The sequence below is a fragment of the Rhizobium sp. UGM030330-04 genome (assembly GCF_003208455.1).
In the GTDB taxonomy this organism is placed as follows: Bacteria; Pseudomonadota; Alphaproteobacteria; order Rhizobiales; family Rhizobiaceae; genus Agrobacterium; species Agrobacterium rhizogenes_A.
On sequence record NZ_QKML01000014.1, the window covers coordinates 1 to 57671 of the forward strand.

Consider the following 57671-nt stretch of genomic DNA (forward strand, 5'->3'; position numbering starts at 1 on the left):
GGATGCATGATCATGTTCTTCCACACCAATGCGGCCACCGGCGGCATGACGAAGAACGGCGAGATGATCATGATGCGGACGATGCCCTGGCCGAAAATGTCATTGTCGAGCAGGAGCGCAATGGCGATGCCGCCGATGACGGTGATCGCAAGCACGCCGCCGACGATCAAAAGCGTGTTCCAGATCGACTGGAAGAAGGCCGGGTCAGTGTAGAAATACTGGTAATTGAACAGGCCGGCAAAGCTGACATTGGCCGGGTTGAGGAGATTGTAGTTCTGGAACGAGAACCACAGCGTCATCGCCAGGGGCACGATCATCCACACCAGCAATAACAGCACCGATGGCGCAAGCATCACCCGCGCCAGACCGCTCGTGTTTCGAGTTGCCATTAGTCGTCCTCCCTCACGGATACAGTTATAAGTTTGAGCGGGACTTCAGATGAAACCGCTCACACTTCCCCCATTTCGCTCCGGCGGCCTCTGCCGCAGGGGCATCCGGATTTATGATTGCCGTCAGTGGCGGCCTTCGCCCGTCGCCGCGTGATAGGTCGCCAGAACCTGATCCACAGCCGCGATCAAAATCTCTTCCGCGTCTTCGCCCGCAACTGTGGCGAGCGGTAATTCGCCGAGATACTGGCGCAGCAGGGTTTCGGGAATTGTCTTCCCATCCAGCGCCTTATGCAAGGCGGAAACGGCCTGCAACGCTTCCGGCCGTGTCCAGTAATAACGGATGCGGTCGCTGTAACTATAGTGGCGCTGCAATCGCAGCGTGATGTCGTCGCCATGGTAATGGCCCTGCCAGTCGCCCGGCGCGCTCAACATCAGTTTTTCCATGGTCCGCGCCAGCGGCCGGTCGCCATAGGTGCCGACCATTTCGGATGCGATCATATCAAGCGCATAAAGCGCTTCCCGGTAAGCGAAGGTGAGGCCCGGACCCACCTTGAGGATCGGATATCCGTCGCGCACCAGTGCGGCAAGGGCAGGTTCGGTCTGGTAATCGGTGGAATGGGCCTCGAACACCAGCTGCGGTTCGCCGTCCAGAACGGCGCTCAGCGCTTCCGCGGCCTGCGGATCATAAGCGACGACATTGTCGCTGCCGAATTCCACGCCCGGCTGCACGACGAAAGCGATGACCCGTTCGAAGGCTTGTGAAAGACCGTGCTGCGCGAATATCTCGCGGTGAAGGTCGATGGTGTTGCGCGCTGCCTGCGGCTGCGTTGGCGCAACCGTGTCGAGCACATGGTCGGCACCACCTGGCACCGGCACTTCGGTGCCGAGAATATAAAGCGGTTTGGGCAGGCCGGCATCGGTGGCGGCCTTTTCGGCAACGGCGGCAAGTTTGGCGGCGCGGTTGGCGATGGTGACGTCATCCAGCGCCGCCGGTTCACCGGCGCAGCCCATCGAGGCATCGAGATGGATCTTGTGGAAACCCGCCGTCACATAGGCCTCGACCATGGCGGCGGCTTTTGTCAGAGCCTCTTCGGCCTTCTCCCTGCGCCAGGGGTTGGGGCCGAGATGATCACCGCCGAAAATCAGGAGTTCGCCGGGTAATCCTTCTTCCGCCGCGATGCCGTTGACGAAGGCAACAAAATCACGGGGCGTCATGCCGGTATAACCACCGAGATGGTTGACCTGATTGCAGGTCGCCTCGATCAGAACGGCTGTCTTGCTGGCGGCGGCGCGGCGGATCGCGGCGCGCAGGACGACGGGGTGGGCCGAACAGACGGACGTGATGCCCGCGGGTTTGCCGGCGCGGCGGGCGGCGGCGAGATTTTCCAGAATGGCGGTCATAGGACGTCCTCCGACAATTGCGCGGCCATGAAGGCATCGAGTTCGGCAAGGCTGGCAGCGCCCTCCATCGGGCCGCGCCTGATGACGTTGTGGGCACCCGATGCATTGGCGTAAGCGAGCGCTTTTGCCGGGTGCATGCCGAGGCGGCGGCAGGTGAGGTAGGTTGCGCCGAAACAGTCGCCGGCACCGGTCGGGTCGATTTCCTCCACCTTCAGGCCGGGGGCGTCGATGCGCCCATGGGCGCGGCTGAAATGGCTTGCGCCCTTCGCGCCGCGTTTCAGCACGATTTCGCCGACACCGGAGGCGAGCAGCTTTTCTATCGCGGCATCCTCATCGTCCAGTCCGGAAGCGGCCTGAAGTTCCTCGCCTGACGGCAGCAGGAGATCGGTGACGGCAAGCAGATCGTCGATCAGCCTGCGGCCTTCGTCTCCCTGCGCCAGTTCCTTGCGGATGTTCGGATCGAAAGACACCGAACCGCCGCGTGCCCTGACATGTCCGATCGCCGCCAGAATGATGTCGCCAATGCCGGCAATCGCAAAAGCCGATCCCATGACGTGCACATGGCCGGCTTTTTCGATGAGCGCCTGCGCCTCATCCGTCATCTGCGTTTCGCTGGCCGCCGAATGGGCGATGTTGAAAACGAAGTCGCGCGCGCCGTTCTCACGGTAGCGCACGAAGGCGCTGCCGGTCGGGCGATCTGGAATGGTGGCGATGGCCGAGACATCGACGCCGTCGCGGCGCAGCCTTTCGACGTTGAGGCGGCCGAAATCGTCGTCACCGACTGCGGCAATGATGCCGGCGGTTCCGCCGCACCGCGCCACCTGATCGATGAAGATGGCCGGTGCGCCGCTCGGGAAAGGGCCGATCAGCGTTTGCGGCTCGAGAAAGCCGTTTCCCACCGTCGTCGCCATGATCTCCACGAGGATTTCGCCGGCCGTGATGGTCGGGCCCTGGGTCTGCGGCGCCAGTGTAGATGCCTGCCTCATCGTCTCCTCCATAAGCATGTGCTGCCGTCCTGCCGGGCAGGTGCATTTCCAGTCTGTTATTTTCTCGGATATCAGTTAAAGTTTACGCGCGTCAAGATATTAATGGATGAAATATCTGCTGCAATGCAGCAAGGGAAATGCGCGAAATAATAAATTATTAAGTGAATATACCGGTGTAAACAAGGATTTATGCGGGTTTCGGGCGGTTTGGCTGCGCGGTGATTTATTTTTGGATGTTGACAATGGATGCGATTTCGCGAGATAAAAAATTTACGCATGTATTGTTATGCGTGGACATCCGTAAAGGAGGAGCGGGTATCATGAGCAAATTCATTGGAATTCTGTCGTCGTCTGTGGTTGGGGCCGGGCTTCTGGCCGGGCTGGCGCAGGCGGAAGAGATCAACATCGCCACCGTCAACAATGGCGACATGATCATCATGCAGAAGCTTTCCAGCGCCTGGGAGAAGGAAACAGGCAACAAGATCAACTGGATCGTTCTGGAAGAGAATGTTCTGCGCGAACGCGTCACCACCGACATCGCCACCAATGGCGGCCAGTTCGACATCATGACCATTGGCGGTTACGAAGCGCCGATCTGGGGCAAGCAGGGCTGGCTGGCGCCCGTCGACGATCTCGGCGACGATTATGACTATGCCGATCTGCTCGACCCGATCAAAAAGGGCCTGACGGTGGATGGCAAGCTTTACGCCGTGCCGTTCTACACCGAAAGCTCGTTCACGCTTTACCGCAAGGATCTGTTCGACGCCGCCGGCCTGAAGATGCCCGACAATCCGACCTACGACCAGATCAAGGATTTCGCCACCAAGCTGACCGACAAGTCGAAACAGCAATATGGCATATGCCTGCGCGGCAAGCCGGGCTGGGGCGAAAACATGGCCTTCCTCGGCACCATGATCAATACCTATGGCGGCCGCTGGTTCGACATGGACTGGAAACCGCAGCTGACGAGCGAGCCTTGGAAAAAGGCGATTGCGGATTATGTGGCGCTGATGACCTCCTACGGCCCGCCCGGTGCGGCCGCCAACGGCTTCAACGAAAACCAGACGCTGTTTTCATCCGGCCGTTGCGCCATGTGGATCGACGCCACCTCGGCGGCGGGCCGCGTTTATGACCCCAAGCAGAGCCAGGTTGCCGACAAGACCGCGTTTACGCGTGCTCCGGTCGAGGTAACGCCGAACGGTTCGAGCTGGTCGTGGTCCTGGAACCTTGCAATCCCAAACAGCACGAAGAAGCTTGAAACCGCCAAGTCCTTCGTCAAATGGGCGACTTCGAAAAACTATGTGAAGACGGTTGGTGAAAGCGAGGGCTGGGTGGCCGTGCCGCCGGGCACGCGCAAATCCACCTATGAGCTGCCGGAATACAAGAAGGCTGCGCCTTTCGCGGATACGGTGCTGAAGGCGATCATGTCTGCCGATCCGTCCAAGCCGACCAAGGATCCGGTGCCCTATACCGGTGTGCAGTTCGTCGCCATACCGGAATTCCAGTCCATCGGTACGGTTGTCGGCCAGCAGATCGCGGCAGCCCTTTCCGGCCAGCAGACCGTCGATGCGGCGCTCGAAGGCGCGCAGAAACAGGTCGAACGTGACATGACCCGCGCGGGCTACATCAAGTAGCCGCGTCCTCCCGGCGTGCCGCCCGTTCGCCTTCTGGTGGCGGGCGGCATGGGTGGGGATCGAGGGCCAGTTCTTCCCTCATTCCTGTGCTTGTCACAGGAATCCAGTCAGCCCACGTCTTTGGGCTGGAAGGACTTTCTCGCCGCGTGAGAGCCGCGTCGGCTGGATTCCTGTGACAAGCACAGGAATGAGGGGAGTGAGGAAAAGCATCGAACAACAAACGAGCATGGCCAATTGACCCGCCATGCATCACGGAGATCGACATGAGATTGAACAACAAGGTTGCGCTGATCACCGGCGCTGCCCGCGGTATCGGCCTTGGTTTTGCGCAGGCTTTCGCCGATGAGGGCGCAAAGGTCATCATCGCCGATATCGATATTGGCCGGGCCACGGCGTCTGCCGCCGCCATCGGCCCTTCGGCGAAGGCGGTGCGGCTGGATGTTACCGACCTCGCTCAGATCAATGCGGTGGTGAAGGCGGTGGATGAGGAGTTCGGCGGCATCGATATTCTCGTCAACAATGCCGCGATCTTCGATATGGCGCCGATCAACGGCATTACCGAAGAGAGCTATGAGCGGGTGTTCGACATCAATCTCAAGGGCCCGCTGTTCATGATGAAGGCCGTCTCCAACGTCATGATCGAGCGGGCGCGCGGCGGCAAGATCATCAATATGGCAAGCCAGGCCGGCCGGCGCGGCGAGGCGCTGGTGACGCTTTATTGCGCCTCCAAGGCGGCGATCATTTCCGCCACGCAGTCGGCGGCGCTGGCGCTCGTCAAGCACGGCATCAATGTCAACGCCATTGCGCCGGGTGTGGTGGATGGTGAGCATTGGGAAGTGGTCGATGCGCATTTCGCCAAATGGGAAGGCTTGAAGCCCGGCGAGAAGAAGGCGGCGGTGGCCAAATCCGTGCCGATCGGCCGTTTCGCCACGCCTGACGATATCAAGGGGCTGGCGGTTTTCCTCGCCTCCGCCGACAGCGATTATATTCTCGCCCAGACATACAATGTCGACGGCGGCAACTGGATGAGCTGAAAAGCCGGAGATGACCATGCATGCCATTCAATTCGTCGAGAAGGGACGCGCCGTGCTGGCGGAACTCCCCGTCGCCGATCTGCCGCCGGGTCATGCGCTCGTGCGGGTCAAGGCTTCGGGGCTTTGCCACACCGATATAGACGTGCTGCATGCGCGTTATGGTGACGGCGCGTTTCCCGTTATCCCCGGCCATGAATATGCCGGTGAAGTTGCAGCCGTGGCTTCCGATGTGACAGGCTTCAGGGCTGGCGACCGTGTGGCCGTCGATCCCAATCTGCCCTGCGGCACCTGCGCCAGCTGCAGGAAGGGGCTGGCCAACCTTTGCAGCACGCTTAAGGCCTATGGCGTTTCCCACAATGGCGGCTTTGCCGAATTCAGTGTGGTGCGCGCGGATCACCTGCACGGCATCGGTTCGATGCCCTATCATGTCGCGGCACTTGCCGAACCGCTCGCCTGCGTCGTCAATGGCATGCAGAGCGCTGGTATCGGTGAGAGTGGCGTGGTGCCGGAAAGTGCGCTTGTGTTCGGCGCCGGTCCCATCGGCCTGCTGCTTGCCCTGTCGCTGAAAGCACGCGGCATTCAGACAGTAACGATGGCCGATATCAATGAAAGCAGACTGGCCTTTGCAGAAAGCCTCGGACTGAAGGTGGCGGTTTCCGGCTCGGAGGCGCTCGTGCGGCAGCAGAAGTCTTTCGATTTTGTGGCCGATGCGACGGGTATTGCCGCCGTTGCCGAAGCGATGATCCCGCTGGTTGCGGATGGCGGCACCGCGCTGTTTTTCGGCGTCTGCGCGCCGGATGCCCGCATTTCGGTGGCGCCTTTCGAAATCTTCCGGCGTCAGCTGAAGCTTGTCGGCTCACATTCTCTGAACCGCAACATACCGCAGGCGCTTGCCATTCTGGAGACGGATGGCGATGTCATGGCGCGGCTGGTGTCGCACCGGCTGCCGCTTTCGGAAATGCTGCCGTTCTTTACGAAAAAACCGTCTGATCCGGCGACGATGAAAGTGCAGTTTACGGCCGAATGATCGTTTGGCCGTTGATAACCATTCGACCGGCTTTTCGTGCGAAGGCCGGTCGATATAGAGTACCACATGTAATATTTCATGGGGGCAAGCACTTTGGCCAAATCTATCAGGACGATGGAAGAATTTTCGGAATTCGTCGGCCTTTCCCGCCCGACTGTTTCGAAATACTTCAATGATCCGGCCTCGGTCCGCAAGAAGACGCGGGACACCATCGAGGATGCGCTGAAGAAATCGGGCTTCCGGCCGAATATCTTCGCCGTCAACCTCAACCGCCGCCGTTCCAATATCATCGGCATCATCATTCCGAACTCCACCGATCCGTTCTACATGGCGCTGACGAGCCGCATCGAACTCATCGCCAACGAGGCGGGGTTCCTCGCCTTCGTGCTATCGTCGGATGGCAAGGCAGAAATCGAGGACCGGGCGATCCGCACCTTCAAGTCGATGAATGTGGCGGGCGCCATCATCGCGCCGCTCGGCGTCAAATCCCATCGCGCCACGCTGGAGCAGCTCGCGGCCAGCATTCCGATCGTTTATGTCGATTCGCCGCTGGATGAGACTTCGGCCTTTGTCGGCACGGACAACCGCCAGAGTGTCGGGCTGATGGTGGATTATCTCTGCCGTTCGGGCGAACCGCCCTGTTTCTTCGATATGCCGCAGGTCAATACCAACGCTGCGACACGCCGCACGGCCTATGAGGAAGCGATGCAGCGTCTGGGCTTCGAGCCGCATGTCATTGATGTTCCCGGCATCGTCACTTGGGATTTCGAGCGTTTCGCCTTTGATGAGGCGAGCAGGCTGCTGGATGGGGCAGGGCATTTGCCATCCCGCACCATTTTATGCGCCAATGACCGTATCGCCTTCGGCGTCATCGCCGCCGCCTTCCAGAAGGGCATCAAGGTTGGCCATGGCTCCGACTACGACCTCAGGGTTGCCGGCCATGACGACCATCCGCTGTCGCGTTATGCCTGCCCGCCGATTACCACGGTGGCGCAGAATTATAACGAGATCGGCAGGCTTTCGATCGAGCTTCTGCTGCAGAAGCTGGATGATGAGACGGATGACACGACGCGGATGCGTGAACGTATCCTGCTCAGCGCCGATCTGATGCTGCGCAAATCGGCCTGATGGCTTGTTAGATAAACTAAACGAAAAATCTGATTTTCTAAATAGAACTAATATCTGAACGCTCCTACTCTGGTCTCAAGGTTGCTTTGGGAGGCGACCGCGAGAGCCGGCGCAAAGGCGTGCCGGGATCCGGGAGGAACGCAGAAACGTCATGTGGCCAGCGCCGCGAGGGGTGAACCTTCGCAGCCTCGGTATCGCATGGCCTTCGCCGGGCAGACTGGACATTCTCGCCAGCAATTTCCCCAGCGAAGGATGTCAAAACATGAATCTCTATTCTCTTCTGTCAGCGCGTGCAGCCGGCGGCAAACCTGTCCGGGTTGGTCTCATCGGCGCCGGCAAGTTCGGCTCCATGGTGCTGGCGCAGGCGCAGCGCATCGCCGGTTTCCACATGGTCGCCGTAGCAGACCTCAATGTCGGCAAGGCAAGGGAATCGTTTGACCGCGTCGGCTGGCCGAAGGAGCGTTACGACGCGACGAGCTGCGCCGATGCGCTGAAGAGCGGCAAGACCTATGTGACCGACGATGTGAACGAGCTTTTCGCCTGCGGCGAGATCGAATGCGTGATCGAAGCGACCGGCCATCCGCTGGCCGGCGCGCGCCATGCACTGGGCGCCATCGAGCACAACAAGCACGTCGTCATGGTCAATGTCGAAGCCGACGTCATGGTCGGGCCGATCCTTGCTGAAAAGGCGCGGGCGAAGGGCCTGATCTATTCCATGGCTTACGGCGACCAGCCGGCGCTGATCTGCGAGCTGGTCGACTGGGCGCGCGCCACCGGCTTCGAGGTCGTTTCCGCCGGCAAGGGCATGAATTTCGAGCCGCGTTACCGTTATTCGACGCCGGACACGGTCTGGGGTTATTTCGGCTGGACCGACGAGGAAGTGGCCAAGGGCGACTTCAATCCGAAAATGTACAATTCCTTCACCGACGGCACCAAGGCGGCCATCGAAATGGCGGCCGTCGCCAATGGCACGGGGCTGGATTGCCCGGATGACGGTCTGGCCTTTCCGCCCGCCGGCCTGCACGATCTCGCCCGCGTCTTCCGCCCCGCTGCCGATGGCGGCCGTATGTCGCGCTCCGGTCTGGTCGATATTGCCGCGAGCCAGGAGCCGGATGGACGCGAGGTGTTCAACAACATTCGTTACGGCGTTTTCGTCACCTTCAAGGCGCATAATGAATATGCCCGCGCCTGCTTCAAGCAATATGGCCTGCTGACTGATCCCTCCGGCTGGTACGCCTCCATGTGGCGTCCATTCCACATCATCGGGCTGGAAACCTCGATCAGCGTGCTTTCCGCCGTGCTGCGCAACGAAGCGACCGGTTGCTCCAGGGAGTTCCGCGGCGATGCGGTGGCGACCGCGAAGAAGGATATGCAGCCCGGCGAGATGCTCGACGGCGAGGGCGGTTACGCGGTCTGGGCAAACGCCATTCCCGCCACCCGTAGCCTCGACATCAAGGCACTGCCGATCGGCCTTGCCCATAATGTCAAGCTGAAGCGCGCCATCAAGAAAGACCAGATCGTCAGCTTCGACGATGTGGAACTGGTCAATGATCTGGATGTGGTGAAGCTGCGCCAGGACATGGAAAACCAGTTCCGTCCGCAAAAGGACGCCGCGGCGTAATGGACGGGAGAGAGGACATGTCGAAGGGAGCTTTCGTGGTGATCGCAGAATTTCGGGTGAAGCCCGACGCGATGGGCGCCTTTCTCGATGCGGCGCGCGATGACGCCAGGCATTCGGTTCAGGATGAACCGGGCTGCCGGCAATTCGATGTGGTGCGGCCGGAAACTGGAAACAATGTGGTGTTCTACGAGGTCTATGACGACAGACAGGCTTTCGACGACCATCTGAAAACACCACATCTCGACCGGTTTCGGGAAGCATTTCCCGCCCTCATCGAAGAAGAACTGCCGGTGCGTTTCCTGAACCGGCAATGGCTCTGAAAGATGGAAACGATGGCTGACATTCGCCGGATCGCCGTTATCGGAACGGGTATCATGGGCGCTCCGATGGCGGGGCGTCTGGCGGAGGCCGGGTTTTCCGTCAAAGCCTGGAACCGCAGCGCTGAAAAAGCTGCGGCTCTGGCGGCAAAGGGCGTGCAGCCGACGTCCACGGCCGCAGAAGCTGCGGCCGAAGCCGATGTCGTCATCTGCATGCTGAGTTCCGCGCCGGTCTGCAACGAGGTTCTGCTCGGTGCCTCGGGTGTCGTTTCCACCATGAAGCCCGGTGCTATTCTGCTGATGATGAGTTCCATCCCGGTCGACAGCGCACGGGAACAGGCGGAGGTGGCCAAGGCTTATGGCGTCGCTTATGTCGACGCACCGGTTTCCGGCGGTGAAAAAGGGGCGATCGAGGGAATGCTCGCCATCATGGCCGGCGGTGAGCAGCGGGATGTGGATGCATTGCGGCCACTCCTCAATTGCCTTGGCCGCGTCACCCATGTCGGGCCGGTGGGCTGCGGCTCACTGGCCAAGCTTGCCAACCAGCTGATCGTCGCCTCGACAATCTGCGCTGTCGCCGAGGCTCTCACCCTCGTTGAAGCCGGGGGAGCCGACCCGGCTCAGGTGCGCCAGGCTTTGCTGGGCGGTTTTGCCGAATCCACCGTCTTCCGCCAGCACGGCAAACGCACGGTGGAGGGCGATTTCCGCCCCGGCGGCCCGGCGAAATACCAGGTGAAGGATACGTCCACGGCGCTGGCTTTCGCCGAAAGCCGTGGCCTGAAATTACCGGTCGGCGAGGAGGTTGACCGGCTGTTCCGCTCCATGGTCGAGCATGGCGCGGGCGAGCTTGATCACAGCGGTGTGATCCTTGAGATTAAGCGCATGAATGCGTTCGGAGGAACGCTCGAAACTGTCCAGAGCATTTCCAGTAAAAGTGCGTAGCGGTTTTACGTCCGGATAATGCGCTAAAACAAAGAGATAGAGCACGTCCAAAGATTCCGTTTTAACCGGACGTGCTTCATAGATAACAAGGGAGGAACACATGAAAATTTCGAAACTTTACGGGCTGGCTCTCGCCGCCACCATGCTGGTCGCATCCATCGCGCAGGCTGAAACGCTGACGCTTTCGACGCCGGATCCGGACAATTCCGAAATTACGCTGGCTGCCAACAAGTTCGCGGAGCTGGTGTCGGCAAAAACGAATGGCGAAGTTACCGTGAAGGTTTTCCCGAACGGCTCGCTTTATGGCGGCGATCCGTCGGGCGCGGTCAAACAGCTGGCTGGTGGATCGCTCGACATGCTGCTTCTGGCGACATCGCTTTACGCGAATTTCGATCCGCGTTTTTCGGCGATCTCCATTCCCTATCTGTTTGACGATGAAGAACAGCTTCGCACCTATCTGGAAGGTGAGCAGGGCAAGGAACTGAGTGCCGGGCTGGAAAAGATCGGCATCAAGGCGGTCGACCTCTGGCCGCGCCCCTTCCGCCAGATGACCAATTCCAAGCGCCCCATAACCTCTCCAGATGATCTGCGCGGTTTGAAGTTCCGGGTGCCGAACAATCCGCTCTGGGTGGAATTCTTCAAGAAGATGGGCGCCGCACCAACTCCGCTTGCTTTTGCCGAGGTCTATAATGCCCTGCAGCTGAAAGTTGTCGATGGCCAGGAAAACCCGATCAATGTGCCGCTATCTGCAAAATTCTACGAGGTTCAGAAATACGTCTCGATCACCAACCACATGGGTGACGGCTGGGTTCTGGGCATCAGCCCCGCCAAGTTCAACGCCCTGAGCGACGCGCACAAGGCAGCCGTCGAGGCGGCGGCCAAGGAAGCGGAAGTGTGGAAGGTGCAAAACGACGCCTCGACCGCGGAAACGACGATCGCCGAACTGCAAAAACATGGCATGGAGGTCAATCGCCTGACGCCCGAGCAGCAGAAGGCGTTTGTGGAGGTGTCCAAGGGCCTCTATCCCGTCTTTGCCGGGCTGGTGAAGGATCAGGCTTTCTTCGACAAGACGATTGCCGCTGTCGGCAAGAAATAAGGCAATCAGGTCTTCCGGATCGGCGCGCAGCCGGTCCGGTCGGGAGGACAGGTTTATGGACGAAACGTCATCATTTTTCGGCAGGGTCATCAGATTGGCGACCGACGTGCTGGCCGGTCTGGCCGCTGTCGGGGTTCTGGCCGTCGTGCTTTTGCAGGTATCGACCCGTATGTGGGGAACTCCGGTTTCCTGGACCGAGGAAGCGACACGGTATCTTTTCATATGGATGGTATTTCTGGGGGTGGCGGGCAGTTTCCGCACCGCCGACATGGCGCGGGTAACGGTGTTCATTGCGCTGATGCCAGCCTTCGTGCGGCGCCTCGCGCTGCCCATTTACGTTCTGTCGTCAGTCGTCTTTTTCGGCCTGATGATCTGGACGGGCTGGACGCTGGTGCGCCAGCAATATGTAATGAATGAAGCCGCCGCGACACTTGCCACGCCCATGTGGATGATCGGCGTCATCATTCCGCTCAGCGCGGCTCTCGGCATTGCCGCCATCGTGGAATCCCTGCGTCAATATCGCGACCGCATCGAGCTGCCGGAAGGCCTGCAGCCTCTCGCGGATGCCGATCTGGTTGTTGGAAATATGGAGAAACGGCCATGAGCCTGACGCTGCTTGGACTTTTCCTTCTTATGAGCGCCTTCGGGGTTCCGCTCGCCGTCGCACTTGGTCTGGCCAGCCTGGCCTCCATCGCGCTTTATACATCGATGCCGATGGATCTTCTGGCGCAGACCATGTTTTCGGGCATGAACTCCTTCCTTCTCGTCGCGGTGCCGCTTTTCATTCTGGTCGGTGTCCTGATGGAACGGGGCAGGGTTGCCGAACGGCTGTTTGACTTTGCCGAGGCGATCGTCGGCTGGCTTCCTGGCGGTCTCGGCCACGTCAATGTCGCCTCGTCGGTAATTTTCGGCGGTGTCTCCGGTTCGTCCGTTGCCGATATCGCCTCGATCGGCGCCATCGAAATCAAGGCCATGGAGCGTCACGGTTTTCCGAAGGGCTATGCTGTCGGCCTGACGCTCTGCACCTCCACGCTTTCGTCCATCATCCCGCCGTCGATCCTCATCGTCATCGCCGGCTCGGTGGCGAATGCCTCCATCGGAACCCTGCTCGTGGCCGGGCTGGTGCCGGGATTGTTCCTCGCCTTCGTCTTCATGGTGTTCAATCACATCTATGCGGTGCGTAACGGGTTTAATCCACCCACGCCGTTCAATGTCCGGCGCGTGGTAACGACGGGTCTTGCGGCCATCCTGCCGATGCTGACACCGGTGATCCTGCTGATCGGTATTGTCGACGGTTATTTCACGCCGACGGAAGCGGCCGGCATCGCCGTTGTCTACACGCTGTTTCTGGCCGTCATACTTTACCGCACGATCCCGGTTTCGGCGCTGCTCGGAATATTCATGGAAACGGCGAGGACCTCCGGCTCGATCCTGTTCATCGCCGCGACGGCGAAACTGGCGGCCTGGGTCTTCACCTTTGACGGCCTGCCGGCGCAGGTTGCGGTTTTCCTTGGCCATATCAGCACCGGGCCGACCATGGCGATGGTTCTGATCTTCCTGTTCCTCATCGTCGTCGGCATGTTCATGGATGCGATTGCCGCCATGTTCATTCTGATCCCCGTGCTTATGCCTCCGGCCGTCTCGCTCGGGGTCGATCCGATCCACTTTCTGATCGTCATGGTCATCACCCTCACGCTCGGGCTTGTCACACCTCCGGTCGGTGTATGCCTGTTTGCGGTGGCGCAGGTGGCGAAAATGTCGATCGAGGATGTGATCAAGGGATCGCTTGCGCCTATGTCCATCCTTGTCGCCGCGATTTTCGCTCTGGTGTTGTTGCCGGACCTGACACTGGCGCCAATCAGGCTGATGGGGCTTTATTGACGCGCAAACGGATTGCCTGAAACCTCAGACAACGCGGCGGGCTTGCCACTCGTCGCGTTGTTTTCGCATCCACTCCAGAAACAGCATGACTTTTCTCTGCCGCAGATGGGAATGCGGGCAAACGATCCATTGGGTGACGAGCTTGATGCGCGGCGCGTCCGTCACGGCCGGCACCAGCATTTTGTCCTGCAGCTCCCGCTCCATCATCAAGGTGCTTTCCAGCGCCACGCCAATGCCGAGAACGGCGGCATCGATGGCCATGTGGCTGCGGTCGAACAGGACCCGCCGCCAGCGCTTCTCAGCCGTGACACCGGCCAGAGGGAACCAGTGGTTCCATTGCGCCTGCGCCTTCACCGAATGGATCAGCCGCTGGTTCTGCAATTCCTCGGGCAGAAATTTACCGGCACCCTTATAATTCGGCGAACAGACCGGCAGGAATTCCTCCTCCACCAGCCCTTCCACGAAGAGGCCCGGCCAGCGGCCATCGCCATGGCGCAGCTCTATATCGACAAGTTCCTGCGAAAAATCGGTGGGCTCGTTGGTGCCGTCCAGGCGCACTTCCAGTTCCGGATGTTCCTCCAGAAACGAGCCGAGACGCGGCAGCAGCCATTTGTTGGAGATGGTCGGCGTCGCCCGGATCGTCAGCGTTGTGACCGAGCGGAAGCCGCGAATACTGTCGGTGGCGTCTGATATCTGCTCGATCTGGGCCGTGATCATCGAGAAATAGCGCTCGCCCGCTTCCGTCAACGTCACCTTGCGGCCGGTTCGCGCCATCAGGGTCGTGCCGAGCTGGCCTTCCAGCAACTGTATCTGCTGGGAAACGGCCGAAGGCGTCACACTTAACTCTTCCGCCGCCCGGGAAATGCTGCCCGCCCTTGCCGCGGCGTGGAAAACGAGGATCGATTTTATCGGGATTTGCATGGGTAGGGCTTTGCTCAACGGAATACGGCGGTCCCCTGAGTATCACAGGTGACCGCCGTGTTGAAAAGCGTTGAACGCGAGGCTTTTAGCGGTGGCTCGGCAGTTTGGGCAGGAACACCGTGAGCAGGCCGAGCAGCGGCATGTAGGAGCAGACGCGGTAGACGAATTCGATGCCTTCCTTATCCGCATAAACACCCAGAACCGCAGCGCCGATGCCGCCGAAACCGAAGGCGAAACCGAAGAACATGCCGGCGATGAGGCCGACGCGGCCCGGCACCAGTTCCTGCGCGAACACGACGATGGCCGAGAAAGCGGAGGAGAACACGAAGCCGATGACGACGACGAGAATGGCCGTCCAGAACAGGTTCGCATAGGGCAGCAGCAGCGCGAAGGGAATGACGCCGAGGATCGAGAACCAGATGACGACGCGCGAGCCGAAACGGTCGCCGATCGGGCCGCCGAAGAACACGCCCAGTGCCGAAGCGCCGAGGAAGAGGAACAGCAGAACCTGCGCGTCCTGAACACCAAGACCGAACTTGTCGATGGTGTAGAAGGTGAAGTAGCTGGACAGGCTGGCGAGATAGGCATTCTTGGTGGCGGTCAGAACCACCAGCACCAGAAGCGTCATCATGACAGTGCCACGCGCAAGGGGAAGCGTGCGGCTGGCCGGCGCCTTGCCGACCGTTGCGCGGCGGTGGCGGGTGTACCAGACGCCAACCCAGGAAAGCACGCCAAAACCGACGAGCGCGATCAGCGAGAACCAGCTGAGGCTCGTCTGGCCGAGCGGGATGACGATGAAGGCGGCGAGCAGCGGGCCGATGGCCGTGCCGGTATTGCCGCCCACCTGGAAGAAGGACTGCGCCAGACCATGACGGCCGCCAGATGCGAGACGCGCAACGCGGGAGGCTTCCGGATGGAAGATCGCCGAACCGATGCCGATGAGGCAGGCGCCGATCACCAGAACCTCGAAACTATGGGCAAAAGCAAGCGTGATGAGGCCGGCGCAGGTGGACAGCATGGCGACGGGCAGGGAGAACGGCATGGGCCAGCGATCCGTCACCATGCCGACAACCGGCTGCAGCAGCGAGGCGGTGACCTGAAAGGCGAAGGTAAGCAGGCCGATCTGCATGAAATCGAGCGCGTAATTCGCCTTCAGCAGCGGATAAAGCGACGTCAGCAGCGATTGCATGATGTCGTTCAGCATGTGGCAGAAGCTGGCGGCTGCGATGATCGAAAACGCCGTGCGTTGCGGATTGAAGCTGTTGCCGGCGCTGGTAACAGTGGCCATGATGAAGTCCTCTCGGGTTCCCGGCGGAAGACGGGAAACATGTCTTTATTTCTTCCCGCTTTTATTCATATTGTTTCTGGCCTGCATTTGTGTTCTGGACGATTTTCTTTGTGAGTGGGCCAAATGGCAAAAATCAAATCGCGGCAGCCTTCAGGACTGACGCATGATGAGCATGAACGCAGTCTGAAATTGATCGACGGCACCAATGAGCCGGTGCTGGCGCTTTGCCGCGTTTACCCCACCGGGCACCGGACGCCGCCCCACAGTCATAGCCGCGTGCAGATATGGTGCGCCCGTCAGGGCGTCGTGCTTGTCAGCACTGCGGATGGTCGCTGGATGATACCGCCCGGTCATGGATTGCTCATACCCGCCGGGCTGCAACATGAGGCGGAAACCATCTCGACGGTGGAGATGCATTCGATCTACGTCCATCCGGACCTGTTTCATGCGGGCGCACCGCGCGTGGTGGAAATAACCGATCTCGCCTCCAGCCTGATTTCGGAATTGCTGGGTGAGGAACACCAGCCGACGGCCTTTCACCGGCAGGGCCTTGTGCGGGCGCTGTTGCTGGACGAGGTCAACCGCCTGCCGGAAAGGCCGCTCGGACTGCCTTTTCCAGATAATCAGCGTCTGGCGGCGCTGTGCCGCGATTTCCTGAAAAAGCCGGTGGCGCGGGTGGAGATCGACGACTGGGCGGCGGCCATGGGCATCAGCCGCCGCTCGTTTACGCGGCTGTTCCGCAAGGAACTGGGGTTGAGTTTCGTCACCTGGCGCCAGCAGGCCTGTATCTTCGCCTCCCTGCCAAGGCTGGCAGCCGGCGAAGCGGTGACGAATGTGGCGCTGGATGCCGGTTATGAAAACATACCGGCTTTCACCACCATGTTCCGGCGAATGCTGGGCAGTTCACCAAGGGCCTATCGGCAGGCGGCGCGGCAGCGCAGCGCTGCTTTTTCCGATTTTGAAGAGATCGAAGGTTAAGCCGCAGTCGCCCGCATGTCGCGGCGGAAATCGGAAGGCGACATGCCTGATATCTGGCGGAACGCCTTGTTGAAGGCGCTGACAGAGCCGAAGCCGCTTTCCATGGCGATCTGCAGGATATTGTCCTTGCCGGTCATCAGCATCGCCTGCGCGCGGGAAAGCCGCAGCAGGGTCAGATATTTGATCAGCGTCATGCCGGTGGATTTGCGGAACAGGTTCATCGCATATTTCGGATGCAGCGATGCGGCACGGGCAATCTCCGTCGCGTCGATATCGTCGAGAAAATTGGCGGCGATGAAGTCGCACATGCGCACCACGCCGATGGAGGGCGCCATGCCCTCGTCATCCTCCCTGCGTTTGCCATTGGCGGCGGATGATATGACGGAGTAGGGTTCAAGGAACATCCGCTCGACCCTGAGCAGCAATTCCTCCACCGCGTGCTGGGCTTTTGCCTGTTCGCCCGAAGTGACGTAACGGAACCAGCGGCCAAAATTCTCCGCATCTGCCCGGTCGGTCTCAGCGCTCACCATCGTAGCACCACCCATCAGCAGACTGGAGACGGTGGGGGGCAGCCGCATGCGGAAGAAGTGCACCAGTGGCAGATGTGCGCCGGCGTAAAAGGAATCGTCGGAGGAGTGGTCCATCTGGTGCGGCTGGCCACCCCAGAAGATGCACATCTGGCCGGCATCGAGCGAGAGCTCGTGATCGCCCATGCGATAATGCACTGATCCCGACATCACGTAATTCACTTCCACCTGCGCGTGCCAGTGGGGCCTGAGCATGATGGGCGGATGATTGTGAAAAAGCTGCAGCGTTGTCGGCATGCCTTCGATGCTGCTTGCACCCGGCTGGTAGAAGGCTCTTTCAGCAATCTTACTTTCCGCCAAATCGATGTTCCCTTTTTACGAGACAGATTTCCTGCCGCCGGTAATGTGCCCATGTTCGCTGAAGAACGGCAATTGAAAAAGGGAGGTTTTCAATGTGCTTGAAATTTCTTGGCGCGTCTACGGCCATGCTGCTTCTCGCAGCCCCGGCTTTCGCGCAAACAGAAACCGTCACCATCTGGAGCTGGAACGTCGCGGCTTCCGCGCTGAAATCCACGGTAGAGGGCTTCAACAAGCAGAATCCGGATATCAAGATCGTCGTTGAAGACCTTGGAAACAATCAGGTTTTTGACAAGACGCTGGCTGCCTGCGCAGCCGGGGGCGATGGTCTTCCTGATATCGTCACCATTGAAAACTTCGAGGCGGAACTGTTCTGGAGCCGTTTCCCCGATTGTTTCGCCAATCTGACCGAGCTTGGCTATACGCCTGAGAAACAGGCGCTTTTCCCTGATTTCAAGCGCACGGAACTGGAGGTTGACGGCGTCGCCTATGCGGTTCCGTGGGATTCCGGTCCGGTGGCGGTGTTTTATCGCCGCGACTTCTATGAGAAGGCAGGCGTTGATCCGGCCACCATCAAAAGCTGGGATGATTTCATCGCCGCCGGCAAGAAGGTCATGGCCGCCAATCCCGGCACCGTCATGGCGCAGGCCGATTTCAACGGCGATAGCGAATGGTTTCGCATGATCGCCAATGAGCAGGGATGCGGTTACTTTTCGACTGATGGCCAGAACATCACCATCAACCAGCCTGCCTGTGTCGCGACCCTTGAAAAGGTCAAGGAAATGAAGGACGCCGGCATCATCACGGCGGCGATCTGGGATGAGAAAATCCAGGCCAATACCGCCGGCAAGGCAGCAAGCCAGATGTATGGTGCCTGGTATGAAGGTACGGTTCGTTCCGGCTCTCCTGATCTTTCCGGCAAATGGGGCGTCTATCTGATGCCGAGCCTGACGGCGGATGGTCCGCATGCGGCCAATCTCGGCGGTTCGTCGCTGGCGATCAGCTCGACATCCGAACACAAGGAGGCGGCGTGGAAATATATCGACTACGCGCTGACCACCAATGAAGGCCAGGTGACGATGCTGAAATCCTTCGGCCTCGTTCCCTCGCTGCTGTCCGCCATCGATGATCCCTTCGTCAAGGAAAAGCAGGCCTATTGGGGCGGGCAGGCGGTATGGACCGATATTCTGGCCACCCTGCCGAAGATCGTGCCGAGCCGCGGCACGGCGTTCCAGTCGGATGCGGATGCGATCTACAAGGCGACGCAGACGAAATATTTCGCCGGCGGTTATCCCGATGCGAAAGCAGCGCTTGATGATGCGGCCAAGCAGATCGAAACGGCGACGGGGCTGCCCGTCGCGCAGTAAGCCGGCGGTTAGGACCGAGCGGGTGCCACAAGTTTCTTCTCCCCGAGGGGGAGAAGTCCGCGGCAGCGGGATGAGGGGGCGAGGGTAGCGATATCCGGAGAGCCAGCCCCCTCATCCGACCCTTCGGGCCACCTTCTCCCCCTCGGGGAGAAGAAATAGGCCGCACCGTTTTGCAAAGGCATTCCCCACATAGGGGCGCGCTCTTTCTGAAGCTTTTCCATTTATCCGGCCCATCGTCCGGCATATGGAGGTCGTCATGCCGTCCAGGAACAGGATCGCTTATGCGTTCCTTGCGCCCTATCTCCTGATTTTCGCCACCTTCTGGGTCTGGCCGATCATCAGCTCGTTCATGCTGTCGTTCCAGAACACACGGATCAATCCGTGGCGGTTTGCGCCTTCCATGAACTGGGGGCGGCTGGTTTCCGATCCGGCCTTTTATAATGCGCTTTATAATACGCTGATCATTCTGGTCATTCAGGTGCCCGTGATGATCGCGCTCGCCACCGTCATGGCGGTGCTGTTGAATTCACCGCTCCTGAAGGCGCGGCCGCTTTATCGTTTTGCCTTTTTTGCGCCTGTCGTCGTTGGCGAGGTGGCCTATGCGGCTGTCTTCCGGCTGATGTTCAGCGCCGATTTCGGCATCATCAACAAGCTCATCACCTCCGTCGGACTTTCGCCCGTCTCGTGGTTCGACAATGCCAATGCGGCCATGGCGCTGGTCATCATCGCGGTGACCTGGCGCTGGGCGGGTTATAACGCCATCATCATTCTGGCCGGGCTGCAATCGATCCCTGGCGATGTCTATGAAGCGGCGACACTGGACAAGGTGAGTAAGCGCCAGCAGTTCTTTTATATCACCCTGCCGTTGCTTAAACCCATCATCCTGTTCTGTGTCGTGCTCTCGGTCATCGGCACCATGCAGCTGTTTGCCGAACCCTTCCTCATCACCAACAGGGGCGGGCCGGGCGGTGGCACGGAGACGCTGGGGCTGTTCCTTTATCGCCAGGGCTTCACCTCACTCAATTTCGGTTATGCCTCGGCCATTGCCTACACCATGGCGGCGCTCGCCATCGCCATTTCGCTGCTTAATCTCTGGGTCGGGAGGGAGCCGAAATGAGATCGAAATCGAGATCGCTTTTCTGGCAGAAGATCGCGCTGCATGCGACGCTGACGCCGCTTGCCATCATCTGGCTGTTTCCGCTGTGGATGATGTTCGTGTTTTCGACCATGCCGGATTACGGCATTTTCAGCCCGGACATTGTTCTGGTGCCATCCACCAATTTCGTCGAGAATTTCAACAATCTGCAGGCGGATACCAATTTCCTCAGGGCCATGTTCATCTCGATCACCGTCGCCGTCATTTACACCGTGCTTTCGGTGTTCCTGACGTCGATGGCCGGCTGGGCGCTGGCGCGTTATCGTTTTGCCGGACGCGGGGTGGTGATCGCCATCATTCTCGGCACCATCACTTTGCCTTTCGCCGTCGTCGTCATTCCGCAATTCATCATGGTGGCGCGGGAATTCAAGCTTGCCAACACCTGGGTGGCGCTGATCGTGCCGCCGCTGTTCAACTCGCTCGGCGTGCTGTTCATGCGGCAATCCTTCTCGATGATACCGACGGAACTTTTCGACGCGGCACGGGTGGAGGGCGTCAAGGAATGGCAGATCTTCCTGCGTATCGCCCTGCCATTGGCGCGACCCACCATGGCGGCGCTGTCGATCATTCTCTTCCTGGCCTCGTGGAACAATTACCTCTGGCCGCTTCTCATCAATTCCCGCCCAGGAATGATGACCGCACCCGTGGCCCTTGGCACCCTCATCGGGCTCACCAAAGTGTCATGGGGCGGCATCATGGCCGGCGCGGTGCTGCTCACCGCACCCATTCTCGTGGTTTTCGTGGCTTTGCAGCGTCACTTCATCGCCGGCATTTCCGCCGGGGCAGTCAAGTAAGGGGGCCGCATGGCGGAACTTTCGCTCAACAACGTGGTCAAGCGTTACGGCGCGCTGGAAGTGATCCATGGCGCAAATCTGGAGGTAAAGGACGGGGAGTTCGTCGTTTTCGTCGGCCCCTCCGGCTGCGGCAAATCCACGCTTCTTAGAATGATCGCCGGGCTGGAGGATATTTCCGGTGGCGATATCGTGATCGGCGGCAGGACGGTGAGTGATGCCGACCCGGCAGATCGCGGCATTGCCATGGTGTTCCAGTCCTATGCGCTTTATCCGCATATGACGGTGGCCGAAAACCTCTCCTTCGGCCTTAGAATGAACGGTAACCCCAAGGCCGATACGCAAAAGCGGGTCAACCGCGCCGCCGAAATTCTGCAGATCAACGAATTGATGCAGCGCCGGCCGAAGCAGCTGTCTGGCGGCCAGCGCCAGCGCGTCGCCATCGGCCGCGCCATCGTGCGCGAACCGCAGGTCTTCCTGTTCGACGAGCCGCTGTCCAATCTCGATGCGGAATTGCGGGTGCAGATGCGCGTGGAAATCTCGCGCCTGCACAAGCAGCTCGGCACCACGATGATCTATGTGACGCATGACCAGACCGAGGCGATGACGCTGGCCGACAAGATCGTCGTGCTGCGGGCGGGCAATATCGAGCAGGTCGGCGCGCCGCTCGATCTCTATGACGATCCCGCCAACCGCTTCGTTGCCGGTTTCGTCGGTTCGCCGAAGATGAATTTTCTCGACGCTACCATCATCGGCAGCGGCGCCGACAGCGTCACGCTCGCTCTCGACAGCGATCCTGCGGTGCGGCTGACTTTGCCGATAAAGGAAGGCGTCAACGAGGGTGCCAAGGTCTCGCTTGGCATCCGGCCGGAGCATTTTGCCGATGCGGGCGGGGGCGATGCCGATCTCACCGTGCATGTCGATGTCGCCGAACATCTCGGCAATACCAGCTATGTCTATGCCCGAACCGAAGGCGGCGAGCAGCTGATCATCGAGCGGCCGGAATCGCGCGATGTCGGCAATCGCGACCGGCTGACGGTCGGCCTTTCCGCCCGCCGGGCTTTCCTTTTCGATAGCAAGGGCGAACGCCTGCGCTGAACCCTTTCCCAAGCACCCAAGACTGATATGAAAGACGAGGATTTCATGACGACCGAACAACCGATCCGCTGGGGCATCATCGGCCCGGGCACCATCGCCAGAACCTTTGCTGACGGTATTGCCCATTCCCGCACCGGCAGGTTAGAGGCCATCGCCACCCGCAATCCGGACAAGCCCGGCCTTGCCGAAGCCTTCGCCGGTGCGCGCATTATCAAGGGTTACGATGCCCTGCTTGCCGATCCCGCTATCGATGCGGTCTATATAGCCACACCCCATACCGGCCATGCCGAATGGGCGATCAAGGCGATCCGGGCCGGCAGACACGTGCTGGTGGAAAAACCCATCGCGCTCTCGGCCTATGATGCCGACGCCATTTTCCACGAGGCGAAAAAGGCAGGCGTTTTCGCCGGCGAGGCCTATATGTACCGCCTGCATCCGCAGACGGCGAAATTGCTCGAACTGGTGAAAGAGCGGGCGGTAGGCGATATCCGCATCATCCGCTCCAGCTTCGGTTTCAACATGGGTTCGTTCCGGGCCGATCACCGGCTGTTTGCCAATGAAACGGCGGGCGGCGGCATTCTGGATGTCGGCGGTTATCCGGTTTCCATGGTGCGGATGATTGCCGGTGCCGTGGATGGCAAACCCTTTGCCGAGCCGGAAAAGGTTGCGGGTGCGGCGCATCTCGGCCAGTCGGGCGTTGATGAATGGGCCTCGGCCGTGCTGAAATTCGCAAACGGCATCGTCGCCGAAGTCTCGTGCTCGATCATGGCGGCGCAGGACAATGTGCTGCGCATCATCGGCTCGGAAGGGCGCATCGAGGTCAAGGATTTCTGGTTTGCTGCCGGCCACAAGGGTGGCACCGGCCGGATCGATATCATCAGGGGCGACAAGGTCGAAACCATCGAATTGCCGGAGGATCGCTGGCTTTATTCCTTCGAAGTCGATGCAGCCGGCGAGGCAATTCGCCAGGGCAGACACGAATTCGCGGCACCCGGCATGGCCTGGGCCGACAGCCTCGGCAATCTGCGTGTCATGGACCAGTGGCGGGCTTCCGTCGGGCTGGAATACAGCATCGAAAAGGCGACATCGCGCATCGGAAATATCGCCGGTGGCAAGGTCGTCGCCGGAAATTCGGTTCCCAGGCGGCAGATACCGGGCCTTGCCAAGCCGGCGTCCGTGGTTGCACTCGGTTTCGAGTTCTTCCCCAATTTCGCCTCCGCATCCCTGACGCTCGATGCCTTTTACGAGGCGGGCGGCAATCTCTTCGATACGGCCTATGTCTACGGCGCTGGCAGGACCGAAGCGATTTTCGGCGACTGGCACACCAGCCGCAATGTGCCGCGTGAAGAGATCGTGCTGATCGGCAAGGGTGCGCATTCGCCGCTCTGCTATCCCGATATGATTACCAAACAGCTCGATCAGTCGCTGGAGCGGCTGAAGACGGATTATGTCGATGCCTATTTCATGCATCGCGATAATCCCGACGTGCCGGTTGGCGAGTTCGTCGATGCCATGGATGCCGAAGTCCGGCGCGGGCGCATTCGCGGCATTTTCGGCGGCTCGAACTGGACGCGCGAGCGCATGGACGAAGCCGCAGCTTATGCGCAGAAGAACGGCAAGCAGGCGCCCGGCGCGCTTTCCAACAATTTCTCGCTTGCCGAAATGCTCGATCCCATCTGGACAGGCTGCGTTGCGGCATCAGATGACGAGTGGAAGGCATGGCTGCAATCGCGCCAGATCCCCAATTTCGCCTGGTCCAGCCAGGGGCGCGGTTTCTTCACCGACCGGGCAGGGCGCGACAAGCATGACGATGAGGAAATCGTCCGCGTCTGGTATTCCGACCGCAATTTCGTGCGCCGCGACCGGGCGATCGAGCTTGCGCAAAAACTCGGCCGCCACCCGATCCATATCGCGCTCGCTTATGTCATCGCCCAGCCTTTCCCGGTCATTCCGTTGATCGGGCCGCGCACGATTGCGGAGCTGGAGGATAGTCTTTCGGCGCTGGATATCGCGCTGACGCCCGAGCAGGTGAAGTGGCTGGAGGCGTGAAAGACAACGAGCGGCGGATTTATCCGCCGCTCATTCGGATAGGGCAAGGCGTTGCGGCATATTTCTTCTCCCTGCCGAGGAGAAGGTGGCCCGAAGGGTCGGATGAGGGGCCACGTTGACGAATATCTCTACCGTCGCCCCCTCATCCCGCTGCCGCGGACTTCTCCCCGGCGGGGAGAAGAAACAAGGGGCATCCGCTCGCTCCCACTGACGAATCTCAGGGTGGAGACATCATCTTCCACCTTCTTTCCTATCCCGGTGACTGCTAAAGCGTAGGTTCACAAACCTGCCGCCAAACAATCACCGGGGTTCCCATGAGCGATATCGACCGAAGCCGTGCGCAGCAGCTGATGCGGGAGGCGGAGATTGATGCGCTGGTGCTGTTCCAGCCCGAAGCCTTCCGTTATGCGCTCGGTGCTCCTGCCGGCGTGGCGACGATGTGGGGCAAAGCGGGTTCCGCGATTGCGCTGGTGCCGGCCGATGCCGGGGCAGGGCTCGCCGCCGTCGTCAGTGATCACGCCGCCCCGCTCGTCAGGAAGGCGGCGCCGGATGTCGATCTGCGCTGCCATCGCATCTGGATCGATTTGGTCGATCTTTCGGGTGTGGAAACCGTCGCGCAGGTGGACGACGCCTATCGCCGCAACAATTCCGGTGGGCCGCGGCCGGAGACATTCGATCGCACCGCCTGTTTCGACCTGCTCTCCGATCTTTTGCGGGAGCGCGGGCTGGCTGCCGCGCGCATTGGTGCCGACCTTGAATTCATGCCCGCCGCCGATTTTTTAGCGCTGCGGCAGGCGCTGCCCGAGGTGAACTGGATTGATGGTTCGACGGTGCTGAAACGTCTGAGGGCGGTGAAGTCAGAACGCGAGATCAAACTTCTCAGGCAGGCGGCAGCAGCCGCCGAGGCAGGGTTAATTGAGATGGCGGCCGCTGTCCGACCGGGAGCAGCCCTTGGTCAGCTCTCCGCCGCCTGGAAATCCGGCGCGCAGGCATATGCCGCGACATCCGGTTTTTCGCTGAGCGGGCATTGGGACTATATTTCCGTCGGTCCGGCCCTGTCGGATATGACGGCGGCGGTCACACCGGGCGCGCTGATCAAGGCCGATGTCGGCACGCTGGTCGACGGTTACTCGTCCGATGGCGCAAGAACTTTTTCATGGGGACCTGTGTCGCCTCTGGCGTCCGAGATTTTCAAGGCGCTGGAGGCAGCCTTCGCCTGCGGGCTGGAAGCGATCCGTCCCGGCAACAGCTTTGGCGCGGTGCACGCGGCCATGCTGGCCTCGATGCGCAGGCAAGGTTTCGGCGAATATTATCGCGGTCATTTCGGCCATTCCGTCGGCGGCGGCGTGGGTATCGAGGAATGGCCGTTCTTTTCCCATGACAATCCGGAAATCATGCTTCCTGGCATGGTGGTCGCACTCGAAGCGCCCTTCTATGGCGAAGGGCTGGGCGCGCTGATGATCGAGGATCAGTTCCTCGTCACATCGTCAGGTGCGGAGTGCATGAACAGCCTGCCACGCACTCTCAGGGATCTGTCACGGCAGTGACGGCCTGCCGCCGTTCCTGCCTTTAGAGAAAATCGTCGCGACGCGGGGTGAAGCAGTCGATCAGCTCACCCTCTTCCAGACACAGGCAGCCATGCTCGATATGGCCGGGAACGACGAGGCTGTCGCCTTTCTGCAGGTCATAGGCCTCACCATCGCGGTAAAAGCGGAAGCTGCCGCTGGCGACATAGGTGGACTGCACATGTGGATGGCTGTGCAGCTTGCCTTCTGCGCCGGTCTTGAACCGGAAGGACACGACCATCAGCTCCGGCGCTTCGGAAAGCACGGTGCGTTCCACGCCGTCATCGGGCGAAACGGTGGGGAATTTGGGAAGCTGCTGCATGTCGTTCTCCTCTGTCTTGCAATATTGATTTTCAGCGCGGCGCACGCAGCATGGCGCGATAACGCGTCTGGCTGCTTTTCAGGTGGTTGCGCATGGCGCTGCGCGCCGCATCCTCGTTGCCATCCTGTATGGCGATCAGGATCGCTTCATGCTCGCCGACGAGACGGCTGAGATCGGCGGGTGAAAGCACGGTTTCTGCGCCATTATCAGCCACGGCGCGGCGCGGAATGACGGTTGGGCCAAGCACCTGCAGAAACTCGCTGAAGCGGGGATTGTTGGTCGCTTCGGCCACGGCGAGATGAAAGGCAAAATCGGCCTCGGCCGTCGGAATGCCCCTGGCGGCGCTGGCGCGGAAAGCGTCGAAGGCCTCGATGATCTTTTCTTCCTGCGCCGGTGAGCGGCGAATGGCGGCAAGGCCGGCGGCATCGCCTTCCACGGCGGTGCGCAATTCCAGCATCTCGATCAGCGACGAGACGCGGGCGAGATCGACATTGTGGAAAGGCCGCCGCTCGGTGGGCGCGGGCTCCAGTACGAAAACACCTGCGCCCTGACGCGGCTCCACCAGACCGTCGGAGCGCAGCGAGGCAATCGCCTCGCGCACCACGGTGCGGCTCACGCCGAATTCCTGCGTCAGCTGCGCTTCCGATGGCAGGCGGTCGCCCGTCTTGTAGCGGCCCTTGGCGATCTGGCTGCGGAGTTCCTCCGAAACCTTCACCACAAGCGTTCTGCCCTGTGGAGCTGCCGGTTCGGAGGTTGTCGCTTTTGTCATCTGTGTCGCCGTTCTAAAAAGGGTGCGGGGTTGTGTCCGGATGTCCTCGATACGTTATTCGCGGCCCGGCTTGCAATCCCGCTGATCACTCAGCTTTGCTTCAAGATCGGGTTGTCGACAAACGTGCCGCCCTGGAACCGCACCAACGCATCCGTCGGGTCCGGCTTCGGTGTGGTCTCGGCAATATGCTGCCGGAAGGCCTCGGCATTGTCCTTCGGTTTCCATCCCAGGAAGCCGAGATGTGAATTGTCCCACCAGCCGGCCTCGTTGGCCGACGCCCCCCAGACGACCGGGCAGCCGAGCACTGGTGCCCGAAATACCGCCTCGATCAGCGACACAAAATCATCATATGAAAACCAGGTGGACAACATGCGGTAATTATTGGGCACCGGCGTGCAGGAGCCGATGCGCACCAGTGCCGTCTCCTGTCCGAATTTATCGAAATACATGCGGGCGAGGTTCTCGCCGAAACATTTGGAGACGCCGTAAAGCCCGTCCGGTCGCACCGGAACATCGGGGCCGAGCCGCTCGGTCTGGGGATAATAACCGATCGTATGGTTGGAGCTGGCAAAGACGATCCGCGGCTGGCCGTGGGCGCGGGCGGCCTCGTAGAGATTATAAAGCCCGATGATATTGCCCTGAAGGATCTGCTCGAAGGGCTTCTCCACCGATATGCCGCCCAGATGAACGATGCCGTCGCAACCGGCAACCATCGCATTCACGGCATCCGCATCGGCAAGGTCGCATTGCACGCATTCCTCGTTCGGACCGGCCGCATCGAGCGGGGAGAGATCGGCAAGACGCAATATCTCCGCCATCGGTGCCAGACGTTCACGCATGACGCGGCCAAGCTGGCCCGCCGCACCGGTAACAAGAAGCCGTTTCATTGCCATTCTCCCTCAGCGTTTGCACGTCTCCGATACGGTCGAGATATGGCGGCACCTCTTGACCTTGTCATACAGATCGTACAAAAAGCGGATAACATATATTATGTGCCATACGCAACAATCATGAAGGATGAGTTTGATGTTGACCGTCGAAACAAGGCAGGCCGTGAACCCGGAATATGCGAAGACGCTGGATACCGAAGGGCTCCGCCGGCATTTCCTCGCCAACGACATGTTCCGTTCCGGTGAAATCAGGCTGATCTACACCCATTATGACCGGTTCGTCATGGGTGGCGCGGTGCCTGATGGTGCGCCGCTGACGCTGGACAAGGTGGAAGAAACCAAGACGCCGTCCTTCCTCGATCGTCGCGAAATGGGCATCGTCAATATCGGCGAGAGCGGCACCGTCAGCGCCGGCGGGCAGACCTACACGCTCAATCGCGGCGATGTGCTTTATCTCGGTGCGGGCAGCGGTGCTGTCACCTTTGATGGCGCTGGCCGATTCTACATCACCTCCTGCCCGGCGCATCGTAGCCTGCCAGCCAAGCTGGTGACGCTCGCCAACAGCAAGGAAGTCAAGCTCGGCGCGACGGAAACCTCCAACAAGCGCACCATCAACCAGTTCATCCATCCGCTGGTCATGGAAAGCTGCCAACTGGTGCTGGGCTATACGATGCTGGAGGACGGCTCGGTCTGGAACACGATTCCCTCGCATATTCACGACCGCCGCATGGAAGCCTATCTCTATTTTGGCATGGATGAGAAGTCGCGCGTGCTGCATCTGATGGGTGAGCCGCAGGAGACCCGCCATCTGTTCATTTCCAACGAAGAAGGCGCGATTTCGCCGCCCTGGTCGATCCATTCCGGCGCCGGCATCGGCTCTTACACCTTCATCTGGGCAATGGCCGGCGACAATGTCGATTACACCGACATGGACTTCATCCAGCCGGGGGATCTGAAATGAGGAACCCCTTTTCGCTTGAAGGGCGCAAGGCGCTTGTGACGGGCGCAAATACCGGTCTTGGCCAGGCGATTGCGGTGGGTCTTGCCGCCGCTGGCGCAGAGGTGGTCTGCGCCGCCCGCCGCGCACCGAATGAAACGCTTGATATCATCGCGAGGGATGGCGGCAAGGCGAGCGCACTGCTCATCGATTTCGCCGATCCGCTGGCGGCGAAGGACAGCTTCACCGACGCCGGTTTCGATATCCTCATCAACAATGCCGGCATCATCCGCCGCGCCGATTCCGTCGAGTTTTCCGAACTCGACTGGGATGAGGTGATGGACGTCAATCTCAAGGCGCTGTTTTTCACCACGCAGGCTTTCGCGAAAGAGCTGCTGGCGAAAGGCCGCTCCGGCAAGGTGGTCAATATCGCCTCGCTTCTGTCGTTCCAGGGCGGCATCCGCGTGCCGTCCTACACGGCGGCGAAACATGGCGTTGCCGGTCTCACCAAGCTTCTGGCCAATGAGTGGGCCGCCAGGGGCATCAACGTGAATGCCATTGCCCCCGGTTATATCGAAACCAACAATACCGAGGCGCTGCGTGCGGATGCCGCCCGCAACAAGGCCATCCTCGAGCGCATTCCGGCAGGCCGCTGGGGGCACGCGCAGGATATCGCCGGCGCGGCGGTATTTCTGGCGTCGCCGGCGGCGGATTACGTGCATGGCGCCATTCTCAATGTCGATGGCGGCTGGCTGGCGCGTTAATCTGTGACAGATTTTGGAAATTCATCATACAAGATGTATGATGAGTTGTTGACAAAGATGCGGCAAGCGGCTTAGGTGGCTTTCAGTCAGTGAACTTGCAGAGGAATTTCGATGATGAACCCTGAACAAATCAAGACGGCGCTTGGCTCCGGTCTGTTGTCCTTCCCGGTCACCCATTTCGATGCCGAGGGTCGTTTTGCGGCCGATAGCTACAGGGCGCATGTCGAATGGCTCGCCGGTTATAAAGCGCCGGTACTGTTTGCCGCCGGCGGTACTGGCGAGTTCTTCTCGCTGAAGCCGGATGAAATCCCCACCATCGTTTCCGCCGCCAAGGAAGTGGCTGGTGAAACCGCCATCGTTTCCGGCTGTGGTTACGGCACCGAGATTGCCGTCGACATTGCCCGCTCGGTCGAAAAGGTCGGTGCTGATGGTATCCTGCTTCTGCCGCATTACCTCATCGATGCGCCGCAGGAAGGCCTTTACGCGCATATCAAGAAGGTGTGTCAGTCGGTCGGCATCGGCGTCATGGTTTATAACCGCGACAATTCCGTGCTGCAGGCCGATACGCTGGCGCGTCTTTGTGACGAGTGCCCGAACCTTGTCGGTTTCAAGGATGGCACCGGCGATATCGGCCTCGTGCGCCAGATCACCGCCAAGATGGGCGACCGCCTGATGTATCTCGGCGGCATGCCGACGGCGGAACTGTTTGCCGAAGCCTATCTCGGCGCCGGTTTCACCACCTATTCCTCGGCCGTCTTCAACTTCGTACCCGGCCTTGCCAACGAGTTCTATGCGGCGCTGCGTGCCGGCGAGCGTGCCACCTGCGAACGCATCCTGACGGATTTCTTCTATCCGTTCATGGCGATCCGCAACCGCGCCAAGGGTTATGCCGTCTCCGCCGTCAAGGCCGGTGTGCGCCTGCAGGGCTTCAACGCCGGGCCGGTGCGTGCGCCGCTGAAGGACCTGACCAATGAGGAAATCGGCATGCTCGAAGCCCTGATCGGCACGCACAAGCGTAAAGCCTGATCACGGCATAACGGGAGGGGAGCCATGAAAATCACTGCGGTGCGCACGCATCTGCTCGAACACCGGCTGGACACGCCGTTTGAAAGCGCTTCCATGCGCTTTGATCGTCGCGCCCATATTCTGGTGGAGATCGAATGCGATGACGGAACGGTCGGCTGGGGCGAATGCCTCGGCCCGGCAAGACCGAACGCCGCCGTGGTTCAGGCTTACGCCGGCTGGCTTATCGGCCAGGACCCGCGCCAGACCGAAAAGCTGTGGGCCGTGCTTTATAATGCCCTGCGCGATCAGGGCCAGCGCGGCCTCAGCCTCACGGCGCTTTCCGGCATCGATATCGCGCTCTGGGATATCAAGGGCAAGCATTACGGTGCTTCCATCTCCATGCTGCTTGGCGGGCGCTGGCGCGAAAGCGTGCGCGCTTATGCCACCGGCAGCTTCAAGCGCGATGGTGTCGACCGCGTGTCCGATAATGCATCCGAGATGGCGGAGCGGCGGGCTGAAGGCTTTCACGCCTGCAAGATCAAGATCGGCTTCGGCATCGAAGAAGATCTCAGGGTCATCGCCGCCGTGCGCGATGCCATCGGGCCGGATATGCGGCTGATGATCGACGCCAATCACGGTTATACCATCACCGAAGCCATCATGCTCGGCAACCGCGCTGCCGACTATGGCATCGACTGGTTCGAAGAGCCTGTTGTTCCCGAACAGCTTGATGCCTATGCCCGCGTGCGGGCCGGCCAGCCGATCCCGGTTGCGGGCGGCGAGACCTGGCATGGGCGTTACGGCATGTGGCAGGCGCTTTCTGCCGGTGCGGTGGATATTCTCCAGCCCGATCTCTGCGGCTGCGGCGGTTTTTCCGAAACGCAGAAGATCGCCACGCTTGCCACGTTACATGGCGTGCGCATCGTGCCGCATGTCTGGGGCACGGGTGTGCAGATCGCCGCCGCGCTGCAATTCATGGCGGCGATGACGCCCGATCCGGTTCGCGTCAATCCGATAGAGCCGATCATGGAATTCGACCGCACCCATAATCCGTTCCGGCAGGCGGTTCTGAGCAAGCCGATCGAAGCGGTCAATGGCGTTGTCGCCATTCCCGATGGTCCGGGTCTCGGCATCGAGATCAACCGGGATGCCCTCACCGAATTCAGGATGCCGGACGCATGAGTGAACTTGTCAGAAAACTCTCAGGCGTTGCGCCGAATCCTGCTTTTCCGAAAGGCGCCGTCGATACGCAGATGCATCTTTATCTGCTCGGCTACCCCGCCTTGCCGGGCGGACCCGGCCTGCCGCCGGGCTCGCTTCCCGGTCCCGCCGATTATCGGAAGCTGATGCAATGGCTCGGCATCGACCGGGTGATCATCACCCAGGGCAATGCCCATCAGCGTGACAATGCCAATACGCTTGCCTGCGTTGCTGAAATCGGCGAGGCGGCCCGCGCGGTTGTCATCATCGATGCGAGCACCACCGAAAAGGACATGGAAAGCCTCACCGCTGCCGGTACCGTCGGGGCGCGTATCATGGACCTGCCGGGCGGTGCGGTGAACCTGTCCGAGCTGGAAGCCGTGGATGAACGGGCGCACGCCGCCGACTGGATGGTGGCGGTGCAGTTTGATGGCAATACGTTGCTTGATCACCTGCCGCGCCTTCAGAAAATCCGCTCGCGCTGGGTGTTCGATCACCACGGCAAGTTCTTCAAGGGCATCAAGACAGATGGCCCGGAGATGGCAGCACTCCTGAAGCTCATCGACCGTGGCAATCTCTGGTTCAAGTTCGCCGGCGTCTATGAAAGTTCGCGTGACAGCTGGCCCTATGAAGACGTCGCGGCCTTTTCGCGGGTGATTGCCGCCCATGCGCCGGAACGCATCGTCTGGGGCACCAACTGGCCGCATAATTCCATCCGCGAGACGGCGGCCTATCCCGACGATGCCCGCCTTGCGGAACTGTTGCTTGGCTGGCTGCCGGACGAGGCGGCGCGCCATCGTGCACTGGTGGAAAACCCCGAGGCCCTGTTCAGGCTGCCGCCATTTACAATGGCATAGTTCAATTGCGGGATGACCGGTAACCTCCAGACTTCGCCGTAATAAGGCCCCGCTATGCCGGGGTCTTTTCTGTTTTAGCGGCAAGCAGCCTCTGCTGTTCATGCTCGTCAAAGGCCATCAGGTTGCCGTGCCGGCTGCGGCGTATGCGGTTCATATGGTCGCGCGGGCTTAAGCCCAGCGTGCGTTTGAACATGCGTGAGAAATAATAGGGGTCGCCATAACCGACTTCGGCGGCCGCTGCCGAGACCGAAAGCCCCGCCTCGAGAAAATGCATGGCGCGTTCCATGCGTTTGAACTCCTGATATTTACGCGGCGTCCGTCCCACCCGTTTCTGGAATTCGCGCAGAAAATAATCGCGATTATAGGGCGCCGCCTCGGTTGCCCGGCTGGCAATGTCGGGGTCGAGCGGATTGGCCGAAATCATGGTGATCGCCTTCATCACCGCAAGGTCGAGCGCCTCCGTGCCCTCCGGCTGGAAACTCGGTCGGTCCACCCATCCGAGGAAGGCATCGTCGATGAAGGCGATCAGAAGCACCATGAAGAGATGGTGCTGGCCGAGTGTGACGGAGGAGGGCGGGGCGCTCTGCCGATAGTGGCGCACCAGCGGTTCCAGCAGCGGCCAGCGGCTCAGCCGCAGTTTCGGCTTCAGGTCCATCTGCGCGATCAGGTTGTGGCGGCCGTAAATATCCAGCGTGAAATGCTGTGCCACGCCGCGATAGGTCACAGCCTGTTCGTTCCAGCCGACAAAGTGCTGGCCGCGGAAAATCAGCATGGCGTCGCCGGGTTCCAGCACCCGAGCCTCGCCATCGACGAGATAATGCCCGCGCCCCTCCAGGCAGATGATGAGATCGTCCACCTGGTTGGATTTGTCGATCTGCCAGGTGCGCGAATGCTCCATCTTGATCGTCGCGCGCGTGAGGTTGAGGTTGAGCGCCGCAGGCGGAACGGATGACAGAATGCCACCTTCGATTTCGTCCATCTTTTTCCTCATCTTTGTTAATTCACCTTGGCGCGGAAATTTGGTTTTGTCACCGTATAAATAGCTTTTACGCGCCGTATCAATGAGGGAGGAGATCGGTCGCGGTGAGAGATTGCGCCTTCATGCGCCCGCCGCCGGCCGTTCCGGGAGAATCACTTGTACGAAATTGTATTCTGTCATTCGCGTTCCGCCGGGGCGCGGGGAGGAGCGTCATGAAAACTCAACGCTTCCTCGGGCTGGGATATCTGACGCCTTATATCGTCGGGCTTTTGGTCTTCACGGCCATCCCGTTCCTCGGCTCGCTCTATCTCAGCTTCACCCGTTACGACCTGATGAGCGATCCCAGCTGGGCGGGACTTGCCAATTACGAGCGGCTGTTCACCCGCGACCGCACCTTCATGAAATCGCTGAACGTTACCCTGTTCTACGTGTTCTTGACGGTGCCGCTGAAGCTTGCCTTCGCGCTGTTCATTGCGGCCATACTCAATTATAAGCTGCAATTCATCAACTTCTTCCGCACCGCTTTTTACGTGCCGTCCATTCTCGGCGGCTCCATCGCGATCGCGGTTCTGTGGCGTTATATCTTCGCGAGCGAGGGGCTTGCCAATATGGCGCTTGCCGCCATCGGCCTGTCGCCGGTGGACTGGTTCGGCGATCCCGGCAACGCGCTTTTCACCATCACGCTGTTGCGCTGCTGGCAGTTCGGTTCGGCCATGGTGATCTTTCTCGCCGCGCTGCAATCCATCGACAAGTCGCTTTATGAGGCCGCCGCCATCGATGGCGCAGGCAAGGTGAGGACCTTCTTCTTCATCACGCTGCCGCTTCTGACGCCGGTGATCTTCTTCAATCTCATCATGCAGATGGTGCAGGCGTTCCAGGAGTTTAACGGCCCTTACATCATCACCCAGGGCGGGCCGCTGAAGTCCACTTATCTGCTGCCTCTCTACATCTATGACGAGGCCTTCAAGAAGTTCAACATGGGCTATGCCTCCGCCATCGCCTGGGTGCTCTTCACCATCATCACCGTGCTGACCCTCGTGGCCTTCTGGTCCTCGAAGAAGTGGGTCTATTACGCCGGCGACAAGCGGAACTGATGCCATGACCGATATTGCAACCCTGAACGATATGCAGGCGGCCCGCCGGGCGCGGTTGAGGCTCCTCTCCACCTCTGTCCGTTATGTGCTTCTCTTCGCAGTCGGCCTCGTCATGCTTTACCCGCTGATCTGGCTGGTGGGCGCGAGCTTCAAGACCAATTCGGAGATCTTCTCCGGCGCCGGCTTCATTCCTGAAAACCCGACGCTGGACGGTTATATACGCGGCTGGGAAACCTCGACGCCCTATACGTTCGGCCGGTTCTTCTGGAATTCGTTCCTGATCATCCTGCCGAAAGTCGTCGGCACGGCGATTTCCTGCACCATGGCGGCCTATGCCTTCGCCCGCTTCGATTTTCCGTTGAAGAAAATCCTGTTCGGTTCGGTCATCGCCATCCTGCTGCTGCCGAATGTCGTCACCCGCATTCCGCAATATATCCTGTTTCGCGATCTCGGCTGGCTGGACAGCTTCCTGCCGCTCTGGGTGCCCTCCGCGCTCGCCGGCGATGCCTTCTTCGTCTTCATGCTGGTGCAGTTCCTGCGCTCACTGCCATCGGACATGGAAGAGGCCGCCCGGGTGGATGGCGCCAACAGCCTGCAGACGCTCATCTACATCGTGGTGCCGATGCTGGCGCCTGCGTTGATCTCGGTCTGCCTGTTCCAGTTCATGTGGACGATGAACGACTTTCTCGGGCCGCTGATCTACCTGTCCTCGGTCGACAAATATCCGGTGAGCCTGGCGCTCAAACTCTCCATCGACACCACCGAAGCCTTTGAATGGAACCGCATCCTGGCGATGTCGGTGCTGACGATCGCGCCTGCGCTGATCGTGTTCTTTGCGGCGCAACGGTATTTCATTGAAGGGATCTCGTCTGGCGGGGTCAAGGGCTGAAAATGGCAAGCGTTCAACTTAAAAATCTCGAAAAAGTCTATGGCGGCAGCTTCAAGGCCGTGCATGGCATCAATCTCGACGTCGAGGATGGCGAGTTCATGGTGTTCGTCGGCCCTTCCGGCTGCGCCAAATCCACGACGCTGCGCATGGTGGCGGGGCTGGAGGAAATCACCGGCGGTGAAATCCTGATCGGCGACCAGCGCGTCAACGACCTGCCGCCCGGCAAGCGCTCCATCGCCATGGTCTTCCAGAACTATGCGCTTTATCCGCATATGAGGGTGCGCGGCAATCTCGCCTTCGGCCTGAAGATCGCCGGTGTCGCCAAGCCCGAGATCGAGAAGGCAATCGACAATGTCGCGCGCATTCTCGAAATCGAGCCGCTGCTCGACCGCTTGCCGAAGCAGCTTTCCGGCGGGCAGGCGCAGCGCGTGGCGCTTGGCCGTGCGCTCATCAAGAAGCCCGGCGTGTTCCTGTTCGATGAGCCGCTGTCCAATCTCGACGCCAAGCTGCGCGCCTCCATGCGGGTGCGCATCACCGATCTGCATCGCCAGTTGAAAGCGGAAGGCCTGTCTTCGACGGTCATTTACGTCACCCACGACCAGACGGAGGCCATGACCATGGGCGACCGCATCTGCGTCATGCAGGCGGGCCGCATCATGCAGGTCGCGACGCCGAAGGAGCTTTACAACCATCCCGCCAATCTCTTCGTTGCCGGTTTCATCGGCACGCCGGAAATGAACCTGGTGGATGTGGCAATCGACGGTGCGGAATTTGTGATCGCCGGCCAGCGCCTGCCGATCGGCGCGCATCTGGAGCAGCGGCTATCGGCCAGACCCGCAGATGCCGTCATCGGCATCCGCCCGCAGCATCTTGCACTGGCAGGGGAAGCCGATGGTCCGGCGCTGCGGGCGAAACTCACCAATGCGGAGTTCATGGGCCACGAGGTCTATCTGCACGCCGATCTCGGTGGGCAGAAGATCGTCAGCGTGGTTGGCGCGGCGGAATTCGAGGCGCTCGGGCGCGACGGTATCCTGCGGCTGAAACCGGACCCGGAGAAGCTGCATATTTTCGACAAGGCCGATGGCCGCAACGTCTCGCTGTGAGGAGGGGACGGGCGTGCCTGATTTTTCGAGGAGGAGAAGAACAATGACGACGATGACAGGAATGATGACGATGCTTGCCGGTGCCGCCTATGTGGCGATGGCGACGGCCTCGGTGGCGGGCGCTGCGGAACTGCGCATGTCGTGGTGGGGCGGCGAAAGCCGTCACGTGGCGACCCAGAAGGCCATTGCCGCCTGTGGTGAGAAATACGGCCACACCATCAAGGGCGAGTTTACCGGTTTCGATGGTTATCTGGAGAAACTCACCACGCAGATGGCGGGCAAGACGGAAGCCGATATCGTTCAGGTCAACTGGCCGTGGCTGCCGCTGTTTTCCAGGAATGGCGAAGGTTTTGCCGATCTACGCCAGCTGAAACCGCTCGATCTTTCGCAATGGGCCGAGAGCGATCTGGACGCGGGCTCTATGAACGGCGTGTTGCAGGGGCTTTCCGTCTCCACCACCGGTCGCGTCTTCTTCTTCAACGCCACCACCTTCGAAAAGGCGGGTGTTGAAATTCCGAAAACGTGGGATGAATTCTTCACGGCAACGAAAACCATCAAGGAAAAGCTCGGCAAGGACTATTACACCTTCAATGCGGTGAAGGAGACTGCCCAGCTGCTGGCGACGCTGGCTGTCGTGCAGAAGACCGGCAAGGATCTGGTCGATCCCAAGACCAACCGCGTGGCCTGGACGCCGGAGGATCTGGCCGAGGGTATCTCTTTTGTCGGCAAGCTGGTCGAAACCGGCTCCATCCGCTCCCAGAAAGAGGAAGCGGCCGATGGCAACGTCAACCTCTATGAAAAACCGTCCTGGTCGGAAGGCCGCATCGCCGGTTCCTATGAATGGGACTCGACCTATTCGAAATATGCCGATCCCCTGAAGGAGGGGCAGGTTCTGAAACCCGTGCCGATGCTGAAGCGTGCCGATGCCGTGACCGAAGGTGTCTATCGCAAACCTTCCATGGTGTTTTCGATCTCGAAAAACTCGAAGAACCCGGAAGCGGCTGCACAGATACTGAACTGCCTTTTGAACGAGCCGGAAGGCGTCGATGCGCTCGGCACCTCACGCGGCCTGCCCGCCTCGAAGGCGGCGGCGGCCCGTCTGGGCGACAAGGGCGAGCCGGAAGTGCGGGCCGCCAACGCCATCGTCATGGCGGCATCGGGACCGGTGGTTTCACCCTTCAACGAACATCCGGAAATCCGCTCGGCCTTTATCGATACGCTGGAGGAATATGCCTATGGCCAGCTGACGGCGGAAGAGGCGGCCGAGCAGATCATCGATTCCACCAATGACGTTCTGGCCAAATTCGATTGACGACAATGGCCCGTCGCCGCTTCGGCATCGCGGCGGGCTCTCTTATCCGGCTGCCGGATGATATGAAACATGTCGGCCGGGCGTTTGGCGGATATGCGCAAAAGACGAGAAAAGAGCATGAACAAACCCCTTATCATCGCGTCTTCGGCGCGAACGGCAGCACTTTGCCTTGCCGCGCCCGGCGCGCGTTGTCATCTGCCGGCACAAACGGCATGGCGTCTGACATCGCAGGACGGCGCTGAGCAGCGCGGTGAAACGGCAACCGTTGTGACGTTGCTGCACGAGTTGCTTCCGGATACGCGGTATGTCTTCGACGCGGAGGGGTTCGGCAGCGTGGAATTCAGGACCGCACCCTGCGCCGGGCTTGTCGAAGCCGCGGCATATCCCCTGCGGCCGGGTATTGGGCTCGATGATGAGGAGGGTGCGCGCGCCAATACGCAGGCGCTCGAAAATGCCGTTGCCGCCGTGCCCGCGGGCGGCACCTTGCGGCTTGGTCCCGGTGTCTGGACCGCCTTTCCGGTGCGGCTGAAAAGCGACATGACGTTGCATCTGGCAGAGGGCGCCGTGCTGCGCGCGCCCTCCATCCGCAGCGGATGGCCGATATTGCCCGCCCGCGATGAGGCGGGCCGCATGCTGGGCAGCTGGGAAGGCTTGCCGGATGCCTGTTTTACCGCGCCGCTCCACGCCATCGGGGCAGATAATCTCGTGATCGAGGGCAGGGGTGTTCTGGATGGCTCCGGCGACAGGGGCGATTGGTGGAGCTGGCCGAAAGGAACGCGCGACGGTGCGCGGCGTCCGCGCGGCCTGCATCTCGTTTCCTGCCGCAAAACACAGCTTCTTGCTTTCACCATCCGGAATGCAGCCTCCTGGACGATCCATCCGCAGGGCTGCGAGGACCTGATCGCTGCGGGTCTCACCATCGTTGCGCCGCACGACAGTCCGAATACCGATGGCTTCAATCCCGAAAGCTGCCGTAACGTGACGATTGCCGGCGTGCGCTTTTCCGTCGGCGATGATTGTATCGCGGTGAAGGCCGGGAAACGTGGTCCCGATGGCGAGGACGATCATCTGGCGGAAACGCGCGGCGTCCGTGTGCGCCATTGCCTGATGCAGCGTGGCCATGGCGGGCTGGTGATCGGTTCGGAAATGTCGGGCGGTGTGCATGACGTGGCGGTGGAGGATTGCGAGATGGTCGGTACGGATCGCGGCCTGCGTCTCAAGACGCGGCGCGGTCGCGGTGGTACGGTCAGCAATATCGCCATGCGCCGGGTGCTGCTGGACGGCGTGGAGACCGCGCTCTCCGTCAATGGCCACTATCATTGCGATGCCGACGGCCATGATGAATGGGTCCAGTCGCGAAACCGGGCGCCGGTCAATGACGGCACGCCCTTTATCGATGGCATTACCGTGGAGGATGTCGAAATCCGCAATCTCGCCCATGCCGCCGGCGCCTTTCTCGGCCTGCCGGAAGCCCCCATCCGCAATATCGTCATTCGCAATCTCGCCATCGTCTCCCATGATCCGTCGGCGATAGCGACGCCGCCGATCATGGCCGACCGGGTGCGCCCCATGCGCCATGAGGCGATTGTTTTCGAACAGGCGGACGTCATCTGCGATGATCCGGCTCTTTTGAGTGGCGCCTCCGTCTCCATTTCGTCAGATTTCGATTGAGAAAATCCATGAAACATACTGATTATTTTGATCAATTCTCCGAACGATACAGGCACTACAAGGGCGGCAGCTGGTGTTATGAGGATGGTTGCGTCTATCGTGGTCTGCTGCAATTGTTCGAGGCCACCGGTGAGGTTCGCTGGAAGGAACATCTGCACCGTTTGTCCGACGCCCAGGTGGCGAAGGATGGAACGCTGGCCGGTTACGATCCGCAGGAATACAATATCGACCATATCCTCGCCGGGCGTATCCTCTTTCCCCTTGCGGCACAAACCGGCGATGCTCGTTATCTTGCCGCTGCGGAACATCTGGCGGGCCAGCTCCGCAGCCATCCACGCATCACCTCGGGCAATTATTGGCACAAGAAGCGGTATCCGCATCAGGTCTGGCTGGATGGGCTTTATATGGGGCTTCCCTTCCAGATCGAATATGCGCAGGCGACGGATCGCACGGAACTGATCGGCGATGCGCTTCGGCAGTTCTCAGCCGCGCTTGCGCTGACGGCCGATGCCGGCGGGCTTTACGTCCACGGTTATGACGAGAGCCGTAACCAGCGCTGGGCCGACCCCGTGAGCGGCAAGTCGCCGGCCATCTGGGCACGGGCGGTCGGCTGGCTCGCCATGGCGCTGGTCGATGCACTGGTCATTTTGCCGGATGATGGCGCAACGGCTGAGCTTCGGGAAAGTGCGCGTCTGCTTCTGGCCGGTATTGTTGAGCGGCAGAGTGACGCCGGCCTGTGGATGCAGGTGCTCGATAATCCGGGTCTTGCCGGAAATTACGAGGAAACCTCGGCCTCGGCCATGTTCGCCTATGCGCTGCTGCGTGCGGTCCGGCTCGGGCTGGTGCAGGGCAAGGAGGCGCAGACCGCCCTTTCGGTGGGCCGCCGGGCGCTTGCGGCACTTCTGGAAACGCGCCTCAAGGCGGATGACGGGGGCGTAACCCGCCTTGTCGGCATTGTGCATGTCGCAGGGCTGGGCGGCTTTGAAGGCAATTATCGTGATGGAACGCCTGAGTATTATCTGAGGGAGCCGGTCGTTTCCGATGACGCGAAGGGCGTCGGGCCGCTGATGATGGCTTACGCCGAAAGCCTGCTTCTGGAGTGACTGGCGAACCGCTCGTCGGACAGAGAGTGTCGCGGCGTGGGATCACGCCGCTCTGTTGAAGATCACAGTCTGGATCAGACCCTGTTTCTTGTGGTTCGAGATCGTGATCCTGCCGCCGAAGCGTTCGATGATTTCTCGGGCGATGGCAAGGCCCAGCCCGACCCCGGGGATCGATTTGCGCCGCGCGAGATCGACGCGGAAGAAGGGTTCGAAAACCCGCCCGATCAGTTCCTGCGGAATGCCGGGGCCTTCGTCCCGGATTGTCACGACGATCTCGCTGTCGTCCTCGGTCAGATCGATATGCGCCTTCTTGCCATGGGTGACGGCGTTGAGCATGAGGTTGCGCAGGGCCCGTTTGAGAGCCAGCGGTGCCGCCCTTATGGTCATGGCCGTATCCGGCTCGGTAAAATCGAGTGCACCGGCATGGCCGAGATCGGAGAGCTCAACGACGATTTCGCCAAGAAGCGCAGCAAGATCGATCGTCTGGACACTGTCCTGGCTCACTTCCTCGCGCACCAGCAGAATGGCGCTGTCGGCAATGGCGTCCAGTTCCTCGAGGTCAGCAAGCCATTTGGCCCTTTCCTCGTCATTTTCGATGAATTCCGCCCTCAGGCGCATACGGGTCATCGGTGTTCTAAGATCGTGGCCGGCGGCGGCGACGAGGCGCATGCGGCTTTCCATAGCCGCTTTCAGGCGGCTGGCGAGTTCGTTCAGCGCCCGCGCCGTGGCGCGAATTTCACCCGGACCCGTTTCCGGCAGGTGCGGCAGGGAACCGTCGGGCCCGATGCTGGCGGCGGCATTTTCCAGCATGTCGAGCGGGCGGGTGATCTTGCTGGCGGCAAAGACCGAGACCGCGGCACTGCCGAGGATGATCAGCCCGATCCACATGCCGAAAATCTTCCAGCCGCCCGGCGGCGGACCCATATGCGGAATTTCCGCCACCAGCCATCCGTCTTTTTCCAGCGCGATAGCCGCCATGGGGGCGGGATTTCCCGGTGAACGGATGACCATTGCGGTGCGTGGCTCTCCAACCCGGGCCAGCGCCTTTTCCAGAAACTCCGACAACATGCCGTCGAGATCGCCTTCCGGCGGCTTCTGTTCGATGCGGAAATAACCGGGCTGCTGCAGGGAGGGGTCGCGTTCGGCCATGGTGACGGCAAAAGCGAGACTGCGGGCCAGCGGCTCTATCGTGGCGCCGGGCGGCGGCGGCTGCAATGTCCGGTCGGCCACAACGGTGGCAAGCGCGATGACCGCAATGATGGAGGCGATCAGCAGGGCCGCGATGCGGTTTCTCAGCGAATTCATCGCTGCACCGGCAGGGTTCTCACCTGAACCGTCATCTGGTAGCCGCCATTGCGCACGGTCTTGAAGATCGGGGTTTGGGTGTCGGCGTCGAGCTTCTTGCGCAGCCGGCTCATCAGCACGTCGATGGAGCGGTCGAACGGTCCCCTGTCCTTGCCCTGTGTCAGGTCAAGAAGCTGGTCGCGGGAAAGAAGCCGGCCGGGCCTGTCGAGGAACACTTTCAGCAGATCGAATTCCGCTCCGGTCAGTTCGATCTTCTCGCCGCTGGCGCGTATGACCGAACGCTGTTCGGGATCGGCAGTGAAATCCGCAAAACCATAGGCGGCGGATGAGGGGCGCGGCGCTTCCTGCGGTGTCGCGCGGCGCAGCACGGCCTTGATGCGTGCCGTCAGTTCGCGCGGATTGAAGGGTTTGCCGAGATAATCGTCGGCGCCGATCTCCAGACCGACGATGCGGTCCACATCCTCCTTCAGCGCGGTGAGGAGAATGACCGGCGTGCGTGGCCGGCGGCCCTGCAGATCGCGGCAGATATCGAGGCCGGAACCGTCAGGCAGCATCACGTCGAGCACGATGAGATCGGGATCGGAGCTTGAGATGCGCTCCTCGAACTCGCGTCTGTCGGCCGCCATCGAGACCCGAAACCCCTGCGAACCGAGATATTTCGCGAGCAATGTACGTATTTCCGGATCGTCATCAACGATCAATATATGTGTCACCGAAACCGTCGTCATATCGTCCAACCTTTTGATGCCACTATACATAAGCGGCGAAAAGAAACGGCGGATTTTTGCAACGAAAGCTTTCCGGGGCGGCTCTGGCAACATTCGGTTACAAATCGGCCCATTGCGGAAGAGGACCGGAAACATTCGGACCAAGGCCGGAAACGTAACGCTCCTATCGTCCTTTCATGTTGGAAAACGGAAGGAAGGTAAGATGAGACACTCGCTACTGGCCACCGCCGTCATCGCGACAGCAATTATTGGCGTTTCGGCCGCCACGCAGGCGGCGGAAGAGAATGCGCCCGCACCCCAGCCGACGGAACAGGCCGCGCCGCCCTCCGCCAGTCCTGACTTCGGGCCCGATCGTGGCCCGGATACGGGGCTGCGGCCGCCACATATGCGCAGGATGCCCGGGCCGGATGTCCTGGCGCTGGCGACGAAGCTTTCCGCGGCCGAAATCTATCTCGGCGTCACGCCGGAACAGCTTGGCCCGTGGCGTGCCTATACCACGGCGCTGATCGATCTCGTCTCGCCGGGCCCGGAGCGCAACCGGTTGCCGCCGATGCCGGGTGAAGGCAAGGCCAAACCCGAGCCGCGTCTTGCCGGCGAGGAACTGGCAGGCATCATCGCGCAGAAGGCGGAAAAGGCGAAAGCCCTTCAGGATGCCGTCGCGGCGCTGAAACCGAAGCTTTCGCCGCAGCAGGTGCTGAAGCTTGCCGAGCTCGAGCGCGCCCTGATGCCGCCTCCGCCTCCCGGCCCGCGCCATGGGCCGTCCGAGGAGGGCCGCCTGCCGCCCCGGCACGGCGATATGCGGCCGCCGGTTCCCGAAATGGACCGGGGCTGACACAGGTTTTCGAAGCTTCCTCCTTTAATCTGCCCCCCAGTAAAGGAGGAAACCAGCCGGCAACGGCTGCAGCCGGGGGATCGCTCGCCTGCGATCCCCCGCATGGTTTTAAAGCAGGACGATGATGATGAGATATTTCTATCTGATGCTGGCAACGGCCTTTGGTTTGAGCTTTGCCTGGTCGGTCGCGGCGAGAGAAAAGGCGGTTGACGTGCCGGCCGTGAAATCGCGGCAGGAAGGCAAACAGCGCCAGCCCGTCTGCGCCAGGGATCAACGTGAAAAGGCGAGCTCCGGGCGTCTTCGCAGCGCATGCCGCAAGGCAGCTGCGGGAAAATCCGCCGCTGCCTACGAATGGATCGAGGCTGAGAGAGGTTTCGTCCTCGTGAAACACGACATGACGCCGGTGTCTTCCTTTGAATAACCGGCCGGACAGGACATCAAGATGAAAACGGCACGCAAGGCAGGCGCATTGCTGGCGGTCGTCGCGCTCGCGGCGGGTGGTTACTGGCTATCCTCGCAATATACGCGGGCTGCCACGCCCTCCTACATCACGTCGCAGGTCACGCGCGGCGATATTGAGCAGACGGTGCTGGCGACGGGAACACTGAAGCCCGTTCGCCTTGTCGCCGTCGGCGCGCAGGCCTCCGGCCGCATCACCGCCGTCAAGGTGGCGCTTGGCGATACCGTCGAGGCAGGTGATCTCATCGCCGAGATCGATTCCGTGACCCAGACAAACAGCCTGCGCACGGCGCAGGCGGCGCTTGCCAACGTGAAGGCGCAGCGGGTGGAAAAACAGGCGACACTGGTTCTCAATCGCCAGAGCCTCGCCCGCCAGCAGGAGATGGTGTCGAAAAACGCCGCCTCCCGCGCCGATTTCGAAAGTGCCACCGCGGCGCTCGCCGTCACCGAGGCGCAGATCAAGGCCATCGATGCGCAGATCGAGGAAGCGCAGGTTGCTGTCGAAACAGCCGAAGCCAATCTTGGCTATACGAAGATCACCGCTCCCATTGAAGGCACGGTTCTGTCGATCGTCAGCCAGGAGGGGCAGACCGTTAATGCCACGCAATCGGCGCCGACCATCGTCATTCTCGGCCAACTGGACCGCATGACGGTGCGCACGGAAATATCCGAGGCGGATGTAACGCGGGTAAAACCGGACCTGCCGGTCTATTTCACGGTGCTGGGCGAACCGCAGCAGCGTTACGATGCGACGCTTGCCTCGATAGAGCCGGCGCCGGAATCGGTGCGCAGCGATTCCAGCTTCAGTTCCTCGACGTCCTCGTCATCCACTTCGTCCTCTTCCAGTACGTCGTCGTCGGAGGCGATCTATTATAATGGCGTATTCGAGGTGCCGAACCCGAACGGCAAGCTGCGCACCTATATGACGGCCGAGGTTCATATCGTTCTCGGTGAAGCGAAGGACGTGCTGACCATTCCGGCGTCGGCCCTCGGCGGCATGGATGGAAACGGTGGCTACGCCGTGCGCGTTGTTGATGCCAACGGAAAAATTTCCGACCGCAAGGTCGAAATCGGCCTGAACAACAAGGTCACGGCGGAAGTGCGCTCCGGTCTTGCCGAGAACGAACGCGTGGTGACCGGTGAGCGCTCGGCTGAAACCGCCACCAACGCCATGCCGGGGCCGGGTGGCCCGCCGATGGGGTTTTAAATCATGACCGAACCCCTGATTTCGCTTAAATCCGTGCGGCGGGATTATCCCTCCGGCGAAGGCACGATCAGCGTGCTGAAGGATATCGACCTTGCCATCGAGGCGGGTGAGATGGTGGCAATCGTCGGTGCGTCGGGATCGGGCAAATCGACGCTGATGAATATTCTCGGCTGCCTCGACCGGCCAACTTCGGGAAGCTACAGCATCCGGGGTCGGGAAACGGGAGGGCTCGATGCCGATGCGCTTTCGGCGCTGCGGCGTGAAAATCTCGGCTTCATCTTCCAGCGCTATCATCTGCTTTCAGAGCTTTCCGCGCTCGGCAACGTCGAAATTCCGGCGATCTATGCCGGAAAGGCGCAGGGAGATCGCAGGCACAATGCCGCAAGACTGCTGGGCCGCCTCGGCATGGCCGAACGCCTCGGTCACCGTCCCGGCCAGCTTTCCGGCGGCCAGCAGCAGCGTGTCTCCATCGCCCGCGCCCTGATGAACGATGCCGAGATCATTCTCGCCGATGAGCCGACCGGCGCGCTCGACAGCGCCAGCGGTGACGAGGTGCTGCGCATTCTCGATGAGCTGCATGCCGAAGGCCGCACCGTCATCATCGTCACCCATGACATGTCGATTGCCAGGCGTGCCGGACGGGTCATCGAAATCAGCGACGGGACGATCGTCTCCGACCGCAAGTCGGATAAGGTTGCCGCGCAGCGGGAGGAAACCCGGGCCGCTGCCGTTTCCGGCGGGATGTCCGGTATCGCCGGTCTTTTTTCCTCGCTGCGCGAAGCCCTGCACATGGCGCTTCTGTCGATGCGGGCGCACAAGCTGCGCACCTTCCTGACCATGCTCGGCATCATCATCGGCATCGCATCGGTCATCAGCGTCGTGGCCCTGGGGCAGGGGTCGCAGCAGCGCGTGCTGCAAAATATCTCCAGCCTCGGCACCAATACGCTGGAAATCTTCGCCGGCAAGGATTTTGGCGACATAAGATCGGGCAAGATCACCACGCTGGTCGTTTCCGATGCCGAGGCACTGGCCAAGCAATCCTATGTCGCGGCGGTGACGCCGACGGTCTCGACCTCCAGCACCGTGCGTTTCGGCGCAAAGGAGGCGAATGCGCTGGTGAACGGCGTCAGCGAGCGTTATTTCGTCGCCAAGGGCACCAAGCTGTCGCAGGGGCGCTTTTTCGACGCCGCAAGTGTCACGCAGAAGGCGCAGGAAGTTGTGATCGACGAGAACACCCGAAAATCGCTGTTTGCGGATTTCGACGGCAGTCCGGTCGGTCAGGTCATTCTCATCGGCAAGGTGCCGGCCCGTATTGTCGGCATAACGCAGGCGCAGCAGGGTGGTTTCGGCTCAAGCCAGAATCTCTCGCTTTACCTGCCCTATACTGCCGTCCAGTCGCGCTTTCTCGGCAGCCTGTCGCTGCGCAGCATCACGGTGCAGGTGGCTGATGATGTCGATGCCGCCATTGCCGAGCAGGCGGTGACGACACTTCTCACCCAGCGTCATGGCATGCGGGACTTTTACATTCTCAACACTGACGATATCCGCCAGACCATCACCAGCACCACGCAGACCATGACGCTTCTGGTCGCGGCGATTGCGGTGATTTCGCTTCTGGTGGGCGGCATCGGCGTGATGAACATCATGCTCGTTTCCGTTTCCGAACGTGTCTCGGAAATTGGCGTGCGCATGGCGGTGGGTGCGCGGCGCACCGACATTCTACGCCAGTTTCTGATCGAGGCGGTGCTTGTCTGCATCATCGGCGGCACGCTCGGGGTCCTGGGCAGCCTCGGCTTCGGCGCGCTTTTTTCCGCCTTCAGCAGCAATTTTGCGATGGTCTATTCCACGACGTCGATCATCGCCGCTTTTGTCTGCTCGACGCTGATCGGCGTGGTCTTCGGTTACCTGCCGGCCCGCAACGCGTCGAAACTCGATCCCGTCGCGGCGCTCTCGGCGGGGTAGATCACGGATATCATGCCGGGTCTGGCGACCTGCGGGCGATGCGGATAAAATTCGGACAGCGTTGAACGGTTTGTGACTGGAAGAGATGAGCCGCCGCGCGATAAACCTCGTTTTTCGCAGTATAATCCGAATCCAGTGTCACCGAGCCCCAACGCCATGATCCCATCGCCCCCGGAACGCTTCATCTTGCTTGACGGCATAAGGGGTGTGGCTGCGCTCTTTATCGTTCACCGCCATGCGGAGCAGTTTTTCGGCAGGAATCCGGCGTCGAGCTATCTTGCCGTGGATCTGTTTTTTGCTCTCAGCGGCTTCGTGCTGGCCCATGCCTACAGCAGGAAATTATACGAGGGCGCGATTACACCCGGCTTTTTCATGAAGGCACGGTTTGCGCGTCTTTATCCGCTCTACGTTCTGGCGCTGGTGCTGATGGCGGCCTATTTCATCTGCCTTTATGTGCTGGGCCTGCCGACGCCGATCGACGATCTGCATCGTCTCATCGATCCCGGCGAACTGGCTTTTGCCCTGGTGACCGGGTTGCTGTTCTTGCCCGCGCCCTTCACGCTGACCCTGAATGGCGCGCTGTTTCTCGTCAGCCCGGCATGGTCGCTTTTCAATGAGCTGGTGGTGAATGCGGTTTATGCCCGCTGGGGTGTCCGTGCGACGACAAGACAGACGGTGGTGGTGCTCTTCATAAGTGCCGTCGTGCTCATGGTGGCGGCCGCGGAATTCGGCAAGCTGCATGCCGGTTTCCGCTGGCATGAAATGTATGCCGGCATGGGCCGTGTGTTCTTCTCGTTCTTCGCCGGTGTGCTGATCTACCGTTTTCGCAATCGCGTGCCGGAATTAAAGCCGGTTCAGGCCGCTCTCTGTCTCGTGCTGGTCTGCTTCATCCTCGCCGTGCCCATGTCCGGCGGGCTTCGGCCGTATTTCGATCTCGTCGTGGTGCTGCTCGTCTGGCCGCTGCTGCTGTTCGTGGCCAGCAGGACGGTTCCGGGGCCGAAGGTCGGTGCTGTCTCGGCGTTCCTGGGCACGGCGTCCTATGCGGTCTATGTGCTGCACATTCCGCTTCTGGCCTGGACGGAGTTTTTGATCCCGGCGGCCACGCGGCAGGGCGTCGCCCTGCCGGCCGGCATCGCCTTCCTCGTCGCCACGACGTGCCTGTCATGGTGGCTGACGGTTTATTATGACCAGCCGGTTCAGACATGGCTGAAAAACCGCCTGAGAAAACACGCGCAAATCCGCCAGCCGGTCTAGTTCAGCGGGCCGGTGTGCGGATTTCAGTAATGGGCGAAGATCGGTGCCGTCAGCACGAAAGCCGCGACGAGGCTGATGATCGTCAGTTTCGCCGCTCGCATGCGGCGCATTCTGCGGCCGCTCCAGTCATACGTCATACTCACCCTCCACGCAGACGCAAAACGCATCGGATGGAGCCCGTCCGCACTTCTGCAGGCCGGGCACGGCAGTGCCGCGCATCCCATCCGCAAACCGCGTGCCACGCCTGATCCGTGCACGGCAGTTCCAATTTCAGTTTTGCCTGATATACGGCATTTGCCAAGCCGTTATTTTCATCGGTGATTTTGAAGGTCTCGGCCGCCTTACCGATAAAGCGGCGGCAGGCCCTGGATCGCATAACGCGGCAGGGGCTTCCAGGGCTTGACGCGCTCATGTTTGTGAACGCCGAAGAGAAAGAGCATTTCCTCCGAAAGATCGACAGGGTCGGTCAAGCCGTCCTGAAACAGCTGGATCACCTTGCGGGCTGCATTGGTGTAGAGAATGGCCTCATCATCGATGAGATCGTGGTCATAACCCAGACCTTCGAGTACCGACTGGAGCATTTTGAGGTCCTGCGACGAGATGATGCAATTGTCACATGCGGAAGACATGATGTCCTCCTTTCCTGTGGAGTGCGCAAAGCCGGAGCGCCAGACGTCCGCCCGGACGCCATGCGAGGGCGCTTCAACGTCTTGAATGACGGGCAACGCCAGAAACCGTATCCGGTGTCCCGGCTGATGCCGCCATGCATGTCGTGTAAAATCGCGAAACGGTCCTGTCGGTCAACGACATGCGCAGGACGGGCAGGGACGGCATGAAGCCTGGCGGCGATACGCCCTTTCATTACCGATGCCGGAGCGTGCGCCCTTTAAGGGGGATAGGCAAGTTAATTCCGTTGCAGGCGCCTGTGCGATGAAATTTGTGATCGCGGATATGACAGGCAACAAAAAAGGCCGGGGCAATATTGCACCGACCTTCCTCATATCGCTCTCAACACCAGTGCCAGTACATCCGTGGTCAAAAGTCTGAAGCGACTAGAGCAACTGCGAACGACGATTTCATTCGCGCTCACCAGCAGTTGCCATAGTGGTGATATAAGTGGGCATTGTGGCCAAAACAAGTCCGGCATCCCTGACAATGCTTCTGGTGTCGTGACTTTCCGCCTCATGCCCTGCATTGTTTCTTTGCCATCCGTGACACTGGCCAGCGAAACGGCATCGCCGCAAGGGGACGATTTTTTTTGCAGGAGGGCTCAAAGGCCCAAAACAAAAGGCCGGGCTTTAACCCGACCTCTCACAATCACTCGAACCTGCAGCCAGTACATCCGTGGTCTGCGGGGTCAAATGATGAATATCAAGCTGCCTGAAGGTTGTCGGCAGAGCTTTTTCCGGACCGGCGGTCCTGAACGATCTCGTAGCTGATCTTCTGGCCGTCGTTCAGCGAACGCATGCCTGCGCGCTCGACAGCGGAAATGTGAACGAAAACGTCCGTGCCGCCATTGTCAGGCTGAATGAAGCCGAAGCCCTTGGTGGCGTTGAACCATTTTACAGTACCAGTGTTCATAACGATTTTCTTTCCTGGAATCGTTGTGGTTCCCGCGATACCTTGCGGGATTGGATCGATTATTTGAGAGGAAATCCGACGGGGAACATGGTGTTCCGGAAACGACGTCACAAGCAATGGTCGATGGAGTTAATATAGGCACAATTTTTGATTTTGCAATGATCGCTTCGGGAAAATGGGTATTCCACGCCTCTTGATCGGTTAAGCTTCTGTTTCTAATCCTGAATATAATTCCTGCACGAGACTGCAGCGCAATCGGCGGTCAGCCGGCCCCGGGGGTCACATCCTTCGCGTCGTCGTCCGGCAGGCTGCCTGCGCCCGGCGTCTTGTCATGGTCGGTCAGAGAGGGTTTGGCGTGCGGGCCGGCGGGCGGGATATCACTTGCCTTGGAGGCTTTTCTGTCTTCCGTTTTCGGCTTCTGGGGCTGTGTCATCGGCGTTCTCCTTTGGAAAGGAAAACGCGGGGAAGAGGGTGAGGTTCCGCAGCCGCGCAAGGCGGAAACGGCCTTGAAACGTCAGCGGCGGGACCGCGGTTTCTTTTCTTCCCGGTTCATGTCGCGCCCCACCCATTTGAAGAAAATGAACAGGCTGACGCCGATGATGATGAGCGGAACGAAGGATTCAAAACTGGACATGATTCACTCTTTCTTCCCCCGGCCATCATCTTACCGGCATGGAAGAAACGCGTAATCTGCGGAATGTCGTCCGTTCTTTTTTGGCAATTGCGGCGCGCGGCCCGGCGCTCGAAAGGGCCGCGCGCCGAAGATTCTAGAGCGGCAGTGATTTCACGGCTTCGGAGCCGCCCTCGCGGGCGCTCTTCAATGCCGCCACGCCACAGAGAACCGACATGGCGCCGGCACGTGAACCCGCCCGCTGGCGCAGCCGGTCATTCGAGCCCGGTTTGAAGATCATGTCGCGCATGCGGTTGTCGCCACCGTAATGGCCGCCGGGCTCATGCGGCACCCAGATGTGCTCGACACCGCCGCCGAAGCTTTTGACCAGCAGGATTTCGTCTGCCGGCGGCTCCGTCCAGGGTTGCTTTTCATACTGGCGCATCTCGATGCGGCCCTTATGGCCGTTGAAGGCGATGTGGTGCCCCTCTATCGGCATATAGGTGTTGAGCGAATAGGATACCTGCACGCCGCTCGCATAACGGATCGACGCGCTCATCGTATCGGGGATGTCGATTTCCTCGCGGAAAACGCAGGCATCGCGCATATAGCCGTCAATGCTCGACGGGTCCTCATAGAGCGCATCGAGGAAGGGATCGGCACCGAGATCCATGAAATAATCGCACTCATTCTTGTGCGGACAGGTGCGACAGCGCGTTCCGCGGAACGGGCCGTTCTTGCCATAATGCAGCAACTGTCCGAAACCCTTCACTTCGACGGGATCGGAATCGAGATACCAGTTCAAGAGATCGAAATGGTGGGTGGCCTTGTGCACGAACAGGCTGCCGGAATGTTCGGTGAAGGCGTGCCAGCGGCGGAAATAGTCCGCGCCGTGCTGGTTGTCGAGATACCAGTGGAAATCGACTGACGTGACGGTGCCGATGGCGCCGTCGTCGATCAACTCCTTGATCCGCGCGGCGGTGGGAGAGAAACGGTAATTGAAGGACACGTCGACCCGGCGGCCGCTTTTGGCCTCCGCTGCGCGAATACGGTCGATCTTTTCCGGGGTGGTGGTCATGGGTTTTTCGCTGATGACATCGGCTCCGCCTTCCAGCGCGCGGATGATGATGTCGTCATGCGTATCGTCAGGCGTGCAGACGATCACCAGTTCCGGGCGCTGCTCCAGCATCATCCGGTCGAAATCGTCATAAAGCGGTGCGTTCGATCCCATCATGGCGCGGGCGCGTTCGGCGCGCATCAGGTTCAGGTCGCAAATGCCTACCAGCTCGACATAATCGCTCCAGCCGGCCAGAAGTTCGCGGCCCCACATGGTGGTGCCGCGATTGCCGGTGCCCACCAGCGCATAGCGTTTGCGTTTCACCCTTTCAGGCATTGTCTCTCTCCCGGATATCTCAACAAACAGTCTTGAAACGCTCGACCACCGTGGACAGAACCTCGTCCATTGGCCGTGCCTGCCAGCGATGCGAAAAGATTTCCACTTCCTGCGGGCCGTGGAAGCCGGCGGCCTCGATCATGGCGCGAAATGCCTTCAGGTCAATCACGCCGTCACCCATCATGCCGCGATCATTGAGCGGATCGGCGGTCGGTACCAGCCAGTCGCAGATGTGATGGGCAAGGATTTGCCCGTTCCTGCCGGCCCGCGCCACCTGTTCCTCCAGTTCCGGGTCCCACCAGACGTGGTAAACGTCGATGGCGACACCAGTGCCGGCCCCCAGCCGGTCGCAGAGATCGAGCGACTGTTTCAGTGTGTTGAAGCAGGCGCGCTCGGCGGCGTAAAAGGGGTGAAGCGGTTCGATGGCCAGCGGCACGCCGGCGTCCCGTGCATAGGGCAGAAGTTCGGCCATGCCGTCTTCCACCATCTGCCGCGCGCCTTTCAGATCGCGGGAGCCGGCGGGCAGGCCACCCACGACAAGCACGAGGCAATCGGCCTTCATGGCGGCCGCTTCATCGACGGCGCGTTTATTATCCTCGATGGCACGGCGGCGGCCTTCCGCATCGGGCGCGGGGAAAAAGCCGCCGCGGCAATGGCCGCTGAGGCGCAGGCCGTTCTGTTCGACAATGCGGGCGGCTTCCGCGAGCCCGACGCCGTGCACCTGTTCGCGCCAGGGCGAAATGGCGGTGATGCCATGGGCAAGGCAGGCATCAACGATGGCGCCAAAAGCACCGCCCTGGCGCACGGTGGCGAAATTGATGGAAAGGCCCTCAAGGCTCATATCGATATCTCCCCTGGTTCTGCTGCCTCAGCCAATGCCCCGGACCGAAAGAAACGCCTTCATGCGGTGCGTTGCGAGATCCGGTTCGGCAAGCACATTGGCCTTGTCCGCCAGCCGGAAAAGCTCGGCGAAATGCTGCGTGGAGCGGGTGCTTTCCTGCCCACCAACCATGGTGAAATGCTCCTGCAACCCGTTGAGATAGGCGAGAAACACCACGCCAGTCTTGTAGAAACGGGTGGGCGCCTTGAAGATATGGCGCGACAGTGCCACCGTCGGCTCCAGAATATGGAAGAACTCGTTGTCCGCGCCACGCTTCAGGCTGGCGAGAGCCTTGGAGGCGGCCGGCGCAATGGCGTCGAAAATGCCGAGCAGAGCGTCCGAGTGCCCCTGTTCGTCACCGGCGATCAATTCGGCATAGTTGAAGTCGTCGCCGGTATACATGCGCACACCAGCCGGCAGGCGGCGGCGCATGACGATTTCCTTTTCCTTGGAAAGAAGCGAAATCTTGATGCCGTCGATCTTGTCGGCATTTTCCTCGATCATGGCAAGGCAGGTTTCCATGGCCTGCATGTGGTCACCGGAACCCCAGTAACCCTCAAGCGCCGGGTCAAACATCTCACCCAGCCAGTGGATCACCACTTTCTGCTCGGCGCGGGAAAGCACCCTGGCATAAGCCTTGAGATAATCATCCGGCGAGCGGGCAGCAGCGGCCAGCGCGCGGCTTGCCATCAGGATAACGCGCCCGCCTTCTCCCTGAACAAAATCAAGCTGTTCCAGATAAGAGTCGATAATCTGGTTTAGATCATAACCGCCACTATCAAGATGGTCTGTGCCCACACCGCAGGCAATCAGCGCATCCTTGCGGCTGGCTGCTTCCCTCAGCGAACGGGAGATCAGTTCCTGCGCCTGCGGCCAGGCCAGCCCCATGCCGCGCTGCGCCGTATCCATGGCCTCGGCGACACCGAGGCCAAGGTCCCACAGACGGTGACGGAAGCGCAGCGTCGCGTCCCAGTCGATGGCGGGGGTCAACCACGGGTCATTATCGGCAAACGGATCGGCCACCACATGGGCGGCGGCGAAAGCGACGCGGTTGAAATCCGCAGCACTTCGTTTTTCAACCGCGACGGGCGTGCCGGACAATTTGTAGACCTCGATACTACGGTCGTCCTTCGGAAGCTTGAGTTCGCTCACGTCAGCCTCCTCAAGAGATTGCGGGAACGTCGAGCCAGCGGCGTTCCTTCCACGATCTCAGCCCCAGTTCGGCAAGCTGCACGCCCTTCACACCTTCCATCAGCCCGTAGGGCCATGGGTCATTGTCCACCAGATGGCGCACGAACATTTCCCATTGCGCCTTGAAGCCGTTGTCATAGACGACATTGTCAGGCACTTCCTGCCAGGTCTTGTAGAAATCGATGGTCTGCGGCTGGTCGGGGTTCCACACCGGTTTCGGTGTATTGGTGCGGTGCTGGGTGAAGCATTTGGTCAGGCCCGCCACCGCCGAACCATGGGTGCCATCCACCTGGAAGGTGACGAGATCGTCGCGGCGCACCCGCACCGCCCATGAGGAATTGATGTGGGCGATGGCGCCGCCTTCCAGTTCGAAAGTGGTATAGGCCGCGTCGTCCGCATCCGCCTTATAGGCTTTGCCCTGCTCATCGAAACGTTCCGGAATATGGGTGGCGCCGAGGCAGCTCACCGATTTCACCGGGCCGAACAGATTGTCGAGCACATAACGCCAGTGGCACAGCATATCGAGAATGATGCCGCCGCCATCCTTCAGGCGGTAGTTCCATGACGGGCGCTGCGCCGGCTGCCAGTCGCCTTCAAAAACCCAATAACCGAACTCGCCGCGCACCGAGAGGATTTTGCCGAAAAATCCGCTGTCCCGCAGCATGGCGAGCTTGCGCAGACCGGGCAGGAACAGCTTGTCCTGCACCACGCCGTGCTTGATACCGGCGCTTTCGGCGAGGCGGGCAATCGCCAGCGCCTCTTCCATGGTGTCGGAAATCGGCTTTTCGCAATAAACGTTCTTGCCGGCCTTGATGGCTTTCTCCAGCAGGCTGCCGCGCATCTGCGTCGTGCCGGCATCGAAGAACAGCGTATCGTCAGGGTTTGCAAGCGCCGCATCGATATCGGTCGTCCAGCGGGGAACATTATGCTTTTTCGCGATTTCCTCGATCTTTGCGCCGTTACGGCCGACCAGAATGGGGTCAAGCATGACCCTTTCGCCGTTCTTCAAAAGCACGCCGCCCTGATCGCGAATAGCGAGAACGGAGCGAACGAGATGCTGGTTGTAACCCATGCGGCCGGTGATGCCGTGCATGATGACGCCGATACGTTTCATGAATTTCCTCCCAAGGCGGCCTTTCCCCGAAAGCCGCTTCCGTCAAACATGGCAATTTGTAACCATTTGGTTATTTGTGGTCGTGAAGGATGCGATCTGTCAAGGTGTTTTTGGCGGACAAAATTCGAATTTCGAGAGAGGCCGTCGTTCGCCTTCTTCACCGCGCCGCAAAAGAAAACGACGCGCTTCGCGGATGCGAAAGCGCGTCGTCGCTGTTGTTAAACGGGAATTCGGTTCTACCGGCTCAGACTGGCCGCACTGCAGCAAGCAGCGTGTCGACGATGTGCTGGCCCCATCTTTCCAGTTCGGCAGGGTCGGTCAGGTCGCGCTGGAAGATCGTCGACAGCGTGAACCGGTTCGAAAGATAGAAAGCGCCGAGTGAAGCGATGGTCAGATAGACGTCGATCGGATCGAGACCGTCACGGAACTCGCCGGCGTCGCTGCCGCGCCGCAGCACCTCTTCCAGCTCCGAAATGAAATTCGAATGCATGGCGGCAATTGTCGGGGATTGCCTGAGATAGCGGGCTTTATTGAGGTTTTCGGTGGCGAGGATGCTCAGGAATTCGGGGTGATCGAGGAAATAATGCCAGGTGAAAAGCGCAAGCTCCCGCAAGCCCTCCGAAGGGGGCTTGCGGGTGAGGTCGAGTCGCCTTTCGGTGTGGCGAATATGCCGATAGGCGTCTTCCAGAACGGCGAGATAAAGCGCATCCTTGTCGCCGAAATAGTGATAGATCATCCGCTTGTTGGTGCCGGCGCGGCGGGCGACGACATCGATTCGAGCCCCCGCCAGCCCCTTGGCGGCCACCTCGCGGCGGGCGGCTTCAAGGATGGCGGCACGGGTTCTTTCAGGGTTTCGCACCTGTGCGGTGGCGCGTTTGCGCTTGGGCGCAGGCGCTTTTTCCGAAGCCGGATCGAGTGGCTGGTTTTTTGTCGTTTCTTCCATTTCAGCACCCGCTTGACAATGTTTGCGATCAGTGTTCCCATGTAACCAATTAGTTATAAAACGGCAAGTGTCGTTTACGTTCATCATCAATTGGCAGTCAATAGGGAGGAGTTGCCAATGCCCATGATGCTTCACAGGAGAGGTGTGCTTTCAGCAGGGCTTGCGGCCCTGTCGCTTGCAACATTGGGAGGAGGGTCGGCGCAGGCGCAGGCCGCGCGCCTTCGCATGTTGTGGTGGGGGTCGCAGGAACGCGCCGATCGCACCAACAAGGCGATATCGGCCTATAAGCAGGTCAAGCCGGATCTCGATATTGCCGGTGAATTTGCCGGCTGGAGTGATTACTGGCCGCGCCTTGCCACGCAGGTGGCGGGCCGCAACGCGCCTGACCTGATCCAGATGGATTATCGTTACATCTTCGAATATGGCCGTCGCGGCGCGCTTGCACCGCTCGATGAATATATCGGCAAGGGCCTGAAGATCGAAGATTTCGGCAAGATGAACATCGATTCCGGCCGGGTCGATGGCAAGCTTTACGGCATTAATCTCGGCGTCAATTCCAGCGCCGTTTTCTTCGATCAGGCGGCCTGGGAAAAATCCGGCGCGACGCCGCCGGCGACGGGGCAGACCTGGGAAGAATTCGCCGAAAACGCCGCCAAGCTCAGCAAGAACAAGCCGAAACCCGGTTATTATGCCACGGCCGATGCCAGCGGCGTGGAGCCGAGCTTCGAGAACTGGCTGCGGCAGAACGGTAAATCGCTTTATACGCAGGATGGCGGCATCGGCTTTGATCCGACGGATGCGACCAAGTGGTTCACCATGTGGGCGGATCTGCGCAAAAGCGGCGCCTGTGTGCCGGCCGATGTTCAGGCGCTGGACCAGCTCAATATCGAGACCAACCCGTTGACGACAGGCAAGGCGGCGACCGCTTTTGCCCATTCCAACCAGTTCGTGGGATATCAGGCGCTCAATAAGTCCAAACTGGCGATCAGCGCCTATCCGAAGAGCGCGAAGGATGGTCCGTCCGGCCATTATCTGAAACCCTCGATGCTCATCAGCGTTGCCAATGGCAGCGCCGGCATTGAACAGGCGGTCGGTTTCATCAACTTCCTCGTCGCCGAACCACAGGGCATCGATATCCTCGGTGTCGAACGCGGCGTTCCGGCCTCGGAGTCCATGCGTAACGCGCTTACCCCCAAGCTCGATGAGGTCAGCAAGAGCATGGTGGAATATATTGCCGAGATTACCCCCGGCGTCGGCGATCTGCCGCCAGCGCCGCCTCCGGGCGCAGGCGAGTTCGCCTTTGTCCTGAAACGCACGGCGGAGGAAGTCGGCTTCGGCAAGATTTCGCCTGAAGAGGGCGGTGACCGTCTCGTCAAGGAATCTGAAACCGTTATCAAACGGAAGTGATGGCGTATGGCCTTTCGATCTGAAACTCTTGTGGGGGAGAGCCGTGGCGCGGCTCTCCCGAAGCGGGGCAGCGTGAAGCGGATGTTCGACCGCAATATTCACGCCTACCTGTTTCTTCTGCCCTGGCTGATAGGCTTCTTCGGCCTCACGCTGGGCCCGGCGCTCGCGTCGCTTTACCTGTCTTTCACCAATTATGACCTGTTGCAGTCGCCGGACTGGGTGGGGGCGGCAAACTATGTGCGCATCGCCACCGATGATCCGAAATTTGCAGCGGCCATGCAGGTGACGTTTACCTATGTGCTGCTGTCGGTGCCGCTGAAGCTCATCTTCGCCCTGCTGGTGGCGCTTGCCTTCAAT

Annotated in this window: 55 protein-coding genes (1 of these 55 running past the window's edge); 35 read left to right on the top strand and 20 right to left on the bottom strand. The window is 60.4% G+C overall.

Annotated features, from left to right (window positions below):
- From N434_RS20025 to N434_RS20035, 3 genes are all read right to left on the bottom strand, one after another.
- Positions 1–389: carbohydrate ABC transporter permease (locus N434_RS20025; RefSeq protein WP_146227673.1), on the bottom strand; the 389-nt coding region annotated here is incomplete at its 3' end.
- A gap of 123 nt (positions 390–512) precedes the next feature.
- Complete coding sequence (locus N434_RS20030; protein WP_110760029.1) at positions 513–1790, bottom strand: D-tagatose-bisphosphate aldolase, class II, non-catalytic subunit; 1278 nt, start codon at positions 1788–1790, stop codon at positions 513–515.
- The gene (locus N434_RS20035; protein WP_181424030.1) at positions 1787–2794 is read right to left on the bottom strand and encodes a tagatose kinase; all 1008 of its coding nucleotides are present in this window, start codon (positions 2792–2794) and stop codon (positions 1787–1789) included. Before N434_RS20035 ends, N434_RS20030 begins: the two co-directional genes overlap by 4 nt.
- A gap of 302 nt (positions 2795–3096) precedes the next feature.
- Here N434_RS20035 and N434_RS20040 point away from each other — a divergent pair, with 302 nt between their 5' ends.
- From N434_RS20040 to N434_RS20090, 10 genes are all read left to right on the top strand, one after another.
- Positions 3097–4410 carry an ABC transporter substrate-binding protein gene (locus N434_RS20040; RefSeq protein ID WP_181424031.1) on the top strand — a complete coding sequence of 438 codons (1314 nt, stop codon included), beginning with the start codon at positions 3097–3099 and terminating at the stop codon, positions 4408–4410.
- Positions 4411–4673: 263 nt separating this feature from the next.
- Entirely contained in the window at positions 4674–5444 is a 771-nt protein-coding gene (locus N434_RS20050; protein WP_110760030.1) for a galactitol 2-dehydrogenase, read from the top strand.
- A gap of 16 nt (positions 5445–5460) precedes the next feature.
- Positions 5461–6471 (top strand): D-altritol 5-dehydrogenase, encoded by a 1011-nt coding sequence (locus tag N434_RS20055; RefSeq protein ID WP_110760031.1) that lies wholly within the window; start codon positions 5461–5463, stop codon positions 6469–6471.
- Between the two features lie 114 nt (positions 6472–6585).
- Positions 6586–7599, top strand: a complete 1014-nt coding sequence (locus N434_RS20060) for a LacI family DNA-binding transcriptional regulator (RefSeq protein WP_048902871.1) — start codon at positions 6586–6588, stop codon at positions 7597–7599.
- Positions 7600–7861: 262 nt separating this feature from the next.
- On the top strand, positions 7862–9220 hold the full coding sequence (locus N434_RS20065; protein WP_065116564.1) for an NAD(P)H-dependent oxidoreductase: 1359 nt from the start codon (positions 7862–7864) through the stop codon (positions 9218–9220).
- Between the two features lie 17 nt (positions 9221–9237).
- On the top strand, positions 9238–9540 hold the full coding sequence (locus tag N434_RS20070; protein ID WP_110760033.1) for a putative quinol monooxygenase: 303 nt from the start codon (positions 9238–9240) through the stop codon (positions 9538–9540).
- Between the two features lie 12 nt (positions 9541–9552).
- Positions 9553–10479, top strand: coding sequence for an NAD(P)-dependent oxidoreductase (locus tag N434_RS20075; RefSeq protein ID WP_110760127.1), 927 nt, complete (start codon positions 9553–9555; stop codon positions 10477–10479).
- 100 nt (positions 10480–10579) lie between these two features.
- Positions 10580–11575 carry a DctP family TRAP transporter solute-binding subunit gene (locus N434_RS20080; protein ID WP_065116546.1) on the top strand — a complete coding sequence of 332 codons (996 nt, stop codon included), beginning with the start codon at positions 10580–10582 and terminating at the stop codon, positions 11573–11575.
- Positions 11576–11630: 55 nt separating this feature from the next.
- Positions 11631–12179: a TRAP transporter small permease gene (locus N434_RS20085; protein WP_110760034.1), complete on the top strand. Its 549-nt coding sequence runs from the start codon at positions 11631–11633 to the stop codon at positions 12177–12179.
- Positions 12176–13456: a TRAP transporter large permease gene (locus N434_RS20090; RefSeq protein ID WP_110760035.1), complete on the top strand. Its 1281-nt coding sequence runs from the start codon at positions 12176–12178 to the stop codon at positions 13454–13456. Before N434_RS20085 ends, N434_RS20090 begins: the two co-directional genes overlap by 4 nt.
- A 24-nt stretch (positions 13457–13480) precedes the next feature.
- On the opposite strand, the gene N434_RS20095 is transcribed toward N434_RS20090, so the two are convergent.
- Both N434_RS20095 and N434_RS20100 read right to left on the bottom strand, forming a co-directional pair.
- Positions 13481–14377, bottom strand: coding sequence for a LysR substrate-binding domain-containing protein (locus N434_RS20095; RefSeq protein WP_065656179.1), 897 nt, complete (start codon positions 14375–14377; stop codon positions 13481–13483).
- A gap of 85 nt (positions 14378–14462) precedes the next feature.
- A complete protein-coding gene (locus tag N434_RS20100) occupies positions 14463–15665 on the bottom strand; it encodes an MFS transporter (RefSeq protein ID WP_110760036.1) in 1203 nt (400 codons plus the stop codon).
- Between the two features lie 123 nt (positions 15666–15788).
- Here N434_RS20100 and N434_RS20105 point away from each other — a divergent pair, with 123 nt between their 5' ends.
- Entirely contained in the window at positions 15789–16643 is an 855-nt protein-coding gene (locus N434_RS20105; protein ID WP_080837053.1) for an AraC family transcriptional regulator, read from the top strand.
- Here the strand turns inward: N434_RS20105 and N434_RS20110 are convergent.
- Positions 16640–17530 carry a helix-turn-helix domain-containing protein gene (locus N434_RS20110; RefSeq protein ID WP_065116541.1) on the bottom strand — a complete coding sequence of 297 codons (891 nt, stop codon included), beginning with the start codon at positions 17528–17530 and terminating at the stop codon, positions 16640–16642. The genes N434_RS20105 and N434_RS20110 overlap by 4 nt on opposite strands.
- Positions 17531–17622: 92 nt before the next feature.
- Here N434_RS20110 and N434_RS20115 point away from each other — a divergent pair, with 92 nt between their 5' ends.
- From N434_RS20115 to N434_RS20140, 6 genes are all read left to right on the top strand, one after another.
- Entirely contained in the window at positions 17623–18894 is a 1272-nt protein-coding gene (locus N434_RS20115; protein WP_110760037.1) for an ABC transporter substrate-binding protein, read from the top strand.
- Positions 18895–19150: 256 nt separating this feature from the next.
- Complete coding sequence (locus tag N434_RS20120; protein ID WP_065656190.1) at positions 19151–20011, top strand: carbohydrate ABC transporter permease; 861 nt, start codon at positions 19151–19153, stop codon at positions 20009–20011.
- Entirely contained in the window at positions 20008–20844 is an 837-nt protein-coding gene (locus N434_RS20125; protein WP_110760038.1) for a carbohydrate ABC transporter permease, read from the top strand. Before N434_RS20120 ends, N434_RS20125 begins: the two co-directional genes overlap by 4 nt.
- Before the next feature lie 9 nt (positions 20845–20853).
- On the top strand, positions 20854–21939 hold the full coding sequence (locus N434_RS20130; protein ID WP_065656174.1) for an ABC transporter ATP-binding protein: 1086 nt from the start codon (positions 20854–20856) through the stop codon (positions 21937–21939).
- A 45-nt stretch (positions 21940–21984) separates the two neighbouring features.
- Positions 21985–23988: an aldo/keto reductase gene (locus N434_RS20135; RefSeq protein WP_110760128.1), complete on the top strand. Its 2004-nt coding sequence runs from the start codon at positions 21985–21987 to the stop codon at positions 23986–23988.
- Between the two features lie 314 nt (positions 23989–24302).
- The gene (locus N434_RS20140; protein WP_110760039.1) at positions 24303–25535 is read left to right on the top strand and encodes a M24 family metallopeptidase; all 1233 of its coding nucleotides are present in this window, start codon (positions 24303–24305) and stop codon (positions 25533–25535) included.
- Between the two features lie 22 nt (positions 25536–25557).
- On the opposite strand, the gene N434_RS20145 is transcribed toward N434_RS20140, so the two are convergent.
- The 3 genes from N434_RS20145 to N434_RS20155 all read right to left on the bottom strand — a co-directional run bounded on the left by N434_RS20145 (position 25558) and on the right by N434_RS20155 (position 27531).
- A complete protein-coding gene (locus tag N434_RS20145) occupies positions 25558–25875 on the bottom strand; it encodes a cupin domain-containing protein (RefSeq protein WP_110760129.1) in 318 nt (105 codons plus the stop codon).
- Positions 25876–25906: 31 nt separating this feature from the next.
- Positions 25907–26644: a FadR/GntR family transcriptional regulator gene (locus tag N434_RS20150; RefSeq protein ID WP_110760040.1), complete on the bottom strand. Its 738-nt coding sequence runs from the start codon at positions 26642–26644 to the stop codon at positions 25907–25909.
- An 89-nt stretch (positions 26645–26733) separates the two neighbouring features.
- Positions 26734–27531 carry an NAD-dependent epimerase/dehydratase family protein gene (locus N434_RS20155; protein ID WP_110760041.1) on the bottom strand — a complete coding sequence of 266 codons (798 nt, stop codon included), beginning with the start codon at positions 27529–27531 and terminating at the stop codon, positions 26734–26736.
- A 139-nt stretch (positions 27532–27670) separates the two neighbouring features.
- On the opposite strand from N434_RS20155, the gene kduI reads away from it, so the two are divergent.
- From kduI to N434_RS20180, 5 genes are all read left to right on the top strand, one after another.
- Positions 27671–28495, top strand: a complete 825-nt coding sequence (gene kduI, locus N434_RS20160; RefSeq protein ID WP_065116534.1) for a 5-dehydro-4-deoxy-D-glucuronate isomerase — start codon at positions 27671–27673, stop codon at positions 28493–28495.
- A complete protein-coding gene (kduD, locus tag N434_RS20165) occupies positions 28492–29235 on the top strand; it encodes a 2-dehydro-3-deoxy-D-gluconate 5-dehydrogenase KduD (protein WP_110760042.1) in 744 nt (247 codons plus the stop codon). The genes kduI and kduD overlap by 4 nt, the downstream gene beginning before the upstream one ends.
- A 114-nt stretch (positions 29236–29349) precedes the next feature.
- Positions 29350–30261, top strand: coding sequence for a 5-dehydro-4-deoxyglucarate dehydratase (gene kdgD, locus N434_RS20170; protein WP_046800501.1), 912 nt, complete (start codon positions 29350–29352; stop codon positions 30259–30261).
- 24 nt (positions 30262–30285) lie between these two features.
- On the top strand, positions 30286–31422 hold the full coding sequence (locus N434_RS20175) for a D-galactarolactone cycloisomerase (RefSeq protein ID WP_110760043.1): 1137 nt from the start codon (positions 30286–30288) through the stop codon (positions 31420–31422).
- Complete coding sequence (locus tag N434_RS20180) at positions 31419–32297, top strand: amidohydrolase family protein (protein ID WP_110760044.1); 879 nt, start codon at positions 31419–31421, stop codon at positions 32295–32297. The genes N434_RS20175 and N434_RS20180 overlap by 4 nt, the downstream gene beginning before the upstream one ends.
- 52 nt (positions 32298–32349) lie before the next feature.
- On the opposite strand, the gene N434_RS20185 is transcribed toward N434_RS20180, so the two are convergent.
- Positions 32350–33276, bottom strand: a complete 927-nt coding sequence (locus N434_RS20185) for a helix-turn-helix domain-containing protein (protein ID WP_110760130.1) — start codon at positions 33274–33276, stop codon at positions 32350–32352.
- Between the two features lie 212 nt (positions 33277–33488).
- Between N434_RS20185 and N434_RS20190 the strand changes: the two genes are divergently transcribed.
- The 6 genes from N434_RS20190 to N434_RS20215 all read left to right on the top strand — a co-directional run bounded on the left by N434_RS20190 (position 33489) and on the right by N434_RS20215 (position 40448).
- Positions 33489–34370 (top strand): carbohydrate ABC transporter permease, encoded by an 882-nt coding sequence (locus N434_RS20190; protein WP_110760045.1) that lies wholly within the window; start codon positions 33489–33491, stop codon positions 34368–34370.
- Positions 34371–34374: 4 nt separating this feature from the next.
- The gene (locus N434_RS20195; RefSeq protein ID WP_110760046.1) at positions 34375–35259 is read left to right on the top strand and encodes a carbohydrate ABC transporter permease; all 885 of its coding nucleotides are present in this window, start codon (positions 34375–34377) and stop codon (positions 35257–35259) included.
- 2 nt (positions 35260–35261) lie between these two features.
- A complete protein-coding gene (locus N434_RS20200) occupies positions 35262–36362 on the top strand; it encodes an ABC transporter ATP-binding protein (RefSeq protein WP_110760047.1) in 1101 nt (366 codons plus the stop codon).
- Positions 36363–36405: 43 nt separating this feature from the next.
- Positions 36406–37674 carry an ABC transporter substrate-binding protein gene (locus N434_RS20205; protein ID WP_110760048.1) on the top strand — a complete coding sequence of 423 codons (1269 nt, stop codon included), beginning with the start codon at positions 36406–36408 and terminating at the stop codon, positions 37672–37674.
- Between the two features lie 117 nt (positions 37675–37791).
- Positions 37792–39345, top strand: coding sequence for a polygalacturonase PglA (gene pglA / locus N434_RS20210; protein WP_110760131.1), 1554 nt, complete (start codon positions 37792–37794; stop codon positions 39343–39345).
- Positions 39346–39353: 8 nt separating this feature from the next.
- Positions 39354–40448: a glycoside hydrolase family 88/105 protein gene (locus N434_RS20215; RefSeq protein ID WP_110760049.1), complete on the top strand. Its 1095-nt coding sequence runs from the start codon at positions 39354–39356 to the stop codon at positions 40446–40448.
- A 42-nt stretch (positions 40449–40490) separates the two neighbouring features.
- On the opposite strand, the gene N434_RS20220 is transcribed toward N434_RS20215, so the two are convergent.
- Entirely contained in the window at positions 40491–41753 is a 1263-nt protein-coding gene (locus N434_RS20220; protein WP_110760050.1) for an ATP-binding protein, read from the bottom strand.
- Entirely contained in the window at positions 41750–42481 is a 732-nt protein-coding gene (locus N434_RS20225; protein WP_201101287.1) for a response regulator, read from the bottom strand. The genes N434_RS20220 and N434_RS20225 overlap by 4 nt, the downstream gene beginning before the upstream one ends.
- Before the next feature lie 202 nt (positions 42482–42683).
- On the opposite strand from N434_RS20225, the gene N434_RS20230 reads away from it, so the two are divergent.
- The 5 genes from N434_RS20230 (at position 42684) to N434_RS20250 (ending at position 48195) form a co-directional block, all read left to right on the top strand.
- Positions 42684–43313 (top strand): hypothetical protein, encoded by a 630-nt coding sequence (locus N434_RS20230; RefSeq protein ID WP_110760051.1) that lies wholly within the window; start codon positions 42684–42686, stop codon positions 43311–43313.
- A 127-nt stretch (positions 43314–43440) separates the two neighbouring features.
- Complete coding sequence (locus N434_RS20235; RefSeq protein WP_110760132.1) at positions 43441–43734, top strand: hypothetical protein; 294 nt, start codon at positions 43441–43443, stop codon at positions 43732–43734.
- 21 nt (positions 43735–43755) lie between these two features.
- Entirely contained in the window at positions 43756–44979 is a 1224-nt protein-coding gene (locus N434_RS20240; protein WP_110760052.1) for an efflux RND transporter periplasmic adaptor subunit, read from the top strand.
- A 3-nt stretch (positions 44980–44982) separates the two neighbouring features.
- Positions 44983–46941 carry a MacB family efflux pump subunit gene (locus N434_RS20245; protein ID WP_110760053.1) on the top strand — a complete coding sequence of 653 codons (1959 nt, stop codon included), beginning with the start codon at positions 44983–44985 and terminating at the stop codon, positions 46939–46941.
- Between the two features lie 156 nt (positions 46942–47097).
- Positions 47098–48195, top strand: a complete 1098-nt coding sequence (locus N434_RS20250; protein WP_110760054.1) for an acyltransferase family protein — start codon at positions 47098–47100, stop codon at positions 48193–48195.
- Positions 48196–48536: 341 nt separating this feature from the next.
- On the opposite strand, the gene N434_RS20255 is transcribed toward N434_RS20250, so the two are convergent.
- The 8 genes from N434_RS20255 to N434_RS20285 all read right to left on the bottom strand — a co-directional run bounded on the left by N434_RS20255 (position 48537) and on the right by N434_RS20285 (position 55907).
- Positions 48537–48824, bottom strand: coding sequence for a hypothetical protein (locus N434_RS20255; RefSeq protein ID WP_110760133.1), 288 nt, complete (start codon positions 48822–48824; stop codon positions 48537–48539).
- 742 nt (positions 48825–49566) lie between these two features.
- Positions 49567–49776 carry a cold-shock protein gene (locus tag N434_RS20260; protein ID WP_003508146.1) on the bottom strand — a complete coding sequence of 70 codons (210 nt, stop codon included), beginning with the start codon at positions 49774–49776 and terminating at the stop codon, positions 49567–49569.
- 262 nt (positions 49777–50038) lie between these two features.
- The gene (locus tag N434_RS25835) at positions 50039–50209 is read right to left on the bottom strand and encodes a hypothetical protein (protein ID WP_162854486.1); all 171 of its coding nucleotides are present in this window, start codon (positions 50207–50209) and stop codon (positions 50039–50041) included.
- Between the two features lie 334 nt (positions 50210–50543).
- On the bottom strand, positions 50544–51779 hold the full coding sequence (locus tag N434_RS20265; RefSeq protein WP_110760055.1) for a Gfo/Idh/MocA family protein: 1236 nt from the start codon (positions 51777–51779) through the stop codon (positions 50544–50546).
- A 19-nt stretch (positions 51780–51798) separates the two neighbouring features.
- Entirely contained in the window at positions 51799–52620 is an 822-nt protein-coding gene (locus N434_RS20270; RefSeq protein WP_110760056.1) for a sugar phosphate isomerase/epimerase family protein, read from the bottom strand.
- A 27-nt stretch (positions 52621–52647) separates the two neighbouring features.
- Complete coding sequence (locus N434_RS20275) at positions 52648–53811, bottom strand: dihydrodipicolinate synthase family protein (RefSeq protein WP_110760057.1); 1164 nt, start codon at positions 53809–53811, stop codon at positions 52648–52650.
- 10 nt (positions 53812–53821) lie between these two features.
- Entirely contained in the window at positions 53822–54964 is a 1143-nt protein-coding gene (locus N434_RS20280; protein ID WP_181424033.1) for a Gfo/Idh/MocA family protein, read from the bottom strand.
- A 244-nt stretch (positions 54965–55208) separates the two neighbouring features.
- The gene (locus N434_RS20285) at positions 55209–55907 is read right to left on the bottom strand and encodes a TetR/AcrR family transcriptional regulator (RefSeq protein ID WP_110760058.1); all 699 of its coding nucleotides are present in this window, start codon (positions 55905–55907) and stop codon (positions 55209–55211) included.
- A 117-nt stretch (positions 55908–56024) separates the two neighbouring features.
- On the opposite strand from N434_RS20285, the gene N434_RS20290 reads away from it, so the two are divergent.
- Positions 56025–57314 (top strand): ABC transporter substrate-binding protein, encoded by a 1290-nt coding sequence (locus N434_RS20290; protein WP_110760059.1) that lies wholly within the window; start codon positions 56025–56027, stop codon positions 57312–57314.
- Positions 57315–57395: 81 nt separating this feature from the next.
- Positions 57396–57671, top strand: partial view of a carbohydrate ABC transporter permease gene (locus tag N434_RS20295; protein WP_225245840.1) — the start only. Its footprint extends 603 nt past the window's final position; 276 of the gene's 879 nt are visible here — the first part of the coding sequence; its start codon is at positions 57396–57398; its stop codon lies beyond the right edge, outside the window.

Coding starts and splice junctions, on each gene's coding strand:
- N434_RS20030 (WP_110760029.1), bottom strand. CDS start 1,790: ATGACCGCCATTCTGGAAAATCTCGCCGCCGCCCGCCGCGCCGGCAAA.
- N434_RS20035 (WP_181424030.1), bottom strand. CDS start 2,794: ATGCTTATGGAGGAGACGATGAGGCAGGCATCTACACTGGCGCCGCAG.
- N434_RS20040 (WP_181424031.1), top strand. CDS start 3,097: ATGAGCAAATTCATTGGAATTCTGTCGTCGTCTGTGGTTGGGGCCGGG.
- N434_RS20050 (WP_110760030.1), top strand. CDS start 4,674: ATGAGATTGAACAACAAGGTTGCGCTGATCACCGGCGCTGCCCGCGGT.
- N434_RS20055 (WP_110760031.1), top strand. CDS start 5,461: ATGCATGCCATTCAATTCGTCGAGAAGGGACGCGCCGTGCTGGCGGAA.
- N434_RS20060 (WP_048902871.1), top strand. CDS start 6,586: ATGGAAGAATTTTCGGAATTCGTCGGCCTTTCCCGCCCGACTGTTTCG.
- N434_RS20065 (WP_065116564.1), top strand. CDS start 7,862: ATGAATCTCTATTCTCTTCTGTCAGCGCGTGCAGCCGGCGGCAAACCT.
- N434_RS20070 (WP_110760033.1), top strand. CDS start 9,238: ATGTCGAAGGGAGCTTTCGTGGTGATCGCAGAATTTCGGGTGAAGCCC.
- N434_RS20075 (WP_110760127.1), top strand. CDS start 9,553: ATGGCTGACATTCGCCGGATCGCCGTTATCGGAACGGGTATCATGGGC.
- N434_RS20080 (WP_065116546.1), top strand. CDS start 10,580: ATGAAAATTTCGAAACTTTACGGGCTGGCTCTCGCCGCCACCATGCTG.
- N434_RS20085 (WP_110760034.1), top strand. CDS start 11,631: ATGGACGAAACGTCATCATTTTTCGGCAGGGTCATCAGATTGGCGACC.
- N434_RS20090 (WP_110760035.1), top strand. CDS start 12,176: ATGAGCCTGACGCTGCTTGGACTTTTCCTTCTTATGAGCGCCTTCGGG.
- N434_RS20095 (WP_065656179.1), bottom strand. CDS start 14,377: ATGCAAATCCCGATAAAATCGATCCTCGTTTTCCACGCCGCGGCAAGG.
- N434_RS20100 (WP_110760036.1), bottom strand. CDS start 15,665: ATGGCCACTGTTACCAGCGCCGGCAACAGCTTCAATCCGCAACGCACG.
- N434_RS20105 (WP_080837053.1), top strand. CDS start 15,789: ATGGCAAAAATCAAATCGCGGCAGCCTTCAGGACTGACGCATGATGAG.
- N434_RS20115 (WP_110760037.1), top strand. CDS start 17,623: ATGTGCTTGAAATTTCTTGGCGCGTCTACGGCCATGCTGCTTCTCGCA.
- N434_RS20120 (WP_065656190.1), top strand. CDS start 19,151: ATGCCGTCCAGGAACAGGATCGCTTATGCGTTCCTTGCGCCCTATCTC.
- N434_RS20125 (WP_110760038.1), top strand. CDS start 20,008: ATGAGATCGAAATCGAGATCGCTTTTCTGGCAGAAGATCGCGCTGCAT.
- N434_RS20130 (WP_065656174.1), top strand. CDS start 20,854: ATGGCGGAACTTTCGCTCAACAACGTGGTCAAGCGTTACGGCGCGCTG.
- N434_RS20135 (WP_110760128.1), top strand. CDS start 21,985: ATGACGACCGAACAACCGATCCGCTGGGGCATCATCGGCCCGGGCACC.
- N434_RS20140 (WP_110760039.1), top strand. CDS start 24,303: ATGAGCGATATCGACCGAAGCCGTGCGCAGCAGCTGATGCGGGAGGCG.
- N434_RS20145 (WP_110760129.1), bottom strand. CDS start 25,875: ATGCAGCAGCTTCCCAAATTCCCCACCGTTTCGCCCGATGACGGCGTG.
- N434_RS20150 (WP_110760040.1), bottom strand. CDS start 26,644: ATGACAAAAGCGACAACCTCCGAACCGGCAGCTCCACAGGGCAGAACG.
- N434_RS20155 (WP_110760041.1), bottom strand. CDS start 27,531: ATGAAACGGCTTCTTGTTACCGGTGCGGCGGGCCAGCTTGGCCGCGTC.
- kduI (WP_065116534.1), top strand. CDS start 27,671: ATGTTGACCGTCGAAACAAGGCAGGCCGTGAACCCGGAATATGCGAAG.
- kduD (WP_110760042.1), top strand. CDS start 28,492: ATGAGGAACCCCTTTTCGCTTGAAGGGCGCAAGGCGCTTGTGACGGGC.
- kdgD (WP_046800501.1), top strand. CDS start 29,350: ATGAACCCTGAACAAATCAAGACGGCGCTTGGCTCCGGTCTGTTGTCC.
- N434_RS20175 (WP_110760043.1), top strand. CDS start 30,286: ATGAAAATCACTGCGGTGCGCACGCATCTGCTCGAACACCGGCTGGAC.
- N434_RS20180 (WP_110760044.1), top strand. CDS start 31,419: ATGAGTGAACTTGTCAGAAAACTCTCAGGCGTTGCGCCGAATCCTGCT.
- N434_RS20185 (WP_110760130.1), bottom strand. CDS start 33,276: ATGGACGAAATCGAAGGTGGCATTCTGTCATCCGTTCCGCCTGCGGCG.
- N434_RS20190 (WP_110760045.1), top strand. CDS start 33,489: ATGAAAACTCAACGCTTCCTCGGGCTGGGATATCTGACGCCTTATATC.
- N434_RS20195 (WP_110760046.1), top strand. CDS start 34,375: ATGACCGATATTGCAACCCTGAACGATATGCAGGCGGCCCGCCGGGCG.
- N434_RS20200 (WP_110760047.1), top strand. CDS start 35,262: ATGGCAAGCGTTCAACTTAAAAATCTCGAAAAAGTCTATGGCGGCAGC.
- N434_RS20205 (WP_110760048.1), top strand. CDS start 36,406: ATGACGACGATGACAGGAATGATGACGATGCTTGCCGGTGCCGCCTAT.
- pglA (WP_110760131.1), top strand. CDS start 37,792: ATGAACAAACCCCTTATCATCGCGTCTTCGGCGCGAACGGCAGCACTT.
- N434_RS20215 (WP_110760049.1), top strand. CDS start 39,354: ATGAAACATACTGATTATTTTGATCAATTCTCCGAACGATACAGGCAC.
- N434_RS20220 (WP_110760050.1), bottom strand. CDS start 41,753: ATGAATTCGCTGAGAAACCGCATCGCGGCCCTGCTGATCGCCTCCATC.
- N434_RS20225 (WP_201101287.1), bottom strand. CDS start 42,481: ATGACGACGGTTTCGGTGACACATATATTGATCGTTGATGACGATCCG.
- N434_RS20230 (WP_110760051.1), top strand. CDS start 42,684: ATGAGACACTCGCTACTGGCCACCGCCGTCATCGCGACAGCAATTATT.
- N434_RS20235 (WP_110760132.1), top strand. CDS start 43,441: ATGAGATATTTCTATCTGATGCTGGCAACGGCCTTTGGTTTGAGCTTT.
- N434_RS20240 (WP_110760052.1), top strand. CDS start 43,756: ATGAAAACGGCACGCAAGGCAGGCGCATTGCTGGCGGTCGTCGCGCTC.
- N434_RS20245 (WP_110760053.1), top strand. CDS start 44,983: ATGACCGAACCCCTGATTTCGCTTAAATCCGTGCGGCGGGATTATCCC.
- N434_RS20250 (WP_110760054.1), top strand. CDS start 47,098: ATGATCCCATCGCCCCCGGAACGCTTCATCTTGCTTGACGGCATAAGG.
- N434_RS20255 (WP_110760133.1), bottom strand. CDS start 48,824: ATGTCTTCCGCATGTGACAATTGCATCATCTCGTCGCAGGACCTCAAA.
- N434_RS20260 (WP_003508146.1), bottom strand. CDS start 49,776: ATGAACACTGGTACTGTAAAATGGTTCAACGCCACCAAGGGCTTCGGC.
- N434_RS25835 (WP_162854486.1), bottom strand. CDS start 50,209: ATGACACAGCCCCAGAAGCCGAAAACGGAAGACAGAAAAGCCTCCAAG.
- N434_RS20265 (WP_110760055.1), bottom strand. CDS start 51,779: ATGCCTGAAAGGGTGAAACGCAAACGCTATGCGCTGGTGGGCACCGGC.
- N434_RS20270 (WP_110760056.1), bottom strand. CDS start 52,620: ATGAGCCTTGAGGGCCTTTCCATCAATTTCGCCACCGTGCGCCAGGGC.
- N434_RS20280 (WP_181424033.1), bottom strand. CDS start 54,964: ATGAAACGTATCGGCGTCATCATGCACGGCATCACCGGCCGCATGGGT.
- N434_RS20285 (WP_110760058.1), bottom strand. CDS start 55,907: ATGGAAGAAACGACAAAAAACCAGCCACTCGATCCGGCTTCGGAAAAA.
- N434_RS20290 (WP_110760059.1), top strand. CDS start 56,025: ATGCCCATGATGCTTCACAGGAGAGGTGTGCTTTCAGCAGGGCTTGCG.